The organism is Legionella qingyii (assembly GCF_003184185.1).
Window position 1 is genome coordinate 1 of record NZ_QHJG01000035.1, and the last position, 51,958, is coordinate 51,958.

The following is a 51,958-nucleotide window of genomic DNA, read 5'->3' on the forward strand; positions in this document are numbered from 1 at the left end:
CAAGATAATCATTCACAGTAACAACATGTACACCATGGCCAGTAATTGCATTTAAATATGCAGGCAAAGTTGCTACCAATGTTTTACCTTCCCCCGTGCGCATTTCAGCAATATTACCTTCATGCAACACCATTCCACCAATTAATTGCACATCAAAATGACGCAAACCCAAAGTCCGTATAGATGCCTCTCTTACTGTAGCAAAAGCCTCAGCCAACATTTCAGCAAGGCTTTCACCTTCCGCAAAACGTGCTTTAAAATGTTGGGTTTTTGCAGCCAACTCAGCATCAGTCAATGCTTTCATTTGGGGTTCAAATGCATTGATTGCCATTACTGCCTTTTCCATACGCCGCAATGTACGCTCATTTCGGCTTCCAAACATTTTCTTAATCAACGTATTCAGCATGGCCTAAATAATCCTCTGGAGATTTCAAATAACAAATTTGTTAATGTACTAAAATTTGGGGAAAAATACCATGAATACCTTATAATTTAAGAGAATCTTCATGATATAACTTAGTGATGAGAAAAGTTTCTGGCGAAACAGACAACCACGATATGATTTTCCACAATTCCTTTTCATATTATACAATATTTCGAATAGGAAATAATGCATATCTCTCAATATATCATGATAATGCAAGCGAGCTTCACTTTATGAAGTCTCTGCATGCATCTCGATCTCCTGTAAATACTCACCTAATTCTCGAAACAAAGAAAGATTTTTAGTCTGCAAAATAAGCATCAGTTTTCTTTTCCATTGACTGGCACCAGGTAATCCAAAAGCTAAATTAAATACAGGCTTAATCAGTAAACTTAGGGAAACTCCCTTAGTGTATTCTCCATACAAATAATCCAAATAACGATTAAATACCTCGCTGCGCGTGCTTGTTTGAGTTTCAGGATAAAGTGCTTGATGTATTTTTGCTATTTGAAAGGGGTTATCACATGCTAAACGACCAAGCATTACTCCTTCAACATATTGCAGATGGTCATTGATCTCTTCTATATTCGATATATTACCATTGACCACTACCGGAACGTCGGGTATTTCCTTCTTAAGTCGATAAACATATTCATAATTAATCGGCGGTATTGTTCGATTTTGTTTGGGGTTTAAACCATTTAGCCAAGCCTTGCGAGCATGCACAATAACTTTTTGCACTCCGGCCTCAAGCAATTGATGTACAAAATCACTAAAAAACTCATAACTGTCTTGATGATCTATGCCTATTCTTGTTTTTGCGGTAACAGGTATAGTGGCCTCTTGTAGCATGGCCTGGATACAAGCGACAACTTGTTTTGGCTCTCTCATTAAGCACGCACCAAAATGCCCTGCCTGAACTTTATCACTGGGACAACCCAGATTAAGATTAACCTCGTCATATCCCTCTTGCTCTGCATATTGAGCACATTGTGCTAACGCCTTAGGGTCTGAACCTCCAAGTTGAAGTGCTATTGGATGTTCTCTTTCACTAAATTGCAAAGCGCGTACTGGATTATTTTGTATCGCCCCAGTAGTTTGCATTTCTGTATACAGAAGTGCATGTGGCGCCAAAATACGCATAAAAACCCGAAAATGACTGTAAGTCCAATCAATCATTGGGGCAATAGATAAAGGTGATAGCAAAATGTTAGACACTATTATTATTCAATTAAAAAAAGAGACAATTATAACCTGATCCAAAAAAGTTTGTACAAAAATATAACTGAATCAGTATACTGGGTACACGTAGGCTATATGTTCACAATTATTCTTGATTTACAGCATTCATTGCTTGAATAAGTAATTGTAGCCGTGTTCGACCTTGATAAAAATTGATATCCAACTTATAAGCTGCGTGTACAAATTTAACTCTATGATTTGGCCAGGATTTTAAGTCTACATTAAAAGCAATCGCATCTACTTGTTGGTCACCTTGTGTTGTCGCCAAAGTCATTTTTAAATGATTTTTCCCAACCAATCGTTGATCTAAAACTTCAAAGACATTATCAAAAACAGGCTCAGCAAATTGCTGCCCCCATGGACCTGCCTGCTGGATTAACTGAGCAACCTCAAGACTAAACTCTTCTGGCTGTAGTGGACCATCTGTAAGTAACTCTCCTGCACATTGCGACAAATCAATGTGCTTACCCACTTCAGAAATTAAGGCTTCTCGAAATGCTTTAAGGGAACGCGGGTGGATACTCAGACCAGCTGCCATAGCATGGCCACCAAACTTATTAATAAGTCCAGGGTGGTCCTTATCTATTGCCGCCAATACATCCCGAATATTTAAATCAGGAACTGAACGAGCTGATCCTTTCAACTCATCGTCACTTACTTCTGCAAAAGCAATAACAGGACGATGATAACGTTCTTTCACTCGTCCGGCTAAAATGCCAATGACTCCTTGATGCCAGGTCTTATCAAAAAGACACAAAGCTATAGGTAAATGAGTACTGTTGTACTCAGCACTTAGAGCAAGTTTTTCCAACGCAAGCATTGCTTGTTCTTTCATTTCCGTTTCAATTTGCTTTCGTTCTTCATTTAATTCATCTAATTGCTGGCAATAATTTCTAGCTTGTTGCGGATCTGTGGTAATTAAACATTCGATACCCAAAGCCATATCGTCCAATCGCCCGGCCGCATTGAGTCTCGGAGCAATGGCAAACCCCAAATCAGACTCTCTAAGTCGCGAAAATTCACGTCCAGAGACTTCAATTAAAGCTTTAATCCCTGCTCGACAGAGACCTTGACGTATTCTTGATAGACCTTGATTCACCATAATACGATTATTTTGATCCAGCCCTACAACATCAGCCACTGTCCCTAAAGCAACTAAGTCCAAAAAGCTCGCCATATTGGGCTCGGTAATATTCATCTCACGAAACCAATTGGTATTCACCAAATGTCTGCGCAGAGCCAGCATGACATAAAAGATAACTCCAACTCCAGCAATCGATTTACTAGGAAATTTACAATCTCGCTGGTTCGGATTCACGATAGCATAAGCTTTTGGAAGAGTTTCCGCAGGCAAATGATGATCTGTGATTAAAACATCGATACCTAATTGATTCGCCCTTTCTACACCCTCAATACTAGCAATTCCATTATCTACAGTAATAATCAACGCGGGATTCCATTTGCTGGCCACTTCAACTATTTGCGGTGTCAAACCATAACCAAACTCGAAACGGTTAGGAACTAAATACTCTACAAACTGAGCACCCATTGAGCGTAGCGCAGTAATAGCAAGTGCCGTTGAGGTCGCTCCATCGGCATCAAAATCACCGATTATTAAAATCCTATGCTGTTCACGTAACGCTTTTTCCAAGCGTAAGCATGCCTTATCTATTCCCATTAAGCTATCAAAAGGCAATAAAGCCTGGAGTTGTTTATCCAGCTGAGAAAGCTCAGTAATTCCCCTGTTTGCGAATATTCGTTTCAATACGTCTGGAATATTAGGTAAATCAAATGGGTCTGATACTTTGGGGCGTTGTTTAATAAGCATGTATTAGTTTTCTCCATAAACGAACATACCAACGATTAGCACTTATAGAGTAAGCCTCATTGTTCCAATACCAATGAATTGGCATTTCATTCAATTCTTTTTGATGTTGCTCACTGAGCACAGAAAACTCGGTGAGCAATAAAATTTGATAATCCTTAAGTGTTATTGATGGGCTATATAAAGAAACTTGTGTGCTACATATTTTTGCTAATGAATCAAAATGGCCATCAACACAAATTTTGATCGGCATTTTATTCTTAAGTTTTGCACTACTCCATGTCCATAATCCATTAGCCAAGGATTGATTGGGTTTGGATGCAAAAAGCATTTGGCTTTCAGTGATAAACCTTTGCCAATACATCGTATTATCCAATTGTGCTAATTCGGGCATTAATGATTGATGTAATAAATGATGCGGAGGTTTTGCATGTAATGAATATTTTTTATTATTGAGCAACCAGGTTTGTGCATTATGGTAATGAAGAACGACATCTTCCTCTGCCAGATATTCTGAGAATAAATCAAACCATGATTTTGCCTCGTGTTCTTCGAGTTGCAGCTCACCACCCAATGCAACAATCATGGCGTCATTATGCGTAGCTTCCCAATAAACCGGAGTCAATACAACCCATTCACCTTCCAAATTATGATATTGTCTTAATAAGTCAGCGTATGGTGGATCTATAGGATCATAGCCAAGACACAGCAAAAAATTGAGTAATGCATTCCCTTCCGAATTGAGTGGCTTGGCACGCTCAGGAATCGAACTACATTCTGAGTTAATTACAACATACATATTTGTTCGGCCTTAATCAGTCCATCTCTGCGAAACAACGCTTTTAAATTTCTTAATGCCTGGCGCATACGATCTTTATTTTCTATTAGACCGAAACGAACATGACCATCACCCCCTTGACCAAAACCTATTCCGGGAGATACAGCTACATGTGCTTCTTTTAATAAATATTTACTGAATTCAAGTGAACCCATATGTTGATAATGAGCGGGAATAGGCGCCCAAACGAACATAGTTGCCTTAGGGCGAGTAACTTCCCAGCCAATTTCATTTAAGCCATCGCAAAGAATATTACGTCGTTTTTCGTACAGTTCTCTAATTTCATGTACACACTCATCAGGACCATCTAATGCGGCAATAGCTGCGACTTGGATTGGCGTAAACGTACCATAATCTAAATAAGATTTAATCCGAGTAAGTGCTGCAACTAACTCTTCATTTCCGCAAGCAAACCCAACGCGCCAACCTGGCATATTATATGATTTAGACATTGAATAAGTTTCAATTGCTATATCTGTAGCACCTGGAACTTGAAGAATTGAAGGCGCTTTATACCCATCAAATACAATATCAGCATAAGCTAAATCATGAATCACCCAAATTTTATGTTTTTTTGCTAAATCGATAACTTGCTCAAAAAATGAATAATCCACACAATGTGTACTTGGATTTGCCGGAAAATTAATTACCAATGCTTTAGGCTTAGGCAAGCTACGATTAATCGTATCTTCTATTGAAGCTAAAAATTGAGTTTCGTTAATAAGTGGAATCTGTTTTACGTTAGCACCAGCAATGATAAATCCATAAGTATGAATGGGGTACGCTGGATCAGGAACTAAAATCGTATCCCCGGGTCCACTTATCGCTAATGCCAGATGTGCTAGTCCCTCTTTGGAACCAATGGTAGCTAATATTTGTGTTTCGCTATTTAACTGTACATCATAGTTGCGTTGATACCAGGAAGCCATAGAACGTCTTAGCCTTGGAATTCCTTTGGACATGGAATAACGATGAGTATCTGGCCTTTGAACCGCTTCGATTAACTTATTTACAATATGTGGGGGAGTTGGCTGATCAGGATTTCCCATACCAAAATCAATAATATCCTCTCCACGCGCTCGCGCCTCTGTTTTTAATTGAGCTAATGTATTAAAAACATAAGGTGGCAAACGATTTATACGTGGAAATTGACTCATAATATTGACCTCTGTAGTATACTTACAGCCATATATAATTCATTGAACCACTCTAAACCATGAACATCAATTTAGAATCCGCAGAACTACATGCAGTGCAAGCTTATAGTGATAATAAAATTCAGATTAATTCCATTATTTATGAAAGCAGTTTAATTGTTTCTAAAACAAAAATCATTAGTGATCTGCCAATTAAAGACATTCAAGGAATTGATGAACACTATATGAATTTATTAACGCAATTTAAACCGGAAATCATCATCATTGGCCATGAACATACCGGAAAACTCCTGCCTCTGTCAATTATGAAACAGTTTGCAGAGCAACGAATAGGTATAGAATGCATGTCCATAGGTGCAGCGTGTCGTACCTATAATGTTTTATTAAGTGAGCATCGTGCTGTTGTTGCTGGGTTTATTTTTAAATAAGGATAGCCTGGTGCACCGAAGCGATACCAGGCGACAATAGATTACAATTAGATTTGTCTTCTCGCTTCGAGCACATTAGGAATTTGCTCTAGCTTTGTTAGTAGTCGAGATAGACTACTTAGTCCATCAACATCTACAGTTAAAGTAATATAAGCCATGTTTTCTTGCTTATTGCTTTGTGTTTGTAATGAATAAACATGTGCTTTTTCATTAGCAAGAAGCGAAGTGACGTCTTTCAAAAGCTCGGAGCGATCAAACGCTTTGATCAAAATATCAACCACATAGTTTTCACGGGTAGCACTTCCCCAACTTACTTGCAAGAAACGTTGTTTTTGTCGTTCACTGGCATGAATAATATTAGGACAATCTTGTCTATGTACTGATACACCTCGGCCTATAGTGATATAACCAATTACTGGATCACCTGGTACAGGTTGACAGCAACGCGCCATAAAAGTTAATAAATTCCCAACGCCTTCGATACGAAGATCACTCCCAGTAATTTCTGGTTTGGCATGTTGTTTAACAAATCGTTCAAGATTGAGCTCTGAAGTAATGGGTGGAGCAAGCTTGCTAACAATTTGACCTATCTTAATATCGCCACGTCCCAAATTGGCATAAAGATCATCAAGTTTTTTGAAATGGAGTGCTGTTGCAACTTCATTAAGTTTATCAGATTTTATTCCTAAAGATTTTAATTCTTTATCAAGCAGCTCACGCCCATCTTGAATGTTTCTATCATAATCTTGCATTTTAAACCAATGCAAAACTTTTGCTTTTGCGCGCGAGGTTTTGAGATAATTTAAGTGGGGGTTGATCCAATCGCGAGAAGGTTTTCTTTCTTTTCCAGTCAAAACCTCTACCTTATCGCCTGTTTTCAGTTGATAAGTCAATGGCACAATGTGTCCATTAACACGTGCACCTCGACAGCGGTGTCCCAAATCACTATGGACGTGATAGGCAAAATCTAAAGATGTTACACCTTGAGGTAAATCAAGAACATCTCCGTCTGGAGTAAAAACATAAACTCTATCTTCAAGAAACTCTGTAGTAGTACTTTCGGGAACACCTTTATTGCTTGCCATTTCCCGATGCCACGCTAATACATCACGTAGCCATTCAATTTTACGCTCGTGGCTTTGTTTTTGTTTGAAGCCACCTTCTTTATACTTCCAATGCGCTGCAACCCCCATTTCGGCCAAATCGTGCATCAGAAATGTTCTGATTTGCACCTCAAAAACCCTCCCTTCGGTGCTTTTAACAGCAGTATGCAACGATTGATAGCCATTAGGCTTAGGATTAATAATATAATCATCAAATTCAGCCGGAATTTGCTTCCATAGCGTATGGACCATACCTAAGACTTCATAACATTGAGCCTGGGTATCGACAAGAACTCGCACTGCAGTTGCATCATAAATTTCATCTAGTGATACATTCTTGCGTGTCATTTTTTTATAGATACTATGGATATGTTTTGAACGTCCATAAACGGCAAAATGTTCTATACCATTTGCTTTAATCTGCTCATTCAACTGAGCCACAATAGCATCAACAAAACTATCTCGTTCCAACCGTTTTGCTTTAAGGCCTTTGGCAATCGCTTTATACTCCTCAGGATGTAAATAACGAAAAGCCATATCCTCCATTTCCCATTTAATTGCCCCAATTCCCAGTCTGTTGGCCAAAGGAGCATAAATCTCCATCGCTTCAGTAGCTAATTGCTTGCGTAATTCTTCAGATAAATGCCCTGCAGTTCTTAAAACGCATAGACGTTCTGCAAGTTTAATTAACACAACGCGAACATCATCTACCATGGCTAATAACATTTTACGAATGTTATCAATTTGTTGTTTATTTTGTGGGTATTTGTTTAATCCTTGAAAGCTGTGCATTGCGCTCATGCGCTCTATGCCCTTGACCAATTTAGCAATATTAGGACCTAATTGCTCGACAACATCATCAATGGACAGATCAGCATAGTGTACGTTTTCAAAAATAATTGCTGCTGCAAGTGTTTCTTGATCAACCTCAAGATCTGCAAGTAAATCGGCCATAGACAATCCTTGTTGCAAACAAGATTGTCCTGTTTCTGTAGCATGTTCTTGTCCTGCAAGTTGACTTAAAGTACATGCGCTACGAATGAGTTCAAGATTATCCAAATAACCCTTTGCACCTAACTGATGAAGCCACAAATCAACATCGATGCTTCCATCTTCGCACAAGGGGACAGTATCTTTTACTCTAACCATCAGTTATATCCTTTTTAAACAATGCGATTGATTCAACATGAGCAGTATGGGGAAACATATCCATTACCCCTGCTTTTATCAGCGTATAGCCTTTTTGATTAACTAATATATCTGTATCACGAGCTAATGTTACGGGATTACATGATACATATACAATACGCTCTGGATTAATTGAATCAATTTGTTTCACAATTTCAAGTGCACCAGATCGAGGTGGGTCAATCAACACTTTATTGCAAGGTTGCTGAACCAGCTTTTTTACTTCATTTACATCATCCAAATTTGCAGCATAAAAGTCTACATTCTGAATATGGTTAAGTTTTGCATTCATATAGGCTCTCTCAACCATATTTTTACTGCCTTCAACACCTAGAACTTTGGTACAAAACTTAGCCATTGGAAGTGAAAAATTACCCAGCCCACAAAATAAGTCTAGCACTATATCTGTACTTTTTAAGTCCATAAGCTGCATTGCTTGTGACACCATAGAGCGATTTAATGCCGAATTTACTTGGGTAAAGTCTGTTGGATGAAATGAGAAAGTAATTTGATAATCTGGCAATGTATATGTGAGGTATTCACTTGATTTAGACGGATAAAAACAATAGACACTGTCTGGGCCACCTGGCTGGAGAAAAATTGTATATTGGTATTCTTCCGCAAATTTTTTTATATTCAACTCATCGTCAAAACTTAAATCAGTTAAGTTTCTGAAAATAAGAGCAATCTCCTCGTCTCCTGCAGCCACTTCAATTTGTGCAATGCAATGTTTGTCTTGCATTGAGTCAATCAATTGTCTTAATGGAATAATATCGGCATCGAGTTTTGCATTTAAAACAGGACATTGAGTGATCTCAGCAATATAACGAGGATTACTACGCTCCCTGAATCCAACCATTGAAGCTTGTTTTTTCTCTACATAACGAACGCTTAGCCGAGCTTTATTCCGGTAATTCCAGTACCCTGAAACTAAAGGTTCCAGCACAATTTGTGGTTTAGTATGGCCATATCGTGACAATAAATCGAGCAATTGTTCTTGTTTAAAATGAATTTGCTCTTCTGCACTCATATGCTGTAATGAACAACCACCACACATCGAATAATGAGGACATTTTGGCTCAACACGTAAAGAAGATGGCTCATGAACCTTAAGCAAGACACCCTCATCAAAATCTTTTTTTATCCTGGTATATTGAAACTCGACAAGTTCGCCCGGCAATGCACCTTGAATAAAAGTCGCTTTACCATCAATACGCGCAATACCTTTTCCTTCATGGCTTAAATTATCAATTTGAGCAGTTTGAGGGGTAGGATTAAGTTTGGACTTTGCTCTTCTCATGAAATGTTCTCAACAAATAAATCTATAAATCAACCTGAATTATCAGTTGCAATCGTTAGGAAAAGATTGCATTTTTCAAGATGTTAGAGAGTACCACAGGCAATTTATATTTGTCATGGTAATTTGTTATGACAAAACCCACGATGTACAAATTAACCTCACCATTATAGCGCTGCATAAAATAAAATAACATGTTTATGTTCTGCTTTACTGTATTTTAGTAAAGGATAACAATCTCTTTTCATTGGTTAATTTTGAGACAACCAAAAATGCGCTTATTTATCAAGTAATTCACAGTACTATTCACAATGTTATCCACAGATTTTGTGGATAAACTTTACTTTAATTATATCAATGAAAAAAAATGACGTGGCTCTGGATAAGGGTTATATTAATTTTTAATGAAAAAAAACAAGAAAATATAAAATTTCTCCAGAAAAGTTATCCACAGGATAGGGAGATGATGGGATTTACAAATTGGTCGTATATAATAGCAGAGAAAAAATTTAAAAACAGTCTTGACAGAGTATTTTTTAAAAAATTAAGATCAAATCCAATTCAAATCTGTCCTATCTCTTAATACTTCTTGCGTACTCGTTTTAACCAACTTTTTAATTCAGGCCAAAAAGCGATGATGCCTATCATAAGCGTAAATAAAATAACTGCAATTACCATTTGAACGATAGGAAACCTCAGTTCATCATGTGCAACAAACCAGCTCGCGATTGCTCCTGAAACAACTAAAAGAAACCTTAAAAACAACTGAATCATAAATAACTCCAGATAGTTTATGCATGTGACACTAGATTCAATGTATGCTTTGCAATCATATACTCTTCATTTGTAGGAATAACACCAATGAAGATTCTACTATCAGGATGACTAATCACCGGCTCGTTTTTTAGATTTGCATGTTCATCCAATATAACACCCAACCAAGCAAGACGTTCACATATTTTTTTTCTCACTGGCGCTGAATGTTCACCAATTCCGGCAGTAAAAATAATTGCATCACATCCCTGTAAACTACTGGCTAAAGCACAAAGCTCTCGTGCTGCCCGATAACAAAATAAATCAACCGCCTCAATTGCCTTTGCTTCCTTGCTTGATTGAAGTTCACGCATGTCACTGCTGATTTCAGAAACTCCCAAAAGGCCTGATTTCTTATATAGAATGGTATTAACCTCATCTATTGATAATTTCTTTTCCTGAAGTAAATATAAAATTACTCCTGGATCAAGTACGCCACAGCGAGTTCCCATCATTAAACCATCTAAAGCAGTGAATCCCATTGAGGTTGTAACACTTTTACAATGTTCCATGGCACACATGCTTGCTCCATTACCAAGATGGGCAACAATTACTTTTTTATCTTTTATTTGCTCAGGTAAAACTGAAGCGATATATTCATAAGAAATACCATGAAAGCCATAGCGAATAATGCCCTCTTCACTTAATACCCTGGGTATAGCAAAAAGAGTAGCCAGCTTATCTTGCGTTTGATGAAATGAAGTATCAAAACAAGCAACTTGTGGTAGTTCAGGATAAAGTTTCAAGATACTTTCAATAATAGCCACATTATGTGGTTGATGAAGTGGCGCTAAAGGATTTAAAGACGCTAGTTTTTTAATGGAATCTGTATTAATTAGTGCTGGAGCTTGAAAATAAAGTCCACCATGAACCACTCGATGGCCAACCGCTCTTAAAAAATAGCGTGTTGGCAAATTTTTGAGCCATTCAAATAAATAGCTTAATGCAGATTCATATCCCGGTGATGAAATGGATTCATTAGCAACTTGTTCATGTTGTTCATTAGAAATCACAATTTTAGGATTATCATGAATACTTTCTATTTCGCCGTGATAAATTAAAGTTAAAGAAGAAATAAAAAGACTGAATTTAATGCTGGAAGAACCTGCATTAATCACTAGGATAGCTTCATCAATTTGTTTTAATTTCATTATTTTTTTCTTCGTGCATACAATAAAGCCATAACACATGATGCTTTTCGCGATAACTCATCACTACCTCGGCTGGTAAGAATAATGGGGACATGAGCACCCAATACCATTCCTGCAGCTTCGATGCCTGATAAATAAGTCATTTGTTTATAAAGCATATTACCTGATTCAACGTCAGGAACAACTAAGATATCTGCATTACCAGCAACAGGAGAAAAAATACCTTTTTCACGCGCTGAATCCATTGAAATAGCATTATCAAATGCTAATGGGCCATCTAAAATACCCCCAGTAATCTGTCCGCGCTCAGCCATTTTACACAATGCCGTAGCATCAAGTGTAGATGGAATTTTCTCATTTACAGTTTCAACTGCAGAAAGAATTGCAACGTTAGGTGTACCTAGCTCGAGTGCGTGAAATAGATCGATCGCATTTTGCACAATGTCACACTTTTCTTTGAGATTAGGAAATAGATTAATTGCGGCATCAGTCAAAAAAATAGGTTTGGGGTAATTAGGAACTTCAAGGGAAAATACATGGCTCATACGACGTCCCGTTCGTAATCCATTATCCTTGGAAACGATTGGTTTCATCAACTCTTCTGTATGAAGTTTTCCTTTCATTATTGCTTCAACTTTCTGTGTTGCTGCTAATTTTACCGCTGTTTCAGCAGCCTCATTGCTGTGTTCTGTAGGAATAAGCTCATAAGCCGAAATATCAATATTACCCTCTTTTGCGGCAGCAAGAATTTTCTGTTTAGGGCCAACTAGAATCGGTGTAATTAATCCCTCTTCGGCAGAAGCAATTGCTCCTTTAAGTGACAGTACATCCACTGGGTGTACCACAGCAGTTATAAGTGGTTTTAGTGAATCTTTTGCCATAATCAAGCGCTGATACCAATGCTCCTGTTTAGGTTTAAGTTCCACTTTAGGTAATTCAACACACTTTCTTTTTATTTTGGTTGTTGGCGCTATAACCGTTGCAAGGCCGCTAATCACCGTTTTACCAAGTTGATTAACTCCCTTACAATTAAGCTCAACGATATGTTTTTCCGGTATTTTTTTCACTACTTCGAGTGTAATTGTAATTGTGTCGCCCAAAGTCACGGGATGTTCGAATTTTAAAGTTTGTTCTAGATAAATGGTACCAGGTCCGGGTAACTCAGTTCCTAAAACAGTAGATAAAAGCGATGCCCCCCACATTCCGTGAGCGATAATTTTATGAAAGATATCATTTTTAGCATACTCTGCATCAACATGCGCTGGATTTACATCCCCCGACATGATGGCAAAAAGCTCTATATCTTCCGGAGTTAATGTACGTACTAAGCTTGCTGATTTACCAATGGTTAGTTCATCAAAGACATGATTTTCAATGTAGCTCATCTGTATGCCTGTTATAATAAAAAATTCATAATCCACTTGGTTGTGTGGTCGTTATTTGTAACGTGAAAAATAGTTGCCCCACAATAAAAAACATGGGGCATGTATATTTATTTCGCAGCTTCTATCTTAACGTCTCGAGATTTACCTTTAGCTTCTGCTTTTTTAGGTAATTCTACCCAGAGCATTCCTTTTTTAAAAGTTGCTTTCGCCTTGTCTGCATCAATTGTTGAAGGTAAAGAAAGTGAACGCTCATATTTACCGTAACTAATTTCTCGGGAAATATATTTTTTCTTTTCATTTTTTTTAGAAGTTGATTTTTCGCCTGTGATGGTGAGCGAATTACCACTTATAGACACATTGATGTCTTTTTCATCCATACCAGGCATTTCCATCTGAATGGTAAAGTGATCTTTATCTTCAACAACATCCATTGATGGCATAAGATTAAGATTTTCGAACTGATCCAGGCTTTTACTTGGTGCAAACATTTCATAAAAATCATGAAATGCTTTATCAACTTCCTGCTGAAGACCTAAAAAAGGATTATGGGGATGTTCAATTGAAATAGGGGTACCATTTTTCCATTTTAATAGCGCATTCATGTTATCGACTCCGTCCAATTAATTTCCATTAACGTTTGCAAATACACCAAATACAGTTTGATATACAAAAGTAATTTGTCAAGTCAAAATACTTTTAATTTAGTCTACAGTTTAATAAATATCATTTAATTTATAGTTCAATACGATTTAAGGAAAATATTATGATGCATGCCATGGTTATGGAACAATCAGGCAAAAAGTTAATCTATAAAGAAGTAAAAAAACCTGAACCTCAAGAAAATGAAGTACTCATTAAAGTTCATGCATGTGGCATTTGTCGTACTGATTTACATGTGTTAGATGGTGAATTAAACAATCCCAAGCTACCTCTGATTCCAGGTCATCAAATTGTTGGCACGGTTGCAAAAGTAGGTTCATTGAATACCAATTTTGTCATTGGACAACGGATTGGGGTTCCGTGGTTAGGTGGAAGTTGTGAAAAGTGTCCATTTTGTCTATCAGGACGTGAAAATCTTTGTGACCACGCTCGATTTACTGGTTATCAAATTGATGGTGGTTTTGCAGAATATTGTGTGGCTAACCAGCGATTTTGTTTTCCTATACCTGATGGTTATTCTGATGATCAAGCTGCTCCGCTATTTTGTGCAGGATTAATTGGTTACCGGGCCTTATTGAAAACAAATAACGCCAAACATTTGGGATTATATGGATTTGGTGCAGCAGCACATATTCTTATTCAAGTAGCTAAAAAACAAGGACGAACAGTTTATGTCTTTACAAGTCCTGGTGATAACCAAGCTCAAGAGTTTGCCTATAAGTTAGGTGCAGTATGGGCTGGAGACTCAGATCAAGATGCGCCCTATCCTCTTGATGCTGCAATCATTTTTGCACCCGTAGGAGCACTTATCCCGCTAGCGCTTCGTAATACAGGAAAAGGAGGGATAGTAGTCTGTGCTGGAATTCACATGAGTGATATTCCCAGTTTTCCCTATAATATCCTTTGGGGGGAGAGAGTTCTTTGTTCTGTAGCCAATCTCACCAGAAAAGATGGTGAAGAATTTTTATCGCTTGCACCGAAAATCCCTGTTAAAACAGAAGTTCATACGTATCCATTAAGTGAAGCCAATCAAGCACTTGATGATCTGCGTCATGGGCGGTTTACAGGCGCAGCAGTTATTAAGATCAGGACTTACGAAAAACCCCAAGGTCGAGGCAAAAAATGTTTTTAATGAGGGAGTTTAGATAGACTAAATGACCGAATTAAAAACATTTTTTAACGAAGAGAGTGGGGTTTTTCGTAAGTCCTGAAGATTAGAAATCAAGTGACGTCACTTTTTTACCAAATCTATTAGATGGTTATATTGATATATTGCAAATCCAACATATTTACCTATTTAGAATACTCACTGAAAAACATCCATAGGTTCTTGCCTTGACTCAAAATATTTGGGAGCATCGACATCAAGGATTATTTACTCATCAAAGGGAATTATTATGTTTCAACAAGCAATAGTACGAACACCTTCACCCAGTTTGATTCATGGATTAACATCTGCGATAGACTTAGGCCAACCTGATTATATAAAAGCCCTGGAGCAACACCAAAATTATATCAATACATTAATTCGCTGTGGCCTGGAAGTAACAGTTTTACCCGCATCAGATGCGTTTCCTGATTCTTGCTTTGTAGAAGATCCTGCACTCCTTACAGATAGATTCGCCCTCCTCACTCGTCCGGGTGCACAATCAAGACAGGAAGAAGTCAATTTAATTGAACCTTGTATTCAAACTTTTTATAAAACCAGAACCCATAAAATAGAAGCACCTGGAACCTTAGAAGCAGGTGATGTCATGCAAGTAGAAGATCATTTCTACATAGGACTTTCGCAACGCACCAATAAAGAAGGCGTGGCACAATTGACAGCTTTATTGGCACAATATGGGTTCAAAAGTACCGTGATCGAACTTAAAAAATTTTTACATCTAAAAACAGGTGTTTCATACCTTGGGAATAAATGTTTACTGGTCAATGGTGAATTAGTGAACCATCCTGCCTTTAAGTCATTTGAACAATTAATTATTGATGATAGTGAAGCGTATGCTGCCAATTGCATTAACGTTAATAATACCGTCATTATGCCTCAAGGTTTCCCTCGTTCTATAGAAATGGTTCATAATTCCGGCTTTCATGTAATCACTACAGATGTAAGCGAGTTTCGTAAAATTGATGGTGGCTTAAGCTGTTTATCCCTGAGATTTTAATGAATAAAAAGCTAACTATTTTTAGTTTGACACTAATGACCGTGGGTTCAGTAGACAGCATTCGTAATTTACCTGCTGCGGCATTAGTTGGAACAGATATTTTTTGGTATTTCGGTTTGGCTTTGTTTTTCTTTTTATTGCCCAGTGCCATTATTGCAAGCTGGTTTTCCTCTAAATCCCATGAAGGAATTTATGGGTGGGTAAAAATTAGCTTGGGGAAAAAAGCGGGGTTTATCGCTATTTGGTTTCAATGGATGCAGAACGTCCTTATATATCCTACATTTTTCAGTTTTATAGCAGGTGCATTTTTGTATTGCATTAATCCAAATCTTATTGAAAATAAAACGCTCCTGTTTATTATAATTAACATACTCATCTGGTGTTTAACTTGGATCAATATATAAGGATTCCATTTATCTAATCGATTGACCATTTTTTGCTCCATATTTGGACTTTTACTCCCTTTCATTTTAATTTTGACTATAGGATTGATCTGGGTAATTATTTATCCTCATTCTCTAAACCTTGTAACACATTCTCATCAAGATTCATGGACATCTCTAACAGCAATCATCCTTTCTTTTTGTGGTATTGAAATTGCTGGCGTTCATACGCAAGATTGCAAACCTGGAGCATTTCCCAAGGCTATTGCTCTTTCAGTAATTATTATTTTTGTTACGATGCTCTTTGGTTCATTGACTTTGGCTTTGCTACTTTCGCCGAGTCAATTAAATTTTATTAGTGGTATCCCTCAGCTATTTCAAGTTTTTTTTACTCAAATACAATTTGCTAAACTGAGTTTCATTGTTAATGTTTTAATCGTGGTAGGTTGTATTGGTTGTGCCAATAATTGGCTAATCTCCCCGATTAAAGGTCTATTATTTGCAAGTAATGAGCTCAATAATTCAATCAAACAATCCTCCTCTGGATTACTGATTATACAGGCATGTGGTGTATCATTTATCAGTACCCTTTTTTTATTATTACCGAGTATTAATACATCCTATTGGTTCATGATAACTTTGGCTACCCAAATGTATTTGTTTATGTATGTGTTTATGTTTGCTGGTGCAATACGATTAGCCAGGCGAGAAAAAAAACACGGTTCCTGGTTCATTATTTTATCGTCGATTCTCGGATTTATTGGCATTACTATTTCACTCGCCATTAGCTTTACTCCTCCTAACTCGCTAAAATATGGCTCGTTGCTGCATTATGATTTATTTATTATTAGCTGTTTGTTACTTATCACTTCCTCAGCGATGTTATGGAAAAAAATTCTTTATGATCGAGTGACTAACGAATTATCTAAAGGATCTCATGCGAGCTAAATTCAGGCGTCAACGAGATCATAGATTAACATCTTGATTTATCAGTCCTTTACTAAAAGTATTCTTTACTTAAGATGAAAATAAGACTATAATTTGTACAGAATAATTATCCTAAAGGAGTTCTCTGTGCCTAACTCTGCGCAATCAGTCTCAATGACATTGAATTCGAGTCAGCTTGAACAATGGTTTGCTACTATAGAAAGAGACAATGCACCAAATACATCCGAAACAAATCCTCATTTAGCTACTCAATTTCTTGCACGTTTTGGACTAAGAGAAGCCAAACAAGTAGTTGAGTTTCTGAAAACAACTGGCGGAAACGAAACTATCAATATGATAGCCCAAGAACTAATGAAGGAAGAGGCGAAAGCTCAATTGATTAGAGAAAGTACAGCAGATGAAATGCTCCGACAGCAGCGTTTGCTTTTTCTTCTCATGACATTAATTTCCAAGAATAAAGCACATGTAGAACATGTTAATGAGATGACCCAAGAGCAAATAGATAAACAGCTTAAAGAAACCAAAGCTGAAGCGAAAAAGAACTCGTTAATTGAAATGCATATTGCCGATGCTAATATGCGGGCCAATGAAATTCTAAAGCTTGACAAAGAACTTAAAAAACTAGAAAGTGAATTAACTAACTTGGAACAAGAGCTACAAGAGCTCGAAGAAGAATGGTTGGAGATAGAAGAAATTAATGCTGATATTTCCGACTATCTGGAAGAACTCAACGAGTTTCTTCAAATACCTCTATTAATCGATCAGCCTATAGCTGAATATATTACGCATGCAAACAAACAGGTAACATCACTATCAGCAGAGTTAGAGACCCTTAGAGCACTGCAAACGGCACAAGCGCCTACTGCAAGCAATGTTGATAGAGTACAGGAAACAACCGTACACCGCCTTGATAAAAGAATGCAACATTTGGAAAAGCGACTTGCTTTATTTCAATCTCAACTAGAACAGCCGCCTCAAACTCGTGAAGAATTATATCAACAGTTAATTGATCGGGTTAAAGCTCGATTAAATGAACAAGTAGCGTCAAACGAAGAAATACAATTGCCTACGCATCGCGCAGGTCAAATAGAAGGTTTAAGATTGCAAGAACGCGGATTTTCACAAGCACTGCAATTTATAAGAAAAGAAAAAATTCTCCTTAACTCTCAGTTAGAGCCTGTTAACGATTTCAGTCAAGCCCAATTTATTATTGACCCAAGTCAAAAGGCTCGTTATCGACGGTATGGAGACTCATATGCTGTTTTTTCAGAAAATATGGATCCCGATCATGCCAGTGAAAAAGACTTGTTACAGGCCAAACTAAACTATGAAAAGCTAAAACCAGATATTTGTACCGTTACCTTTTTCCACAATAACCGCAAACAAAATCAAACAGAAATGTTTAGGACTCGTTCTCAAAATTGCCAAAGTCGATTACAAGACTTGATGAGTCGTATAGATAGCCATCAAGAATTTAACCCAGCAGCTATGGTTAACATTAGGAAAGTCCCCCAAAAGCGTCTAAAGAACATCATATCAATAATAGCAGCCTTTCCGTTTTATTAATTTCATTTAATTTTAATTATCAACCGACAATTTATGACTATACTTTAAAAACATTGGTTTAAAATCAGACTAACCCAGGTGAAATAAGATGATGTTAACATATTTAAAATATCATATCTTAAAGTGCATCCCTGTCAAAGAAGCATCTACAGAAGAAGAAAAAAATAAGATTTATAAGTTCAGATATGAAGTTTATCATGAAGAGCATAAGATGATTGAAGAAAATTATGATCATCAACAAAAAATTCTTAAAGATGCATTCGACGATAAAAAAAACTCATTACACACCTATACGACTAATAAAACAAATATTTCAAGTGCATGCAGAGTACATTATTTAGAACGAGGATTAGTACCAGAAGAAAATAATTTGAAGTATTTTTACATGAGTTACCTCTTGCTCATAATCAATCAATAGCATTTGCGGAAAGGCTGGCAGTACAGCGTTGTAAACGAGGTAAATATCTTGTTGTTTTGCATACCATTCATATCTCGACCCGGTTAATTCGCGATTTTAATAATTATTTTTCATTTGCAAGTTGCTCTCCTGGTTTACTCAAACATTACATGTTGCTCGGTTATAGACCCTATACCACAGAACTCATACAGTTTGATGACAGGGTGGAAATTCCAATTGTTGTAATGCCTGATATGCAGTTTTTGAAAAACATGAAATCAATAAATTATCCTCTAATGAAAAAATACTGTCCTAAATCTTTAAAAGATGACTATGAAAATTTTCGGCCAGATGTCCTGGAAAACTACCTTACATCGGATAAAACTATCGATGATATAGATTCTACTTATTTTTCAAAGTATAAAAAATCATTTCTATACCATTTAAAAAAAGAGACCATTAACTTTCTTATCAAAAATTGTTACTTTTTAAATCTTAAAAGAGGATCGCTGTTATTTAGTGAGAAGGAACACCATCAGGAGCGATTTGCTCTTTTAAAGGGTGAACTTATTGTATCCAAAAAATCAATAACTATTTTGCAAATCCATCCTGGCGATATTTTCGGTGAGTTTGGGACATACCATGATAACTATTTAAGACATGTGTCCGTAACGGCACTGGAAGACTGTAGATTAATGGTTATCCCGCGTAGCTTCGAAAAAAGACTATTTAATTTTGATTCGTCTCTTTATATCAACTTTATCGAATCTTATATAAAAAGCATTTCAAATCGAGAAAAAAAAATTGATCATTAAAATTATTTCTAAAAATAGATAGGAGATTTATATGTCTAACGCTGAGATGTTTTCAAGAAATTATGGGTATATAGATAATGATATTCAAAAAAAATATGTGAAGTAAAAATATTAATAGCCGGTTGTGGTCTAGGTAGTTATATTGCAGAAGCACTTGTGCGATTGGGATGCTCTAATTTTATATTGGTCGATCACGATACAATTGATATCCACAATTTAAATCGTCAAAACTTCATTTACACTGATATTGGTCATTTTAAGTCTGAACGCTTAAAAAAGAGGATGCAATTGATAAATCCTGCGATTAACGTTGAATGTATAATCGAGCCTATTTCAAAAGAAAATGCTCGAAAACTTGTCGAAAATGCGGATATCATCATAGATACAATAGATTTTTTAAGTGTAAAAGGACTTGTTGCGCTCTACGAACAATGTTATTTGCAAAGTAAACCGGTTATAAGCTCAATTAATGCAGGGTGGGGAGCCATTGCCTTTTATATCCCGGCTTCAAATCAGACAAAAAACTGGTTTAAAGAAATCTTCAACATTTCTAGTGTCGACACTGCTGAGCCCATGGAATATGCCTATTACTATAAACAGCTTATTTATCGAATCAAACCCCATCTTCCCGAAGAGGTATCTACAAATTTAATTAATGTATTTGATCTCATGGCCGAGAATAAGCCCTGCCCAGCATCACAGCTTTCTGCGGGGGCATTTGCATCCGCATCTTTATGCGCAACTATTTTTTATCGTGTACTTGCAAATAAAGAGATTGTCGCACTTCCATATGCGATGGCGTTGGACATGAATATTATTGCATTGAATCCAGCTTTTCCTTTGTCATAAGTGTATAAAGAAATAATTCTGAATAATAATTATGCGATCAGATAATGAGATGAGAGAGATTTGTAGGGGTATCATTGTAATTTAAACAAGCTTCTTTGGAATTTAACTCCCCTTTTGCAACTAGACCATGGCAGTTTATAAATTCACCATATTTACCGTTAAAATTTATACCGAAACTGAAACCCGATTCGTCTAAATTTCGACCATTCCCAGCACAAAGTTCCAGATTAGTGAGCTGGAATCCTAATTCAGTAAGTTGCTTATCAAGGACTTCTAAAATTTCTTCATCATCAAACAAGCCATTTGGATAGTGTGAGCTATTGAATCCTATTACTGCTTCAATTTCAGCATCCTTAGGCGCATTAGCCACCATTGCAGCTACAACTTCTTTTCCCACTTCTGAATCTAAAGCATAGCTCGTAATACCTCCTGGTAAATGGATCATAGACAGGCGCTTAACTTCATCGTTTCCCTTGATAAAAAATGCAAATGATACGCATTCAGTCATTCCAGAGGTAAAAATTCCATGGGCGTCCCCTGATTCAATATTAATCACGTTTCTTGGATCGCACTCAGCATAGAAAGGTGCGTATTTATATGAAATAACATCGTCATCAATCGGATCTATGTACATAATTAACCTCGCACAGGATAATTATAGTACTTTATGGATAATTATTAATTAAGCCAGATGGAGTAGTTATCTATAGGCGTAGTAGTTACGGTTGGTATAAGAGTGCCTGAAATAGAGGACATGTAAGAATTTACGGTTTCCCGGTGGCATCTCATCCTCTATCGTTTAATCTTGCATTATGTTAGCATGCTAATCATTAAGTTGTTAATTGGTTTTAGAACATGAAGCTTTACTGTCAGTTATCGTATGAAATAAGCCGTGGTTGGCCCTTTATCGCGGATATCAATTTTCTTTTCTTAATTATTGTTATGAATCCTCTAACTCTCACGCAACGCTCTACTGCCTTTGAGGCTACAGATAAGATGCTTTGGGTATGGCAAGTATTGAGTAAAATTCTTTTAAAGATCGATGAGACAATATTCGTTTATTCAAAGATACTCCCTAGACGTTGCTTTTCCAAATTGAAAAGGAGAAGCATATGAAACCTATTTATCGAAGTTTGATTGGACTCATAGGGACAATCACTTTATGTTCATGCACTGTGGGACCTGACTTTATAAGTCCCTCGCCAATAATAAACCAATCATACTCTTCTAAATCGACCTCTCAATTTGGGAATCAAAGCATAGATCTAGCAAAAAAAACATCTCTAACTTGGTGGAAAGAATTCCATTCAATTGTACTCAATAACCTCATGGAGCAAGGCATCAAGAAGAATTATTCTCTAGCTGCCATGCGAGAATCTTTAGCACAAGCCAAAGAGTTGGTTACAGCTTCCCAAGGACAATTATGGCCTCAAGCAGGACTCAATGCGGGTATTGGAAGGCAACAATATGGCCCTGCCACATTCGGACCTGTTAATCTCAGAATTGAACCTTTTTCCTATTATCAAATAGGCCCTAATGCTTCTTTTACGCTTGATGTCTTTGGTGGAACACGGCGAACGATTGAAAAACAAAAGGCATTGGCCTTATATCAACAGCATGAGTTGGATGCAGCATTTCTGACGTTGACGGGGAACATTGCAACAACGTCTTTAACCATTGCTACAATCAAAGCACGAATCGATGTCCTTAAAGATATCATCCAAGATGACAAGAAAAATTTACAGCTGATTCAAAAATCATTTAACGTAGGCTCGTCTTCACGAAGTGATGTTTTAAGTGCGCAAAGCCAGTTAACCAATGATGAAACGTTATTGCCTTCTCTCTATCAACAATTACATGTTGCACAAAATACGCTTAATGTTCTTTTGGGAGTGATACCTGATCATTCACACTCTTTAATTTTTCATTTAAAAGACTTTACATTACCTAAAAAATTGCCATTAGAGCTTCCCTCAGAACTCGCCCATAAAAGGCCGGACATTCTCGCCGCTGAAGCCGGTCTGCATGCTGCCTGTGCCGAAATTGGAATCGCTACTGCGCGTCTTTATCCCAAAATTACCCTCTCTGCCACACTCTTACAGGAAGGAGTAATTCCCGGAGCACCATCAAGTATTTCACCTAATGCATGGAGCCTTTTAAGTAATTTTACAACTCCCGTTTTTTCTGGAGGCACATTGCGTGCACAACACCGTGCCTCAATCCATGCATACCAATCTGCTTTTGCACAGTATCAAGAAGTTGTACTTAACGCATTTTATCAGGTGAGCAACTTATTGTATGCCTTAAAACATGATGCAGAAGAGCTTGCATTACAAAAAAAAGCCATGTTAACCGCTAAAGAATCTCTTCGCATAGCAAGGTTAAGCTTTAGTGCTGGCGTGGTCGGTGTTTTGGAAGTGCTCGATGCAGAGCGATTGTATGCTCAATCGCGCTTGGGCTATGTCAATGCCCAGGCACAAAGATATCAAGATACGATTCAATTGTATCTTGCATTGGGCGGAGGGCTTCACTCTTAAAAATAGTGAAAAAATTAAAAAATTTAACAAAATCAGAATTTTTTTGGTGCAGACGATAGATATTTATTTGCTGTAAGGTATTTATAACTTAAAGCGAATCATGAACTAATGTACAGGTTATGAATTATGAAAAATTTCCCTATGGTACTTTATGAAACTGCAGCAGCTTGGCGAAACTTACTTGATAAGCGCTTAAAACCATTAGGGCTAAGTCAGGCAAAGTGGCGTGCTTTAGTTTTTCTCTCAATTGAGACCTCTCCCCTAACCCAAATTCAGCTTGCTAAAAAACTAGGTCTTGAGGCCCCGACTGTTGTCGGTTTAATTGACCGCTTGGCTAAAGAAGGATGGGTCATTCGACAGGATGCGACTCACGATCGCCGAGTCAAAGTAATCTGCCTCACTGAAAAAGCGACATTGACTCTTGGACAGATAAGAAACACTGCCGATGAACTATCAAAGGAATTACTCGCCTCTCTAACTGAAGCAGAATTAAAAGCATGTATTGCCACACTAGAAAAAATTAAGAAAACCGCCGAGGAATCTTATGAGTAACTCAATAATCATCAAAAAATCAATAACACATCGTTTGCGCAACAGAATAGTTCAATGGAAACGTTTTCTAATCGGAAGCAGCGTCACATTGACGGCATTGGCTGTTGTGTATTTTTGGTTCAATTCTCAGCAATACGTCAGCACAGAAGATGCCTATATCAATGGCAATATAGTACAGATTGCATCACGTGTAACCGGTCAGGTAAAACACCTCTATGTGGATAACAATCAATTTGTTAAAAAAGGTCAAATGATGTTTGAGTTAGACCCTACGCCTTTTGAAGTTGCAGTGGAACAGGCTGAGGCACAATATCTTATTGATAAGACCAATCTACAACATGCTCAATCGACATCAATTCGGACCAGAGAGTTAGTCAGGAACGAAGTAATGTCCCTTCAAGCAGGAGATGATGTAAAAGCAAAACTTAAAAGTGCCAAAGCGGCCCTAAAACTTTCAGAAGCCAAACTCAAAGAAGCCAAAATGAGACTATCTTATACACATGTGGTTGCACCAACTAGCGGATTGGTTAGCAACCTGTCTCTTAGGGAAGGAAATGTAGTTTCAGAAAACCAACCACTATTTGCGATGATTGATAACACCACTTTCTGGGTCGATGCAAATTTTAAAGAAACAGAACTTGAACATATCAAAAGCAATCAACTCGCAACGATTAAAATTGATATGTACCCTCATAAACAATTTACTGGGATTGTGAGCAGTATTAGTGGGGGAAGCGGAACTGCGTTTTCTTTAATGCCGCCACAGAATGCCACTGGAAACTGGGTTAAAGTAACACAACGTGTCCCTGTCCGCATTCAAATCACAACATTAGACTCACAATATCCTTTACGCCTGGGGACCTCTGCTAAGGTAACTGTAGACTTACAATCCATACAGCAGAAGCAAGTGAGCAAAATCTCATGAATCATCCATCAGAAACGTTACCGGCCTCTCGACGCTGGATAATAACCATCGCCATCATGGCTGCCACCTTGATGCAAGTATTAGATACGACCATCGTCAATGTCGCACTACCTCATATTCAGGGTTCACTGGGAACAAGTCCTGATGAAATAACCTGGACTTTAACCAGTTATTTGGTCGCATCCGCCATTTTTATGCCTTTAACCGGTTATTTTACCGATAAGTTCGGCCGAAAATCCTTTCTTCTTATATCCATTATAGGATTTACCATCACCTCTGCTCTATGTGGTGCGGCAACCTCTATCGTGCAAATGGTCGCCTTCAGATTGCTTCAAGGCATTTTTGGGGCTGGGTTAGTTCCTTTGTCTCAAGCCATATTGACCGATATTTTTCCGGATAACGAACGTGGCAAAGCTATGGCTATTTGGGGCATGGGAGTCATGGTAGGTCCTATTTTAGGCCCCTCGCTTGGTGGATATCTTACAGATATTGCCAGTTGGCGATGGACATTTTATGTCAATATCCCCTTCGGGATTGCTGCGACGCTGTTGGTATCTCATTATGTTCCTGATACGCTAAAAAAAGAGCGCAAGATGGATTGGATTGGCATGATACTCATTGCTTTAGCTGTGGGCTCCATTCAATATGTTCTCGATCGCGGGAATCAAATGGATTGGTTTGCTGCCTTGGATATTAGAACTGCTACATTTTTAAGTCTCATCAGTTTGTGTGGATTCATAGCATACAGTATAAAAAATAAGTCCAATGCTCTTTTTGACCTTTCTATTTTTCAAGACCGAAATTTTGTTCTTTCGAGTATGTTACTCTCCGTTCTAGGATTAGGTATGTATGGAACGATGGTCATCCAACCGCAAATGTTACAAGGATTACTCAATTATCCTGTTTTAATTGCGGGATTAATCATGGCGCCCCGCGGAATTGCCAGTATGTTGAGTATGATGATTGTTGGTAAGTTGATTAATCAAATTCAACCACGATGGTTAATTTCGATAGGGGTCTTATTGAGTGCATCAGGGATTTATATCACTACTCAATATTCTCAAGATGTTAGTATAGCCTGGCTCATTTGGCCATTAATACTCCAAGGATTTGGATTGGGATTGATATTCGTTCCATTATCCTCTGTTGCATTTTCAACCCTACCGGTTTCTACTCGTGCTGAAGCAGCTGGATTGTTCAGTCTATTGCGCACCATAGGTTCTTCAGTTGGCATTTCTATTACCATTACGTTTTTAAGTCGACACACTCAAATGGCATGGAACCAAATCGGTGGCTCTATTCAACCCTACAATCCTGCAATTATGGAATACCTGCGTCCTTGGCATCTTAAAGTCACAGATCCGCAGGCCGTTGCCTTATTATTGAATGAGCTGAATAAACAATCTTTAATGCTCTCTTATATCAATACATTCGCGTTTATCATGTGGAGTTTTATCATCATGTTGCCATTTATATTATTACTGAAACAAAATAATTCATCATCTACCGCCACCATCAGTGAATAAAAAGGCTAATTCCTCAATTGAATTATAGAAATGGTGCAAATGCGAACTAAATATTATTTCTACAAAATATTTTAAGAGGACTTGGACATACAGCACAAAAAATATTTGTACTGCTCATAAGATAAACATGCAATACCAAATAAAACTCCTATCATAAAACAGATCCTGATACTACCTTAGCCTTTAAATCAGGGACTCCTGGAACTTTAAAATATAAAGCTCTTGTTTCTATTTTAACAATTAAAATAACTACCGATGCCGTTCATGATTGAGTACGCTCTTTAGAGCTAAATTATACAGCTTATCTTGCTTTTAGGTTTTTTTATATTTTTCCATGATATAAATCAAGGTAATTGAATGGATGGCCTATGTAAAATGTGATGCAAATAACAGAGAAATCAAAAAAATAAACGTTCAACCAAGTGATTGGACGCCTAAATTTGATAAAACTAATGCGAGAACAAAATGAGAGTATTAACTAAAACAATAATTTCTGCATCATTATTTTTATTAGCCATCCCTGCAATTGCAGATTCACCCGTGCTCGTTCGATTACGCGCTATTGGTGTATTACCAAGCGCCTCAAGCTCAACCATAAGTCTCATTGGCGGAGAAGTCACTCAAATAAGCAATCAAGTGGCTCCTGAGCTTGATTTTAGTTACTTCGTTACACCTCAAATTGCAGTCGAACTCATTTTGGCAACCACACGTCACAGTGTTGAGGCGACGAATACAGCTTTAGGTAGTGTGGATTTAGGTAAGGTCAGTGTTTTGCCCCCAACACTTACAGCACAATATCATTTAGATTTTATTCCTCACTTTAAACCTTATATTGGCGCAGGTATTAATTACACCTATTTTTATAATGTCAATAGTGGGCCAGTAGCAACAAACATTCATTATGATTCTAGTTTCGGTCCTGCATTACAAATAGGTGCTGACTTTGCTATTAATGATAATTGGTCTATCAATGCTGACGTTAAAAAAATCTGGGTTAAATCCAATGTAACCGTTTACACCCCTGCCACTCAATTGGAAACTAACGTACATATTGACCCCTGGGTAGTTGGTTTAGGTGTAGGCTATCGAGTGAGTTAGTCGTATAACCTTAACATATTTTCCCCAAGAACAAACGCTCTCTCAGCAAGCGATTAAGAGGTGATTAAATGATTCCTGCAACTGATGTAGTTGATTTGTCTCGATTACAGTTTGCTTTAACAGCATTATACCATTTTTTATTTGTCCCTTTGACTCTAGGTTTTTCTGTTCTCTTAGCAATTATGGAGACCGTTTATGTAATGACTGGAAAAGAAATTTGGCGACAAATGGTTAAATATTGGGGTGTTTTATTTGGAATTAATTTTGTTCTGGGTGTAGCTACAGGTTTAACGATGGAGTTTGAATTTGGGACAAACTGGTCCTATTATTCTCGGTATGTAGGTGATGTATTTGGCGCACCATTAGCTATTGAAGGATTAATGGCATTCTTTCTAGAAGCAACTTTTGTGGGGTTATTTTTCTTTGGTTGGGAGCGCTTATCCAAATTTCAACATATGGTATGTACGTGGTTACTCGCTTTAGGTACTAATTTATCAGCGCTATGGATTTTAATTGCAAATGGATGGATGCAAAATCCAGTGGGAGCTTACTTTGACTATCAAACCATGCGCATGGAGGTTAGTAGCTTTTTCGATATTTTATTTAATCCGGTAGCACAGGCAAAATTTGTACACACTATTAGTGCTGGATATGTTACGGGCTCTATGTTTGTCCTATCCATTAGTGCCTATTTTATATTAAGAAATCGCAATATAGATTTCGCAAAACGATCAATGACTGTAGCAGCCTCATTTGGCTTAGCCTCAGCATTGTCGGTCGTTGTCCTTGGCGATGAGAGTGGCTATCTTGCCAATGACGACCAGAAAATGAAAGTAGCTGCAATGGAGTCAATGTGGGAAACAGAGAAGGCACCTGCTAGCTTAACTCTTTTTGGCATTCCTGACGAGCTAACAAAAACTACAAAATATACTATTAAAATTCCATATGCGTTGGGAATTATTGCGACCCGTTCATTTAACACACCTTTATTAGGTATTAATGAGTTAATTGAGGATGGCAAAGATCGGATTAAAGATGGTCTGCTAGCCTATAATGCGTTAAGCACCTTACAAAGTGATCCCAATAATAAAGATGCGAAAGAGCGTTTACAAAATCATGTGAACAATTTAGGTTACGCCCTTTTGCTAAAAAAATACACAGAAAATCTTAGTGAAGCAACTGAAGAACAAATTAATCAGGCCGCTAATGACCTAAAACCTAAGGTAGCCCCCCTCTTTTTTTCATTCAGGGTTATGGTTGCATGTGGTTTTTACTTTATTTTACTGTTTGCTGTTGGCTTTTACCTCTCTACTAAAAACAAACTACATTCTACACAATGGTATCATCGGATGGCATTTTACTCCTTACCATTGCCTTGGGTCGCAGCGGAATTGGGCTGGATAGTTGCTGAGTATGGGCGACAGCCCTGGGTTGTGCAAGGAGTGTTGCCAACCTTTATGGGCGCCTCTTCTTTATCTATTGGTCAAGTACTGACTTCATTAACTGGATTTGTATTATTTTATACCGTATTGGCAATAGTAGAATTGTACCTTATGGTTAAATACATTCGACTTGGTCCAGATAGGATAGTTACCCATTAGAACCATATATCTTATCTTCATCGCTTAGAGATAAATAAGATTACAACGAATCACCCACATTCAATATGGAGTGTACCATGATTTTAGATTATGAAACTTTAAGAGTAATTTGGTGGCTATTGCTAGGCGTTTTATTAATTGGCTTTGCTATCATGGATGGATTTGACCTGGGTGTCGCTATCTGGTTACCCTGGTTTGCCAAAACGGATACCGAACGTCGTATCTTAATTAATACGGTAGGACCAACTTGGGAAGGTAATCAAGTGTGGTTTATTCTAGGAGGTGGCGCAATTTTTGCTGCGTGGCCTGATCTTTACTCGCTTTCATTTTCTGGATTTTATTTAGCTATGCTGGTTGTTTTACTGTCTTTAATCTTAAGGCCCGTAGGATTTAAATACCGATCTAAACTGGATAATCCTCTTTGGAGATCTACTTGGGATTGGCTACTTTTTGTTGGCGGATTTGTTCCTGCACTCATTTTTGGAGTGGCAGTGGGTAACGTATTACAAGGCGTACCCTTTTATTATGACGACAGTTTAAGAGTGATATATACAGGTACATTTTTTCAGTTACTTAACCCTTACGCCTTGTGCTGTGGGGTACTTTCAGTGTTAATGCTTGCAATGCATGGTGCCTTTTTTATACAAATAAAAACTGAAGGTTCATTGCAGAAAAAAGCAAGAAATGGCGCGCGTTATGTGGCTTTATTGATGACCTTATTATTCATTTTAATGGGCTTTTGGACTAATTTTATTGATGGCTATGTTTTGAATAATGTGATGCCTCATGATGGCCCATCTAATCCGTTATATAAAGAAGTAAATGTTCAAATTGGTGCTTGGTTCACTAACTATAGAGATATGCCGATTTCTCTATTAGTCCCTCTTTTAAGTATTCTGTGTGCCTGGTTAGCTATATTACTAGCCAATAAAGCATTGATGGCTTTTATATTAAGTAGTATCAGTGTTGGCTCATTAATAGCCACAGTGGGCATAAGTATGTTTCCATTCATTCTTCCATCATCGACCCACCCAAAATACAGCTTGATGGTATGGGATAGTTCATCGAGTCAGACCACTTTATTCATTATGCTCATTGCAACAGTAATTTTTCTTCCAATTGTACTAGCGTACACTGCATGGGTTTATCGGGTCCTTCGCGGAAAGGTCAATGAAAAGACTATTAAAGAACAAACAACTTCATACTGATATTAAGGAGAAAAAAATGTGGTATTTCTCTTGGATTCTTGGAACAGGACTCGCTTGTTCATTTGCCATATTAAACGCAATGTGGTTGGAGCTAAGGGATACTGATAAAAAGATATCTACTTCAGAATCGTAAAAAATTTAAGGGTCAGGTAGATTAATAAATGCGCACAAGAAAAGATATTGTCATCATTGGTGCAGGCCCTACAGGGTTAGGCCTGGCAGCTTCCCTTGCCAATACTAATTTAAAAATAGTTATACTGGATAAATTACCAGTTCGGGCTTTGCAATATCCCGATTACGATGGTCGAGAAATTGCCCTCAACACTCCGACTATCAACTGTCTAAAGAGGCTCAATGCTTGGGACAAGATTAATCCGGAATTTATTTTTCCAATTAAACAAGCAAAAGTGCTCAGTGGTGGCTCATCGTATGCATTAGACTTTAACGATAAAGGCGCCCTTTTAGGATATTTAGTCTCAAATCATTTAATTAAAAAAGCATTGTATGAGGTTGTTTGCTCTTATTCTAATATAGAAGTGATAACTGATACTACAGTGGAAGATATTCAAGAAGGTCACCGTACACGTACAGTCTATCTATCTAATCAATCAGTTATTGAAGCATCACTTGTTGTAGCTGCTGATAATCGTTTCTCCGAGTCTCGTCGAAAGCTAGGGATTCCTTCTGATGCCCATGATTTCTCGAAAGTAATGATTTTATGCAAAATAGAACATGAAAGACCCCACCATCATTGTGCTTTTGAATACTTTGACACAGACAAAGTAGTTGCGTTTTTACCTATGTCTAGCCATGCATCCTCACTGGTGATGACGGTTTCTCCCGATAAGGTTGGCTATATAAAAAGTCTAAATGATCAACAACTTATTTCAAATTTAGCGAATCAGTTTGAAAAACAGTTTGGAACGATCCAAACAGTAGGTCAGCGATTTTTTTATCCATTAGTCGGTGTTTATTCTCAACGATTTGTTGATGAACGGTTTGCTTTAATAGGAGATGCAGCCGTAGGTATGCATCCTGTGACAGCCCATGGCTTTAATCTGGGATTGAAGGGGTCTGAATCATTGGCAAATGCAATTCGATGGGCACTTGCACAAAATAAAGATATTGGTTCGATAGAAATTTTAGAGCGTTACCAATCTGAGCATAGGCACGCTACAAAGCTAATGTATCATGGTACTAATTTGATAGTCAGTTTATTCACAACAAATACAGTTTTTGCTCAGCTACTTAGCCAGTGTACCTTGCGACTCGCCAATCACGATTTATTACCTTTTAAACGTATCATTATGGATTATTTGTCAGGCAGAACTAGCCCCATCACTTCGCTTATTGAAAAGGTTCGATTATGTTTTTAAATGATGTTTCTGAACAATTAATATTAAACTATGAGGGGCAGTTTCCACGGTATACTAGCTACCCAACCGCTCCTCACTTTTCTACTGAGATTAATGCGACAACTTATTCGCAATGGCTTCATGCTATCCCAGCCCAGGACACTTTGTCTTTATATATTCATATTCCATTCTGTCAGCAATTGTGCTGGTATTGCGGATGCTATACTAAAATCAGCAACAAAGAATCCGCTGTTGAAGAGTATGTTAAGGTATTAATACAAGAAATAAACTTAGTTACCAGACTACTGCCCCCCCAATGCTTGAACGTGACTCATATTCATTTTGGTGGGGGCTCACCAACCTTATTATCTCCTCAATTATTTTTGAAGTTGATGAGAAGTATTCGAGAGGCATTTCATGTAGCACCTCATGCAGAAATAGCCATAGAAGTCGACCCTCGTACTATCAATGAAGAAAAAATAAGCGCCTATGCTAGTGCCCTTGTGAATCGAATAAGCATTGGCGCACAAGATTTTAACCCCGACGTTCAACAGGCGATCAATAGAGAGCAACCAATCGAATTGGTTCAATCATGCATCAATCTTTTTAGACAGTATAGCATTAACAACATAAACCTTGATTTGATGTATGGATTACCCAAACAAACAATAGAAAGTATTGAAAATAATATAGAAGCAGTTTCTTTATTAAATCCAAGTAGGATTGCCTTTTTTGCCTACGCTCATGTCCGTTGGATGAAAAAGCACATGCAACTAATCCAGGAAGAGGATCTCCCAAATGATGCCAGTCGAATAGAAATGTTTTGCCTGGCTTCTGAACAACTTAAACAAAAAGGCTATTTACCTATTGGCTTAGATCATTTTGCTAAACCAACAGACCCCATGGCACTTGCGTTAAATACAAAAACACTAAAAAGAAATTTTCAAGGATACAGTGTTGAGAGTGCATCTCATCTTATTGGGTTAGGAGCTTCATCGATCAGTCAATTAACTCATGGATATGCGCAAAATACATCCGACCTAAAGCAGTATAAAAACACCGTCATAAATCATCTATTACCCATTGTGCGCGGTATGGAGATCTGCACTGAAGATCAACTAAGGAAAGCGATTATTGATGATATTATGTGTTATCTTGAAGTGGATCTCAAAAAACATTGTGCTGTGTTTAATTATCCTCTTGATTATTTTGATAGTGAACTTCGCTCGCTAGACAACTTAGTTAAAGATGGTCTGGTCGCAATTAACGACTACATAATTCAAATTCACCCCAAAGCAAGACAAATAACCCGAGTTGTAAGTAGCTATTTTGATCGCTTTTTTAAAACCAATACACAAAGACACTCAAGAATCACTTGAAATTAGTAAAATTCAAAAAAGACCGAAGAATGCTTTTCAAACAAGACTTACGCCCCTCCCAAGGCAGACATCTACATTACAGAAGCACCATAATGAAATTTAAATTTATTTTCTTTAAAAATCTTAATGCAGGTTTTACAAACTTCAGGGTCATATAGCTCCCCGCTGTTTTTACATAATTCATCAAGAGCCACATCAATTCCACGAGCAGGCCTATAGGGGCGATGGGAAGACATCGCTTCAACTAAATCTGCAACTGCAAGTATTTTTGCTTCGAGACGGATATCATTACCTTTTAAATGGTTGGGGTAGCCAGAACCATCCAATCGTTCGTGATGCTGATAAATAATCTGAGCTACATCAGGAAGTAAGTTCATATTCTTTACTATTTCGTACCCACTTTGTACGTGCGTCTTTATCAGCTGCAATTCCAAATCGGCTAGCTTTCCCGGTTTACTTAATAACTCAGTAGGTACATTAATTTTTCCTATATCATGGATTATGGCAGCCATTTTTAATTGTTCAATAAGATTTGGATCCACTCCCATTTCTGTAGCAATAGCTACAGCAAGCTGAGCTACCCGCTCTTGATGGCCTGCCGTATACGGGTCTCGTAATTCGACTATTTTTGCCATAGTAACAATTGTATCATCAAGAGATTTTTTAAGATTAGTATAGGCATTTTTTAATTGTTGCTCGGCCAATTTCCGTTCAGTAATATCCAAAACCGATCCAATTACTGCAGGTTTATTTTCTAAAATAGTTTCGGAGCTATAAACTTCCAGGTTGATCTGTTCCCCATTTTTTTTCACGCCCAAAAATTCAAAGTGAAGGGGAATATCTATTTCTTGAGATCTTTTTAACACGGTATCATTCATTCTATAAATCTCATCAGGATGGGCCAAGTTTCTTATATTCATGCCAATCATCTCACCACTAGTATAACCAAATACACTTGCTAAAGCTGAGTTCACATAAGTAAATAGTTCATCCTGGACAATAAAAACGCCAATCAAAGAGTGGCTGCTCAATATGCGAAAACGAGATTCGCTTTCAAGTAATTTTTCTTCGGCTTTTTTTCGAGAAAATGCATTGGAATATAAATGAGAAACCATTTGAAATTTATTAAATTCATCAACCGTCCATATTCGTTCATTACGTATCATATTAAAAGAAATGATACCCATAATATTCTTTTGCTCACCCTTAAGTTGAAAATTAATTACACTCTTGACTCCAAAATAATTAAAGCTCGCTCTATCTAGCTTTGCCTCGGGTGGCAAATCATTTTTTATTGATGATAAAACAAGAGACTCTTCTGATTTAAGTTGTTGTTCGCACCAGGGGAAATAATCTTTAGCATAGGCTTTCTGGGGAATTTCAGGGCCAACTTGCCGGCGATGATAACTATTTAATAAATAATTCGATTTATCAAAGGGTTCCCAGATGACAACGGCATCAATATCGAGCATTTCACAGATTCGCTGCATTCCATCCGCCATTTCTTGATTCAACTGCCCTAATTTTGCATTCAAAAGTCGGTTGGATACATCAGTTAATAATTTGTGAAAAAGAATATTTTTTTCTTGTTCTTCGAGTGCGTGCCTCTGTTCTGTGATATCTAAAATACTTCCAATGATTGCAGGCTGGTGATTTAAGATAATCCTGGTGCTGTAAATCGCGACATGTCTTGTCGCATTATCTGTTGCTAAGATTTTAGCTTGGTATTGCGTCGAAATTAAATTCCCAGATATTTTTTCCAATATTTGCTTCGTCACAAAATCTCTGCTATCAGGATGAAAATGAAGTATTGGGTCGGTTCCAATTAATTCATCTGGAGTACACTTAATGATTTTGGCAAAAGCAGAATTTACATAAGTATAAACATTATTGTTAATAATATAGATTCCAATGAGCGATTGTTCACTTAAGGCTCGGAAGCGTGCTTCACTATCATACAATAAAGCTTCTGTGTGTTTTCGCTCGGTGATATCACGTACTATTGCGAGTAATAAAACTTTATTCCCGAGCGTTAATTTATTTAAACTGACATCGGCCATAAATTTCGAGCCATTTTCACGTTGATGTTCCCATTCAAAAGATTGAGGACCTACAGATAGAGCATGTTCGATTTTTTTAAAAACTTTTTCCTTTGAAAGCTCACCGTCAGGTTGATAATTTGGAGAATAATCGGCTGGAGTGGAACCTATAAGTTTATCATGAGTGGTTTCGAATAATTCTTCAGCTCGTTTGTTGCAGTCAACAAAACAATTTCCATCCAGTACAAAAATCGCATCATATGCTGTTTCAAATAAGGTATAATATTTAGCTGATAAATCATTTATATCTTCCATGAATTTAAACTCGTTTGAGAAATTTTCATATTAGGATGAATAGAATTATGGACTATAAACCGCAAAAAGTGCAAAGTGTGACTTTATCAAGCAAATTGATGCTTTTCTGGAGCATCATAGCCAAACTCTCTTGTTGGGTTTGAATTAACCTTGCAAAATAAAACTTCCTTGACTATATGAAAAAATACTCTTACAACTTGAAAGATATTCCCATTCTCGCCTCAAGGTTTATGGCTAGCTTAATTGATATAAGGAAGTACTTAATTATAGGTTTTTTGTTCTTAGGTTCGCCACTACATGCCTCTTTTATTGAACAAACAATTGGAACTGCTGTAGTAAAAGATGCCACAGCCGTTTACTTCAACCCGGCGGCATTAACTATTTCACCTCATCAACAACTTATCCTTCTAGGCACCTTGGCAAGAGCGCAATTTGAGTTCAGCGGGATTGCGCAAAAAATACCTTTTGGGGGGACTGAATCGGGATCAACTACTTCTAAATCCAATTTTTTCTTGCCTTCTATGTATCTTAGCATCCCTATAAATGAACGATTTGTAGCGGGTTTTGCATTCGTTGCGAATGATTTTAATCGCGAATTGGATAACCAACCGATTCTTCGCTATATTCTTGCACGCAATCAAACGCATAATATTGATTTTATTCCCGCTCTTGGCATTAAAATTAATCAATATCTTTCCATAGGGGCAAACATTAATTTTTCCTATGCTCATCTCATCCAAGAACCTATTGCTGCCGGCATAGCTCGTTTGAATATTCCCGAGAGTAGAAGCTTGAATGACAGTCAAGCAAACAGTTTAGGTGGTGATTTTGGGATACTAATTAAACCCAGTAAAAAAACAGCCTTGGGTTTTAATTATCGCAGTTCAATGACCTATAATTTACAGGGTAGTAGTACAATATCTGGTTTGCAGTACATTTCTTCGGATGATTACCATTTTAAATACTGGACACCAGCAAGAAGTGTTGCGACATTAAGCCATTTTATCAATGAAAAATTAGGCTTTTTAGGAACTGTTCAATACCTGCAATGGAATATTTTTAAAGAAGTTTCTGTCTATAACTTTGCAACTCAAGCGGCCTCCCAAGTCTTTATCATCCCTAAGGCTCGCATTAATTATCACTTTCACAACAGTTGGCTTCTAACCCTCGGGGCAAACTATAAAGTTTCGACAAAGTGGATAGTTCGCGTAGCAGGAACATATAATCAGTCGCCATCGAATGGGAGATTTCAAATTGGCCCTGGAGACAGTTTGGTTACTGGTTTTTCCATGGGATATCAAATGATGAATCATCTCACTGTTGATTTCGGTTATGGCCATGGTTTTTTTAAAAAGGAACATATTAATATCCAAACCTCCCAGAATATTACAACTGGCATTAATGAAGGCGTCCATGACGCCGTCTCACTCAAATTTACGCTCACTTCTTAATGGTAAACTTGAATAAGACAATATTTCATAGTCTCGAGACTGACGTTAGTTTTGAAGATAAGAAATAGATTTGAACAATAGATTACTTCGTTAATTAGTCCAAATTAAAGATCAGTAGTATAGCTATTCGTTATTGTTGATAATTCTGCAAATGCAGAAACAGTATAAGCTATTAACTTGGCGTTTTGAGAAGACTCATTATGCTTGGGAGTCACTTGATTACAAATATCGAAACCATGATCAGTTAATAATTTAACTAAACTATCAAGAGATTTTTCAGGAAGAGACTTGCTAAAAGCAACTTCAGCATGTTTTGAAAATTCTTGAGCTTTATGATATTCCTGTGGTCCGAACTTCCATTCCCCTCCCACGAAGCCTAGTCTCCGATGGACAAAATCGTTATGTTCACTGCTAAAAAAACTAATGGTTAATAGTCCTGGGATAGAGCTTTCCCGCAAGAGCCATACCTCCTTATCCAATTTATTGGGGGCTCCCTCTTTCTCGAGTATTGAATAAGCTTTTCCAGCATCAGTTATAGATGAAAAAATAACTACTTTATTTTCTAATTTGGACTCCAAGGTTACCTCCTGTATATGATATATAACAAATAACTTTAACGTAATTATTGTTTATGCGTAGCAACCGCTTTAAAGTTTACGGTTACCTCATCTTTTATTTCACTAGTACTCGACCAATCACCTTGTCCAATACCAAAATAAAGTCGTTTTAGGTTCGTATGCCCTTCAACAACCAGATGATCTTTAGGTGACTCTGTAGCAGTAAAAGTAAGTGTTACTGGCACCGATTTATTTTTTATGGTTAATATCCCAATAGCTTCATAATTTTTATCATCCTTTTTAGTGAATTTAGTCGACTTAAACTCAGCCCTAGGAAACTCTTTAGCATTAAACCAGTCTGAACTGAGTAATATTGACGAAATTTCCGCATATGAAGTTGTTAGTGAATTCATGTTCACAACTACATCCACACTGCTGTTTTGATAATTTTGGGGGTCTGCAACTATTTTTGCCGTAAACTCTTTAAATGAGCCAGTAACAGGTGCATTATTTTGTGTTGCAGTAAAACTTATACTGCTTTCATTGGGAACAAGTGTCCATTCAGGTAAAGCAGCCGAATTCGCATTGACACTACTCAAAAACAAAAGAAAGAAAAAATACTTAATCATTTTCATGGGAACATTCTCCGTAATATATCATCCTTATTGATAAAATGATGTTTTAGAGCAGCAGCTGCATGCATACAAATTGCCGCAATAAGAGCATAACCTAACCACTCATGAACCCATTCAAATAAGACACGTTTGCTTTCATCAGGCGCTATAAGATTAGGTAGGGTAAATAATCCAAAAAATGATGCAGGCAACCCTGCTGCTGAGGTAATTAACCACCCAGTAATTGGCATAGCAAACATAAATACATAAAATGCCCAGTGCATGCTGCGTGCAGCAATTTTTTCAAGCCAAGGTAAAGCCAGTTCAGGACTTTCATTCGCTAAGCGCCAAATGATTCTTAAAATAGCTAAAAACAGGACTAAAAAACCATACTCTTTATGCCAGCCATAAAATTTCAGTCTTTGGGCACTCCAGGGCATAGAAACCATATACAAACCTAGTGCCAATAGCCCTATTATTAATAAAGCAATTACCCAATGAAATACTATCGCAATGATGCCAAAATGAGTTGAGCTGTTTTTGATTTGCATGAAATATCCTATTTTTTACCCTGTGCCTGTTCTTTATCTTGATCTGGTTTTGTATTCTGATCTAGATAAGCCTCAGCTCCAATAGAAAGATTCACTTTATCGCTCACAGCGGGCAAGAATGCATTGATTCCGAAATCGGAACGATTTATAGAGCCTGTGGCTGTAAAACCAACAGACATCTTATTACTAATTGGATTCATCCCCTCTTTATTTAAGGTAACTTGTAACACCACTGGTTTGCTTACCCCACGTAAAGTTAAGGTGCCATCAACTGTTGCTTTATTATCACCTTGAGGCGTTACTTTATTACTAACAAAGGTTGCTGTAGGATAATGCTCAGCGTCAAAAAACAAATTACTTTTTAAATGTTTATCAAGCTCAGGAATACCCGTAATCATATCCTTAACATCAATTGTCACATTAATTTTACTTTGACTTGGATTGTCTTTATCAAGAACTAGCTGTCCCGTTGCATACCATTTGCCATATTGAGTTGTGAAACCCAAGTGTTCAGCACTCCATAAAATATAAGTATGATTTTTATCCAAAGTATACGTTTCAGAGGCAGCAAATATTGGAGTAGAAAAAGTAATTGCGATAAGCAATGATGAGAGCGAGCTTCCTAGGGTTTGCTTCATAATTAATTTCCTTATTTTAATATCAGTTTAAATCAATTATATATTAAATTTTTACTCGGGTTTGAGATTACCCCCAACAATTCGTTCACAGAGTCCTTTAGGTAACAAAATAAAGGCATCTTTCTGCTTGTCTTTAGTAGCAGAAGAAGCACATGAAGCAGTTGCCGTAGCACAGTCATTCATCCCTTTTTTAGCAATTCCATAGCATTTTTCAGTTGCAGCAATAGTGTCATTGTTATCTGCTGCTGAACTTCCAGTTGCAACAAGAACAAAAAAAGCAGTCATTACTGATTGCATCAACTTATCTCGTGTAAACATGGTTTTCCCTTCCATTAAATGAATTCTTCATTAAAATACAATAGTGATATTGAAACGACAAGTATAAGATTAAAAAACGATATCCAACTCAAGAAGCTAATAATCAATCAAGAAAGGAACCAATCATATTAAGTTCACCGCCAAAAGGCACTCTTGCTAAAAGAGGAGAATTAAGTTTTTGGTTTAATGTATCAATATTAGCAGATAAGGCCTGCATAGCTGGATCAATGCAGTTGGCAATCCACCCCATACATTGAATATTATTTGTGCGTAAAACCATTTCTGTTAACAAAGCATGATTAATGCAACCCAATTTCATGCCAACTACTAAAATAACAGGTATTTTTGTAATCCGCAAAAAATCAATCCAAGTTTCATGATCATTTAATGGAACCATTAATCCACCAGCACCTTCAATGAATAACGTTTCGATACCATCCAGTTGCAAATTAAGACAATAATCCGCAATTTCATCAATGGACAAGTAACCTCCCTCACAATATGCAGCAATATGAGGCGATACAGGCATCTTAAATCGCCAAGGATTGATTACATCCAAATTGATACTATTTTTTTGTATATATTGTGCATCACTACTAACCAGTTTACCTTCTATTTCCATGCATCCACTTGCTACAGGTTTAATTGCAGCTGAAGCCGAAAAATGATTTGCCAAACGTGCTGTAACATAGGTTTTACCACAATCCGTGTCAGTACCAGTGATAAAAAAATGCTTCATTTAATAAATCCTCGTACTTCGTCAATAAATAAGTCTGCATGTGATAAAAATGGCATGTGGGCAGCTCGCTTATATAACACATAATGAGCTTCAGGATAGGCCAATTGCATGGAGTTCATTGCTTTAATTGGCACAATCGGATCAAGTCGACCAAATATAAAGCAGGTTGGCTTGTTAAACTGCTTTAATTGTTCACGCAAATCCCAAGTTTCTAAAATCTTAAGACCAGATTCCAAGCCTTCTGCAGATGGCAATTTATGAGGCAGATGATGTAACTCTTCATTAGATTTTATTCCATTGAGCTCTAAAAATTCTTTTAATGTAGCATGTGGATCTTTTGATAATTTCTTATAAAATTTTTTAAAAACTTCATCAGAAACACCTGGCCACAGATCGGTATATAAAAATCGAGGGGATGAAGTCACATTAATAAGATAACCTACCCTATCAGGTTCTTCTACTGCAAAACGCATTGCATATAATCCCCCCATAGACCAACCTATTAATGCAAATTTTTCGGGTAACTGGTTGACCAAGAGAGTTTTAAATTTATCCCAATCCATGATTGGGCTATGACCAAATCCTGGCAAATCAACGAATATCAGTTGATAATCCATGAGGAGCTTAGGTATTAATGGTGACCAGACCTGGCTGTCGAATCCCCATCCATGAAAAAAAATAAGAGGATATCCTTCTCCGTAACTATGGATGCTTATGTTCATACATTACACTTATCTGATTAAATAACTCACGAATCTGTTCGGGAGTATGATTGTAATTCAAAATGATACGTAATCCAGAGGCTTTGACACTCACAGTGGGTTTTCTTATAGCACAGCAGCTTATCCCCTTTTTCTTCAACTCGCGAGCATAATGCAAAGCTAAATGTGGACATCCTAATTGGAGTTGTTGAATTGGACTCATAGAATCAGCCCAGTTTAAAGGCGATTGTTTCACGTATGATCTAAATAAAGATATTAGTTGTGCTAGTTTAGAGCGCCTATCTTCGGCATTGACTACAAATTCCAATGTATTCAATAAGCCATAACTTAAAGCAGGGCTAACTGCTGTTGAATAAATAATGGAGCGTCCTGCTTGTAACAAAGCATAGATCCAGTCTGCTTTGCCTGCAACAAGGGCGCCTTGTGCCGCATAAGCTTTTCCTAAAGGAATTATTCGTAATGGAACTTCATTTTGAGTTAGCCCATGATAGGCCGTTGCCCCCCTTCCCTGATTGCCAAGAACACCAAAAGAATGCGCCTCATCAACCAAAAGTGCACCATCATTCGCATTGCAAAGAGAAGATAGTTTTGCCAATGGAGACAATTGGCCACTCATGCTAAAAATACCTTCAGTGATTAAAGCTGAATTCTTAAAATCCAAGGTAAATTTACGACTTAAATCATCTAAATTATTATGCAAATAACGCGTATAGTTTACCTGCGATAAAACTAAGCCATCATAAATTGAGGCATGAATTTCTTTATCAATAAAACAATGAACTTTTAACCTTCCAAGTAATGCTGTAACGGCAAGATTTGCCGCATATCCCGAAGAAAATAAAATACAATCGTCTACGGCCAATAAATTGGAGAATGCCTCTTCAACAGCTCGGTGATTGGGGTGATATCCACTCAGCAACATCGAAGCCCCACTACCACTAGGGTACAGAGCATATCCTCGTTGGTATCCTTCAGAAATACGTTTATCTCTTGCTAGTGATAAATAATCATTGCTATCAAAATGAATTAACGAGGAATCCTCAGCTGACACGAACCTAGTTCTTAATAAACCTTCATCTGCCAGCTGGTTAGTATAATTCCTAATCTTATGAGTTAGAGGCATTTAAACCATCTCAGTTAGACCAAGCTTATTAAAAAGAACCTTATCTTTAGCACGCTGTGGATTTTCTTCAGTTAATAACTTATCACCAAGAAATACTGAATTCGCACCTGCAAAGAAACAAAGGGCCTGTAATTCATCACTCATTTCCGTCCTTCCAGCTGTTAGTCGAATGACGCTTTGCGGCATTAGGATTCTGGCGGTAGCAATTGTACGAACTAACTCGATCCCTTCTACTGGTTGCGCTTTTGCAAGAGGTGTTCCCTCTACAGGTATTAAACGATTAATTGGAACGCTTTCAGGAGGTGTTTCCATATTTGCTAAAGTTAATAAAAATTCAATTCGGTCTTCACGTGTTTCACCCAAGCCCAAAATACCGCCGCAACAGACATTAATTCCAGCTGATCGAACATTATTTAATGTATCTAAACGATCACTAAATTTACGTGTTGTAACTACTTTTTCATAATAAGAAGGTGAAGTGTCAATATTGTGATTATAATAATCCAAACCAGCTTCCTTTAAACTGGCAGCCTGTTCTTGATTCAACATGCCCAAAGTCATACAGGTTTCTAGACCTAATGACTTAACTCCCTTAATCATTTCTTGTAACTCACTCATGGCCTTATCAGGTGGACATCGCCAGGCTGCCCCCATACAAAAACGTTTGGCGCCACCTTCTTTTGCTTCCTGAGCGGCTTTTAAAACATCAGCAACCGACATTAACTTTTCTTTTTCAACATGAGTTTTATGATGTCCACTTTGAGAACAATAACCACAGTCCTCAGGACAAGCCCCTGTTTTAATACTTAATAATGTAGCAAATTGTAACGAATTAGGTTGATGATATTCTCTATGTACCACATGCGCTTGATGTAAAAGATCATTAAATGGTTGTTCATAAAGAGCTTTAATTTCAGAAACAGACCAGTGCTTCTTATCTTGAGTCACAACAGGTTTCCTCCTAATCAAGGATGTTAAACGAAGCGAAAGTCTAACTTCCCTACATTTTGTATTGTTTTCATTTTATTTAAGTAACGGACATGATAAAGTTCCGCCTCATCTTGTCAACCAAAATTTTTAAAATGGTCAACATAAATCGATTAATCAGTAGAGATTTAAAGCATTTTTGGCACCCTTGCACGCAAATGAAAGATTTTGAATCATGCCCTCCGTTGGTTATTGAAAAAGCTCATGGTAGTTACCTCTATACCAATAAAGGTCCACTGATTGATGCCATCTCCAGTTGGTGGTGTAAATCTTTAGGTCACGGCCATCCTGCTATTATTGGTGCAATAAAAGATCAAATGAATCGCTTTGAACATGTCATTACAGCAAATACCACAAATCCACAACTTGTAGAGTTAGCTGAAGAGTTAGCTCAAATTACTAAAAAGCAACATGTATTCTTCGCCAGTGATGGCTCCAGCGCTGTTGAAATTGCGATGAAACTAGCAATCCATGCCAATCAAATCAAAGGCTATACAGATAGAAATCAGTTTATTGCACTTAAGAACGGATATCATGGGGAAACACTAGGTACAATGAGCATCAGTGATTTAGGTCTTTATAAAGAACCCTATAAATCATTTTCTCTTAGCTGTCATTATATTGAGGATATTCCTTATATTTCTGGCAAAGAGGATTCTTTATGGAGTAATTGCGATACATATTGGTCAATTTTAGAAAATAAATTAGAGGCGATTAGTAATAAAGTCTGTGCCATAGTAGTAGAACCCCTAGTTCAAGGTGCAGGTGGGATGTTATGTTACAGTCCCGATTTCCTTAAAAGACTATCGTCCTGGGCTAAAAGCAAAAATATTTATCTTATTACCGATGAAATAATGACTGGCATGGGGCGAACAGGTAAATGGTTAGCTTCACACCATGCTGATGTTGAATCGGATCTCATTTGTTTATCCAAGGGATTAACTTCAGGGTCTATTCCTCTAAGCTGCGTGATGATCGACAGCTCCATCTTTGATCTTTTTTATGCAGATTATGAAAGTGGAAAGTCCTTCTTACATTCACATACATATAGTGGAAATGCCCTCGCAGTCAGCGCCGCATTGGCAACCATTCGTGTCATGCGTGAAGAAAAAATAATCGAGCACGCTCAAAATCTGGGTAAATATATGTTTACGGCCTTAACAGAAGTAGCCAAACTCTCTGGTAAATTAAGTAATGTCCGAGGAATTGGAGCCGTCGTCGCAGCAGATCTCGAGGGTACTGAACATCACCGAATAGGTAATAAGGTTTATCAGCAAGCACTAAACCATGGCGCCTTAATAAGACCTATAGGTAAAACCCTTTACTGGCTTCCTCCATTAAATACGAATCATGAAGTAATTGGGAAATTAGCGGAAATAACACTACACTCTATAAAGGGAGCCTATGTAACGCCGTAAATCATGCGAAAAATATTCAGAAACATGGTATTTATTGTCTACAAGAGATTGAGGTTATTCTGGATATTTTTCACCATTTTTTTACTTTTAACGTTTTCTTATATTTATTGGCATAACAGTGTTGCAAACTCTTTTAATTTTATTACAGATATAACCCATAAACGAGCTCAAGATATTGATGTTTTTATCAATGACGTTTTTAATGAACTATACAAAATACCTGCATATCAAAAGAATAATCTAAATTGCAAGGATGATTTCAATCCTTATTTACAACATATCGTAATCAATCATCCTCAAATCTCTGGATTAGCAATTCATGATCAAAAGCACCAGATTACATGCTCCACATTACCACAAAATCAAACATTTCATCTAAATCACGATATCAATCAGTCAATTATAGGACCGCTAAAAATACCTATGTTTGTTGATCCCATCTATGTAATTCAAAAAAAAATAGGTATCTTTAACATAGAAATGATTGTCTTGTCCCCAGTACTCCAAAATGAATTGAATAATCCAGAGAGCGGGATAAATACAACTACGTTATACGATGTGAATCAGAAAAAAGAAATTATTCAGATTAGAAAACCTGCAATTAATTCCTGGATAGATAAATTTCCCATTGCAGGAGAAAGAATATTTGCTAGTATCAAATTAAATAGCCTTGATGGTATTGTGCTTACTGTGGAAGGACCCGATCAAACTTCAATTAACAAGCTCTGGTATAATCAAATCCTGCTCATTCTTGATATTTTAGTATTTTCGATTTCTTTATATTTTTTGATTAAAAATAAATTTAATAAATATTATTCATTACACGGTGCGATAAAACAGGCTATTAAAAGTGAACAATTTTACCCTGTATATCAACCATTATTTAACACGCAATACAATACCTATACTGGAGCAGAAGTTTTATTAAGATGGCAAGATCATGGTAATCAAATAATAATGCCAGATCTGTTTATCGAGGAAGCTGAAGATACTGGCTTAATTGTCCCCATTACCCTGCAAATTATTGAAATAGCATTTAAAGAATCTAAAAATATCTTGGATACCCAACATAATTTTCATCTTGCATTTAATATTTGTGCCCTACATTTCACTGATAGTCAATTTTTTCCTCAATTTTATACGCTAATGCTCCAATATGCTATTTCACCTAAACAAATATTATTTGAAATAACAGAGCGTAATTTACTTGATATGAATAATGAAATATATTTCAACAGATTAAAAGAGCTCAGAGATATTGGGTATTCATTAGCTATAGACGATTATGGAACGGGACATTCGAGTATCAGTTATTTGCAACACTATCCTTTCAATTTCCTTAAAATCGACAAATTATTCATTCATGCTATTGGTACAAAAGCTGTTGCAGAAACATTAAATGATGCGATTATTCATTTAGCCAAAAAAATTAATTTAACGATTATTGCAGAAGGAGTAGAAACAGAAGAACAATTAAATTATTTATTACAAAACGGGGTTCGGCTTATGCAAGGCTGGTATTTTTCTAAAGCTTTACATGTAGAACAGTTAATCGAACTGCTTCAAGGAGAAAAAAAAAATGAATAAGTATATAAGATATTGTTTTTTTCTTGTTCTAGGTATCTCAGGTTCAAGTTTTGCTGAACTAATAAACACAGAAGGTAATTATTGGCAATGTTCAACTCACGATGAAACCCACACAAAATGGACTTCTCAAAGTACTTACCAAAAAATTTCTTTAAATCTTTCTTACTCAGAATGCAAAAAAAACAGCAACAAACCCGCTACGTGTAAAACATCTAATGCCAGTTGCGTCCGATTTATTCATGGCACTAATGTAACACCCATGTGGCAATGTACTGCTTTTGATAGAGAAGCCATGAGATGGAATAGTAATCACTATCCTAATCGTGATGATGCAGCATTAGCGGCCCAAGCATATTGCAAACATAAAAGTCCCGTACCTTCTACATGTTATATTAATGTAGTAACCTGTATTAATAAGAATGAGATTTAAACAATATGGTTTATTGTGTGGGATTAACAGGCGATATAGCGAGTGGGAAAACTACTGTTGCTGAACTTTTTTCAAAACTTGGTATTGATGTAATTTATGCCGACAAAATATCAAGAGAGCTGACCCAAAAGAATGAACTTGCTTATAGTAAAATTTTGGAACATTTTGGCCATAAGGTTCTAAAACAAGATAACGAGTTGGATCGTAGCAAACTAAGAGAAATAATATTTTCTAATCATAAAGAGAGAGACTGGCTTGAGGGACTCTTACATCCGCTTATCCGACAAGAAATAAAAAAAAGAGTTGATACCTGCACGACACCTTATTGTATGGTAGAAATCCCTTTACTGATTACGAAACAAGCATATCCTTATATCAATAGAATTTTGCTTGTCTGTGCACCAAAAGAAATACAAATAGCCCGATTAATGCAACGGGATCAATGCAGTAAAGAACAAGCCCAGGCAATTTTATCTGCTCAGCCGAATATTAATATTCGCTTAGGAAACGCAGATGATATAATAGATAACTACATGAATATTGACGAATTAACTAAATCAGTTAATGATTTACATGATAAATACCTCCGGAAGTCAAAAAATATCATGTGACCGATACTTATCCCTGTACCAGCAATAGAAAGCCCGAGCTTTGTCAATTTTTTTCAAATGAAGGAAAAAGGAATTCAAAATCAATGAAATTAATTACTTTAAATTTATGGGGAGGCCGCATACGAGGCCCTTTATTAGACTTTATCAATAAACATCGTGATATTGATATTTTTTGTTTTCAGGAGGTATATTACAACGCTCATCGTACTGTAACCGAAGAAGATAGAGAACTTAGTCTAAATATTTTTTCTGATCTGCAGCAGCTCCTTCCTAATCATTTTTCCATTTTTAAACCTGCTGTCGAAAACATTTATGGAATTGCAATGTTATTGAAAAATAACATCGATATATTAGGAGAAGGAGATATAAATATTCATCAAAAACAACATTATCCAGGAATAGGATTAAATCACCCTAGAAATTTGCAATGGGTCGAATGTGAAGTAGATAAAAAAACTTACTCCATACTTAATGTTCATGGACTCTGGAATGGTCAAGGTAAAAATGACACTCCGGAGCGAATCAATCAATCACAACGTATTCGACATTTTATGGATACCATTAATACACCTAAAATATTATGTGGTGACTTTAACTTAAGACCTGACACGAAAAGCATGCATATCCTAGAGCAAAGGATGAATAATTTAATAAAAAATAATAATGTTAGCTCAACAAGAACAAGTTATTACAAAAAGGAAGAAAAATTTGCAGATTATATTCTGACTTCACCGGATATTATTGTTAATGAATTCACTGTTATGGAAGATGAAGTCTCAGATCACGCTCCATTATATCTTGATTTTATTTAGCCAAAAATTTAAAGCCAATAAGCACCCAATTGCCCACTATATATTTTTATATATTGAATTCATTTCCCTTGTTTTTATTTCGACATTAGACAATTTTTTATCTAGTACATTTATATCGGGAATATAGAATTGATAGTGTCCAGCAACATTATTAACGGTTATATCCAGACCTTTTTCAAGAGTTTTATCCCTTAGTTCCGTCTTAAATTCTCGGTCTTGTTTAGTAGTAATTAGTAGTTGATTACGTACCAGAGAAATCTCAGGAATGTCTTTACAGGTAATATGTAAATTATCTAGATAACTAACTAGTTTCATAATTACCTTTTCAGTCTGATAATCAGACGTTGTCAAACCCGTAATTTGAATACCCATATAATTAGTCATTGGTTTTCTATCAAAAAAGGCCTGTCTCTGAGCCGTTTTTTCACTTTCATTTTCTTCATTAGAAAGCTCTCTTCGATGTCCATTAAGTAAATATAAGTTGTGGCTTAACACAACTGAAAGCATCGTAGATACTTGAAATGGAAATAAACTAGAACATTGGTAATTATTTATAATTTGACTTAGGTAAGTAACAAAGTTATCTTGGTCTATAAGAAATGAGTTGGAAATATACCGCAAAGCATCCTTTTCCTCCGGGTATTTTTCTAAGTGAGTGTAAAGAGCTTCTAATGGTTCTGCAAGGGCAGGTGCAAAATCACTTGATACTAAAAACATACTTAAACCACCACGTTCTTCAGCTCCCTTTTCGAAAGCAGTAAGTAAATTCAACATGAGTTGCAATGTATCCCCCTGAATTTTGCTACTTTTAAGAACACTCAATCCCATTCTTTCTTCAACATTTCTTTTATAGTTTATGTAAACATCCTCAATTGCTAGTATTTGATTAATATCTTTAGCCGAAAATGGCCTGATCTGCTGCAATGATAATTGTGGACTCTTAAAATCATAGAGATACCCATATGTATCAATGCATTCATTCAATTCCTTAACCGTATACACAGCACCACTTTCAGATTTAAACTCGATGGGATTTTCGTTTAACATTTGATAATTACTCCCTTAAGTCGTCATGAACATTTATCACACCAAAGTAATGATCAAAAACGAATCTAGATAATCAAATATTAGCATAAAAGTTAAATTAATTTACTTTTATTTTAGAAAGCTTATCTAACAATTAGTGCACCTTAGCCAGCAAGCATTAATTCGAGGTCACGCCCTAGCTAAAGGATTTGCATTTGAAGACTCATGTTATAATTTGAATAAGCAAAGGTTATAAGGCAGGTGTTAGCCAGATCGTTCCTGGACAAAGGTTGGTTTGTTAATATTACTTCAACAACTAGCTCTACTCTATAATTCATCTTTAAAAAACTCGGTTTTTCAACCTCATTATAAAAATCGAAATCTATTTTGTATATGTAAACTAAATAGCTTTACCAAAATAAGTGCATCCATTCACCCAAGCGACAGCCTTTTATAAAGATTCATTACAACATAAATAGTTCTGTACCATTGCAATTACTTTCCGATTGGCTTCAGGGAAATGTTCGTGATTTAACTCATGCGGATAAACCCACTTCATGGCCAATTGCCCTTCCAGGCATGAAGGAGCACCAGCAAATTGGCTTACAAGAAAAATAATTAATTTTACTTCTTTATCAGAATATTGATGATTAATTTCACTCAATAATTTGTATTGTAAAACATCTAATCCAACCTCTTCCTTGATTTCTCGAATCAGTGCGGATCCTGAAGGCTCATCAGCCTCCAACTTACCGCCAGGAAACTCCCAACATCCTCCATGAGGAACATTAAAAGGACGTTGGGTAATCAAGATACGCTGCTGTTCATCAACAATAACCGCTACAGCAACTTCAATGCTCAAGCCAAGCTTCCATGACATGTTTTATATTTTTTACCCGAACCACATGGACAAGGATCGTTTCGACCGATTTTCTTCTCATGTCTTCTGTATGTTTGAGTCGTCTCTTCTTCATTTTCATCAACATAATTACCGTGTTGTAAGCTCATCTTACTCACTTGCTCAGCACGTCGTTGCTCTTCAACTGCGTTAACATCTTCTTCAGTTTGAATTTCAACTGAAGAAATCAAACGAATTACATCATACTTTAAATTATCAAGCATGGTAGTAAACAAGGCGAAGGCTTCTTTTTTATACTCTTGCTTTGGATCTTTTTGTGCATAGCCGCGCAAATGAATTCCTTGACGTAATTGATCCATTACAGCTAAGTGTTCACGCCATTGATTATCTAAAGTTTGCAAAATCACTGATTTTTCAAACTGAGACATCGTGGCTCTGCCAGCCTGTTTTACTTTTTCATCATATTTCTTAGCTGAAATGTCAAGAATTTTATCTTTTATTTGTTCTGGTTGAATATGATGATCTGCTTCAATCCATTCAAGCACAGGAGCCTTAAGTTTGAACTCATCAGTCAACACTTCACTTAAAGATTTTGGATCCCATTGATCTTCCAGACTTTGTGGAGGAATATAAGTATCAACAAGATTTGATATGACTTCCTCTCTCATAATATTGACCACTTCTTCAGTATCTGTCATAGCCATGATTGAGGCTCGTTGCGTATAGATAACCTGTCTTTGATCATTAGCCACATTGTCGTAATCCAACAACTGCTTTCTCACATCAAAATGATGCCCCTCAAGTTTCCGTTGAGCATTCTCAATTGCTTTGGTTACTAAACTATGTTCAATCGGTTCCCCTGGCTTCATTCCCAAACGACGCATCATCGACGCAACACGCTCTGAAGCAAATATTCGCATTAAATTATCTTCAAGAGATAAGTAGAAGCGACTGCTCCCCACATCACCCTGACGGCCTGAGCGTCCCCGCAACTGATTATCGATTCGACGCGACTCATGTCGTTCTGAACCTATAATTCTTAATCCACCTGCCGCAATTACTTCATCATGACGTTTCTGCCATAACTGTTTTACAGCGTCGATTTCTTCAGCGCTTGCAGTTTCAGGCAGTTGCGCTAAATCAGCAGACATGCTTCCACCAAGAACAATATCCGTTCCTCGTCCAGCCATATTTGTAGCAATAGTTACTGCACCTGGGCGACCTGCTTCAGCAATAATTTGCGCCTCTTTTTCATGGAATTTGGCATTAAGTACTTGATGTTTAATATTTTCTTTTTTAAGAAGTTGACTTAAAAACTCAGATGCTTCAATCGAAACAGTACCCACAAGGACAGGTTGTTTGCGAGCAATACACTCACGGATGTCCGCTATAACGGCCTCGAATTTATCTTTCTGTGTTAAATAAACCAGATCCGACTCGTCTTTTCGCACCATAGGTTTATTGGTTGGAATTACAACTACATCAAGATTATAGATTTGCTGTAATTCGTAAGCTTCTGTGTCAGCGGTTCCAGTCATGCCCGACAATTTATTATACATACGGAAAAAATTCTGGAATGTAATTGAAGCAAGAGTCTGGTTTTCATTTTGAATCGAAACACCTTCTTTAGCTTCAACGGCCTGATGTAAGCCTTCAGACCATCGCCGACCAGGCATTGTTCGACCAGTATGTTCGTCAACAATAATAACCTGTCCATCCTTCACGATATAATCGACATCGCGATGAAACATAGCATGGGCCTTTAATGCTGCATTTACGTGATGCATTAACATAATGTTGCTAGCATGATATAAGCTCTCACCCTGATCCAGAAGTTTTGCTTTAACCAGTAACTCTTCTATATGTTGATGGCCTATATCAGTAAGATGTGCCTGCTTTTGCTTCTCATCGACAGTATAATCCCCTTCACCACCCTCTTCCTCTTGTTTCTTCAAATGGGGAATCAATGTATTGATTTTGATGTAAAGTTCAGAACTATCTTCAGCCGCACCCGAAATAATGAGAGGTGTACGTGCCTCATCAATAAGAATGGAGTCTACTTCGTCCACTATAGCAAAATTCAACTCTCGTTGTACCTTGTCTTCAAGACTAAATGCCATATTATCGCGTAAATAATCAAAGCCGTACTCATTGTTCGTTCCATAAACAATATCGCACCGATACGCTTCTTGTTTTGCTGAATGGGACATATCGGGATAAATCACACCCACAGTTAACCCCAAAAATTCAAATATAGGCTTCATCCATTGACTGTCACGTTTAGCAAGATAATCATTCACAGTAACAACATGTACACCATGGCCAGTAATTGCATTTAAATATGCA

At 37.0% G+C, this 51,958-nt stretch carries 47 protein-coding genes and 2 pseudogenes; 24 read left to right on the top strand and 25 right to left on the bottom strand.

Annotated features, from left to right (window positions below):
* The 5 genes and pseudogenes from secA (DGG96_RS17060) to alaC form a co-directional block, all read right to left on the bottom strand.
* Nucleotides 1-406, bottom strand: a pseudogene (gene secA / locus DGG96_RS17060) (preprotein translocase subunit SecA); the annotation flags it as partial.
* Between the two features lie 249 nt (nucleotides 407-655).
* Nucleotides 656-1,642: a tRNA dihydrouridine(20/20a) synthase DusA gene (gene dusA / locus DGG96_RS17065; protein ID WP_110143752.1), complete on the bottom strand. Its 987-nt coding sequence runs from the start codon at nucleotides 1,640-1,642 to the stop codon at nucleotides 656-658.
* A 109-nt stretch (nucleotides 1,643-1,751) separates the two neighbouring features.
* The gene (gene recJ / locus DGG96_RS17070) at nucleotides 1,752-3,494 is read right to left on the bottom strand and encodes a single-stranded-DNA-specific exonuclease RecJ (protein WP_110143753.1); all 1,743 of its coding nucleotides are present in this window, start codon (nucleotides 3,492-3,494) and stop codon (nucleotides 1,752-1,754) included.
* A complete protein-coding gene (locus DGG96_RS17075) occupies nucleotides 3,484-4,290 on the bottom strand; it encodes a hypothetical protein (protein WP_110143754.1) in 807 nt (268 codons plus the stop codon). Before DGG96_RS17075 ends, recJ begins: the two co-directional genes overlap by 11 nt.
* Nucleotides 4,278-5,486, bottom strand: coding sequence for an alanine transaminase (gene alaC, locus DGG96_RS17080; protein ID WP_110143755.1), 1,209 nt, complete (start codon nucleotides 5,484-5,486; stop codon nucleotides 4,278-4,280). Before alaC ends, DGG96_RS17075 begins: the two co-directional genes overlap by 13 nt.
* 59 nt (nucleotides 5,487-5,545) lie before the next feature.
* Between alaC and DGG96_RS17085 the strand changes: the two genes are divergently transcribed.
* Entirely contained in the window at nucleotides 5,546-5,914 is a 369-nt protein-coding gene (locus DGG96_RS17085) for an Mth938-like domain-containing protein (protein WP_110143756.1), read from the top strand.
* A gap of 47 nt (nucleotides 5,915-5,961) precedes the next feature.
* On the opposite strand, the gene relA is transcribed toward DGG96_RS17085, so the two are convergent.
* The 6 genes from relA to DGG96_RS17120 form a co-directional block, all read right to left on the bottom strand.
* Nucleotides 5,962-8,166: a GTP diphosphokinase gene (gene relA, locus DGG96_RS17090; RefSeq protein ID WP_110143757.1), complete on the bottom strand. Its 2,205-nt coding sequence runs from the start codon at nucleotides 8,164-8,166 to the stop codon at nucleotides 5,962-5,964.
* The gene (rlmD, locus tag DGG96_RS17095) at nucleotides 8,159-9,505 is read right to left on the bottom strand and encodes a 23S rRNA (uracil(1939)-C(5))-methyltransferase RlmD (protein ID WP_110143758.1); all 1,347 of its coding nucleotides are present in this window, start codon (nucleotides 9,503-9,505) and stop codon (nucleotides 8,159-8,161) included. The genes relA and rlmD overlap by 8 nt, the downstream gene beginning before the upstream one ends.
* A 576-nt stretch (nucleotides 9,506-10,081) precedes the next feature.
* Nucleotides 10,082-10,276 carry a hypothetical protein gene (locus DGG96_RS17105; protein ID WP_110143760.1) on the bottom strand — a complete coding sequence of 65 codons (195 nt, stop codon included), beginning with the start codon at nucleotides 10,274-10,276 and terminating at the stop codon, nucleotides 10,082-10,084.
* Between the two features lie 17 nt (nucleotides 10,277-10,293).
* Nucleotides 10,294-11,466: an acetate/propionate family kinase gene (locus tag DGG96_RS17110; protein ID WP_110143761.1), complete on the bottom strand. Its 1,173-nt coding sequence runs from the start codon at nucleotides 11,464-11,466 to the stop codon at nucleotides 10,294-10,296.
* Nucleotides 11,466-12,851, bottom strand: a complete 1,386-nt coding sequence (locus DGG96_RS17115) for a bifunctional enoyl-CoA hydratase/phosphate acetyltransferase (protein ID WP_110143762.1) — start codon at nucleotides 12,849-12,851, stop codon at nucleotides 11,466-11,468. Before DGG96_RS17115 ends, DGG96_RS17110 begins: the two co-directional genes overlap by 1 nt.
* A gap of 107 nt (nucleotides 12,852-12,958) precedes the next feature.
* Entirely contained in the window at nucleotides 12,959-13,453 is a 495-nt protein-coding gene (locus DGG96_RS17120) for an Hsp20/alpha crystallin family protein (protein WP_110143763.1), read from the bottom strand.
* 164 nt (nucleotides 13,454-13,617) lie between these two features.
* On the opposite strand from DGG96_RS17120, the gene DGG96_RS17125 reads away from it, so the two are divergent.
* The 7 genes and pseudogenes from DGG96_RS17125 to DGG96_RS17155 all read left to right on the top strand — a co-directional run bounded on the left by DGG96_RS17125 (nucleotide 13,618) and on the right by DGG96_RS17155 (nucleotide 20,634).
* Nucleotides 13,618-14,643 (top strand): zinc-dependent alcohol dehydrogenase family protein, encoded by a 1,026-nt coding sequence (locus tag DGG96_RS17125; RefSeq protein ID WP_110143797.1) that lies wholly within the window; start codon nucleotides 13,618-13,620, stop codon nucleotides 14,641-14,643.
* A 265-nt stretch (nucleotides 14,644-14,908) separates the two neighbouring features.
* Entirely contained in the window at nucleotides 14,909-15,676 is a 768-nt protein-coding gene (locus DGG96_RS17130) for a dimethylarginine dimethylaminohydrolase family protein (protein WP_110143764.1), read from the top strand.
* A 35-nt stretch (nucleotides 15,677-15,711) separates the two neighbouring features.
* Nucleotides 15,712-17,007, top strand: a pseudogene (locus tag DGG96_RS17135) (APC family permease).
* A 126-nt stretch (nucleotides 17,008-17,133) separates the two neighbouring features.
* Complete coding sequence (locus DGG96_RS17140) at nucleotides 17,134-18,573, top strand: hypothetical protein (protein ID WP_110143765.1); 1,440 nt, start codon at nucleotides 17,134-17,136, stop codon at nucleotides 18,571-18,573.
* Between the two features lie 88 nt (nucleotides 18,574-18,661).
* A complete protein-coding gene (locus DGG96_RS17145; protein WP_110143766.1) occupies nucleotides 18,662-18,991 on the top strand; it encodes a hypothetical protein in 330 nt (109 codons plus the stop codon).
* 203 nt (nucleotides 18,992-19,194) lie between these two features.
* The gene (locus DGG96_RS17150) at nucleotides 19,195-19,785 is read left to right on the top strand and encodes a Crp/Fnr family transcriptional regulator (protein WP_158618872.1); all 591 of its coding nucleotides are present in this window, start codon (nucleotides 19,195-19,197) and stop codon (nucleotides 19,783-19,785) included.
* Nucleotides 19,786-19,878: 93 nt separating this feature from the next.
* Entirely contained in the window at nucleotides 19,879-20,634 is a 756-nt protein-coding gene (locus DGG96_RS17155) for a ThiF family adenylyltransferase (RefSeq protein ID WP_110143768.1), read from the top strand.
* Between the two features lie 37 nt (nucleotides 20,635-20,671).
* On the opposite strand, the gene DGG96_RS17160 is transcribed toward DGG96_RS17155, so the two are convergent.
* Nucleotides 20,672-21,268, bottom strand: a complete 597-nt coding sequence (locus tag DGG96_RS17160) for a hypothetical protein (protein WP_233590535.1) — start codon at nucleotides 21,266-21,268, stop codon at nucleotides 20,672-20,674.
* A 478-nt stretch (nucleotides 21,269-21,746) separates the two neighbouring features.
* Between DGG96_RS17160 and DGG96_RS17170 the strand changes: the two genes are divergently transcribed.
* From DGG96_RS17170 to hemN, 10 genes are all read left to right on the top strand, one after another.
* Entirely contained in the window at nucleotides 21,747-23,171 is a 1,425-nt protein-coding gene (locus DGG96_RS17170) for an efflux transporter outer membrane subunit (RefSeq protein ID WP_110143770.1), read from the top strand.
* 126 nt (nucleotides 23,172-23,297) lie between these two features.
* The gene (locus DGG96_RS17175; protein WP_110143771.1) at nucleotides 23,298-23,723 is read left to right on the top strand and encodes a MarR family winged helix-turn-helix transcriptional regulator; all 426 of its coding nucleotides are present in this window, start codon (nucleotides 23,298-23,300) and stop codon (nucleotides 23,721-23,723) included.
* The gene (locus tag DGG96_RS17180; protein WP_110143772.1) at nucleotides 23,716-24,648 is read left to right on the top strand and encodes an HlyD family secretion protein; all 933 of its coding nucleotides are present in this window, start codon (nucleotides 23,716-23,718) and stop codon (nucleotides 24,646-24,648) included. Before DGG96_RS17175 ends, DGG96_RS17180 begins: the two co-directional genes overlap by 8 nt.
* Nucleotides 24,645-26,174: a DHA2 family efflux MFS transporter permease subunit gene (locus DGG96_RS17185; protein ID WP_110143773.1), complete on the top strand. Its 1,530-nt coding sequence runs from the start codon at nucleotides 24,645-24,647 to the stop codon at nucleotides 26,172-26,174. The genes DGG96_RS17180 and DGG96_RS17185 overlap by 4 nt, the downstream gene beginning before the upstream one ends.
* 465 nt (nucleotides 26,175-26,639) lie before the next feature.
* Complete coding sequence (locus tag DGG96_RS17190) at nucleotides 26,640-27,272, top strand: OmpW/AlkL family protein (RefSeq protein WP_110143774.1); 633 nt, start codon at nucleotides 26,640-26,642, stop codon at nucleotides 27,270-27,272.
* 68 nt (nucleotides 27,273-27,340) lie between these two features.
* Nucleotides 27,341-28,873, top strand: coding sequence for a cytochrome ubiquinol oxidase subunit I (locus DGG96_RS17195; RefSeq protein WP_110143775.1), 1,533 nt, complete (start codon nucleotides 27,341-27,343; stop codon nucleotides 28,871-28,873).
* A gap of 77 nt (nucleotides 28,874-28,950) precedes the next feature.
* Nucleotides 28,951-30,081, top strand: a complete 1,131-nt coding sequence (gene cydB / locus DGG96_RS17200) for a cytochrome d ubiquinol oxidase subunit II (protein WP_110143776.1) — start codon at nucleotides 28,951-28,953, stop codon at nucleotides 30,079-30,081.
* 16 nt (nucleotides 30,082-30,097) lie between these two features.
* Nucleotides 30,098-30,214, top strand: a complete 117-nt coding sequence (gene cydX, locus DGG96_RS17205; RefSeq protein WP_110143798.1) for a cytochrome bd-I oxidase subunit CydX — start codon at nucleotides 30,098-30,100, stop codon at nucleotides 30,212-30,214.
* 28 nt (nucleotides 30,215-30,242) lie between these two features.
* Entirely contained in the window at nucleotides 30,243-31,457 is a 1,215-nt protein-coding gene (gene ubiM / locus DGG96_RS17210) for a 5-demethoxyubiquinol-8 5-hydroxylase UbiM (protein ID WP_110143777.1), read from the top strand.
* Complete coding sequence (hemN, locus tag DGG96_RS17215) at nucleotides 31,448-32,815, top strand: oxygen-independent coproporphyrinogen III oxidase (RefSeq protein ID WP_110143778.1); 1,368 nt, start codon at nucleotides 31,448-31,450, stop codon at nucleotides 32,813-32,815. The genes ubiM and hemN overlap by 10 nt, the downstream gene beginning before the upstream one ends.
* Nucleotides 32,816-32,886: 71 nt before the next feature.
* Here the strand turns inward: hemN and DGG96_RS17220 are convergent, their stop codons facing one another.
* Nucleotides 32,887-35,169, bottom strand: a complete 2,283-nt coding sequence (locus DGG96_RS17220; protein WP_110143779.1) for a PAS domain S-box protein — start codon at nucleotides 35,167-35,169, stop codon at nucleotides 32,887-32,889.
* A 230-nt stretch (nucleotides 35,170-35,399) separates the two neighbouring features.
* Between DGG96_RS17220 and DGG96_RS17225 the strand changes: the two genes are divergently transcribed.
* Nucleotides 35,400-36,620 carry an OmpP1/FadL family transporter gene (locus DGG96_RS17225; protein ID WP_110143780.1) on the top strand — a complete coding sequence of 407 codons (1,221 nt, stop codon included), beginning with the start codon at nucleotides 35,400-35,402 and terminating at the stop codon, nucleotides 36,618-36,620.
* 104 nt (nucleotides 36,621-36,724) lie between these two features.
* Here the strand turns inward: DGG96_RS17225 and DGG96_RS17230 are convergent, their stop codons facing one another.
* The 9 genes from DGG96_RS17230 to bioB all read right to left on the bottom strand — a co-directional run bounded on the left by DGG96_RS17230 (nucleotide 36,725) and on the right by bioB (nucleotide 42,830).
* Entirely contained in the window at nucleotides 36,725-37,198 is a 474-nt protein-coding gene (locus DGG96_RS17230; protein ID WP_110143781.1) for a hypothetical protein, read from the bottom strand.
* 44 nt (nucleotides 37,199-37,242) lie between these two features.
* On the bottom strand, nucleotides 37,243-37,812 hold the full coding sequence (locus tag DGG96_RS17235; RefSeq protein WP_110143782.1) for a YceI family protein: 570 nt from the start codon (nucleotides 37,810-37,812) through the stop codon (nucleotides 37,243-37,245).
* Nucleotides 37,809-38,342 (bottom strand): cytochrome b, encoded by a 534-nt coding sequence (locus DGG96_RS17240; RefSeq protein ID WP_110143783.1) that lies wholly within the window; start codon nucleotides 38,340-38,342, stop codon nucleotides 37,809-37,811. The genes DGG96_RS17235 and DGG96_RS17240 overlap by 4 nt, the downstream gene beginning before the upstream one ends.
* Before the next feature lie 8 nt (nucleotides 38,343-38,350).
* A complete protein-coding gene (locus DGG96_RS17245; RefSeq protein ID WP_110143784.1) occupies nucleotides 38,351-38,980 on the bottom strand; it encodes a YceI family protein in 630 nt (209 codons plus the stop codon).
* A 51-nt stretch (nucleotides 38,981-39,031) separates the two neighbouring features.
* The gene (locus tag DGG96_RS17250) at nucleotides 39,032-39,298 is read right to left on the bottom strand and encodes a BufA1 family periplasmic bufferin-type metallophore (RefSeq protein WP_110143799.1); all 267 of its coding nucleotides are present in this window, start codon (nucleotides 39,296-39,298) and stop codon (nucleotides 39,032-39,034) included.
* A 103-nt stretch (nucleotides 39,299-39,401) separates the two neighbouring features.
* Entirely contained in the window at nucleotides 39,402-40,037 is a 636-nt protein-coding gene (gene bioD / locus DGG96_RS17255; protein ID WP_110143785.1) for a dethiobiotin synthase, read from the bottom strand.
* Nucleotides 40,034-40,759 carry an alpha/beta fold hydrolase gene (locus DGG96_RS17260; protein WP_110143786.1) on the bottom strand — a complete coding sequence of 242 codons (726 nt, stop codon included), beginning with the start codon at nucleotides 40,757-40,759 and terminating at the stop codon, nucleotides 40,034-40,036. The genes bioD and DGG96_RS17260 overlap by 4 nt, the downstream gene beginning before the upstream one ends.
* Nucleotides 40,740-41,882, bottom strand: a complete 1,143-nt coding sequence (locus tag DGG96_RS17265; RefSeq protein WP_110143787.1) for an aminotransferase class I/II-fold pyridoxal phosphate-dependent enzyme — start codon at nucleotides 41,880-41,882, stop codon at nucleotides 40,740-40,742. Before DGG96_RS17265 ends, DGG96_RS17260 begins: the two co-directional genes overlap by 20 nt.
* Nucleotides 41,883-42,830 (bottom strand): biotin synthase BioB, encoded by a 948-nt coding sequence (bioB, locus tag DGG96_RS17270; RefSeq protein WP_110143788.1) that lies wholly within the window; start codon nucleotides 42,828-42,830, stop codon nucleotides 41,883-41,885.
* A gap of 134 nt (nucleotides 42,831-42,964) precedes the next feature.
* On the opposite strand from bioB, the gene bioA reads away from it, so the two are divergent.
* From bioA to DGG96_RS17295, 5 genes are all read left to right on the top strand, one after another.
* On the top strand, nucleotides 42,965-44,287 hold the full coding sequence (bioA, locus tag DGG96_RS17275; RefSeq protein WP_199742191.1) for an adenosylmethionine--8-amino-7-oxononanoate transaminase: 1,323 nt from the start codon (nucleotides 42,965-42,967) through the stop codon (nucleotides 44,285-44,287).
* A 3-nt stretch (nucleotides 44,288-44,290) separates the two neighbouring features.
* Nucleotides 44,291-45,874, top strand: a complete 1,584-nt coding sequence (locus DGG96_RS17280) for an EAL domain-containing protein (protein ID WP_110143790.1) — start codon at nucleotides 44,291-44,293, stop codon at nucleotides 45,872-45,874.
* Nucleotides 45,867-46,304 (top strand): hypothetical protein, encoded by a 438-nt coding sequence (locus tag DGG96_RS17285; protein WP_110143791.1) that lies wholly within the window; start codon nucleotides 45,867-45,869, stop codon nucleotides 46,302-46,304. The genes DGG96_RS17280 and DGG96_RS17285 overlap by 8 nt, the downstream gene beginning before the upstream one ends.
* Nucleotides 46,305-46,309: 5 nt before the next feature.
* Nucleotides 46,310-46,915 (top strand): dephospho-CoA kinase, encoded by a 606-nt coding sequence (coaE, locus tag DGG96_RS17290; protein ID WP_110143792.1) that lies wholly within the window; start codon nucleotides 46,310-46,312, stop codon nucleotides 46,913-46,915.
* 83 nt (nucleotides 46,916-46,998) lie between these two features.
* Complete coding sequence (locus DGG96_RS17295) at nucleotides 46,999-47,727, top strand: endonuclease/exonuclease/phosphatase family protein (protein ID WP_110143793.1); 729 nt, start codon at nucleotides 46,999-47,001, stop codon at nucleotides 47,725-47,727.
* 36 nt (nucleotides 47,728-47,763) lie between these two features.
* Here DGG96_RS17295 and DGG96_RS17300 read toward each other — a convergent pair whose 3' ends face one another.
* The 3 genes from DGG96_RS17300 to secA (DGG96_RS17310) form a co-directional block, all read right to left on the bottom strand.
* Nucleotides 47,764-48,774: a hypothetical protein gene (locus DGG96_RS17300; protein WP_110143794.1), complete on the bottom strand. Its 1,011-nt coding sequence runs from the start codon at nucleotides 48,772-48,774 to the stop codon at nucleotides 47,764-47,766.
* Between the two features lie 430 nt (nucleotides 48,775-49,204).
* Entirely contained in the window at nucleotides 49,205-49,615 is a 411-nt protein-coding gene (gene mutT / locus DGG96_RS17305; protein ID WP_110143795.1) for an 8-oxo-dGTP diphosphatase MutT, read from the bottom strand.
* Nucleotides 49,612-51,958 (bottom strand): preprotein translocase subunit SecA (secA, locus tag DGG96_RS17310; RefSeq protein ID WP_110143796.1); only part of this gene is annotated, 2,347 nt, incomplete at its 5' end. The genes mutT and secA (DGG96_RS17310), both read right to left, overlap by 4 nt.

Bases quoted from the DNA above. Each gene is read 5' to 3' on its own strand.
- recJ (WP_110143753.1), bottom strand. From the start codon at position 3,494: ATGCTTATTAAACAACGCCCCAAAGTATCAGACCCATTTGATTTACCT.
- DGG96_RS17075 (WP_110143754.1), bottom strand. From the start codon at position 4,290: ATGTATGTTGTAATTAACTCAGAATGTAGTTCGATTCCTGAGCGTGCC.
- alaC (WP_110143755.1), bottom strand. From the start codon at position 5,486: ATGAGTCAATTTCCACGTATAAATCGTTTGCCACCTTATGTTTTTAAT.
- DGG96_RS17085 (WP_110143756.1), top strand. From the start codon at position 5,546: ATGAACATCAATTTAGAATCCGCAGAACTACATGCAGTGCAAGCTTAT.
- relA (WP_110143757.1), bottom strand. From the start codon at position 8,166: ATGGTTAGAGTAAAAGATACTGTCCCCTTGTGCGAAGATGGAAGCATC.
- rlmD (WP_110143758.1), bottom strand. From the start codon at position 9,505: ATGAGAAGAGCAAAGTCCAAACTTAATCCTACCCCTCAAACTGCTCAA.
- DGG96_RS17105 (WP_110143760.1), bottom strand. From the start codon at position 10,276: ATGATTCAGTTGTTTTTAAGGTTTCTTTTAGTTGTTTCAGGAGCAATC.
- DGG96_RS17110 (WP_110143761.1), bottom strand. From the start codon at position 11,466: ATGAAATTAAAACAAATTGATGAAGCTATCCTAGTGATTAATGCAGGT.
- DGG96_RS17115 (WP_110143762.1), bottom strand. From the start codon at position 12,851: ATGAGCTACATTGAAAATCATGTCTTTGATGAACTAACCATTGGTAAA.
- DGG96_RS17120 (WP_110143763.1), bottom strand. From the start codon at position 13,453: ATGAATGCGCTATTAAAATGGAAAAATGGTACCCCTATTTCAATTGAA.
- DGG96_RS17125 (WP_110143797.1), top strand. From the start codon at position 13,618: ATGCATGCCATGGTTATGGAACAATCAGGCAAAAAGTTAATCTATAAA.
- DGG96_RS17130 (WP_110143764.1), top strand. From the start codon at position 14,909: ATGTTTCAACAAGCAATAGTACGAACACCTTCACCCAGTTTGATTCAT.
- DGG96_RS17145 (WP_110143766.1), top strand. From the start codon at position 18,662: ATGATGTTAACATATTTAAAATATCATATCTTAAAGTGCATCCCTGTC.
- DGG96_RS17160 (WP_233590535.1), bottom strand. From the start codon at position 21,268: ATGTACATAGATCCGATTGATGACGATGTTATTTCATATAAATACGCA.
- DGG96_RS17170 (WP_110143770.1), top strand. From the start codon at position 21,747: ATGAAACCTATTTATCGAAGTTTGATTGGACTCATAGGGACAATCACT.
- DGG96_RS17175 (WP_110143771.1), top strand. From the start codon at position 23,298: ATGAAAAATTTCCCTATGGTACTTTATGAAACTGCAGCAGCTTGGCGA.
- DGG96_RS17180 (WP_110143772.1), top strand. From the start codon at position 23,716: ATGAGTAACTCAATAATCATCAAAAAATCAATAACACATCGTTTGCGC.
- DGG96_RS17185 (WP_110143773.1), top strand. From the start codon at position 24,645: ATGAATCATCCATCAGAAACGTTACCGGCCTCTCGACGCTGGATAATA.
- DGG96_RS17190 (WP_110143774.1), top strand. From the start codon at position 26,640: ATGAGAGTATTAACTAAAACAATAATTTCTGCATCATTATTTTTATTA.
- DGG96_RS17195 (WP_110143775.1), top strand. From the start codon at position 27,341: ATGATTCCTGCAACTGATGTAGTTGATTTGTCTCGATTACAGTTTGCT.
- cydB (WP_110143776.1), top strand. From the start codon at position 28,951: ATGATTTTAGATTATGAAACTTTAAGAGTAATTTGGTGGCTATTGCTA.
- cydX (WP_110143798.1), top strand. From the start codon at position 30,098: ATGTGGTATTTCTCTTGGATTCTTGGAACAGGACTCGCTTGTTCATTT.
- ubiM (WP_110143777.1), top strand. From the start codon at position 30,243: ATGCGCACAAGAAAAGATATTGTCATCATTGGTGCAGGCCCTACAGGG.
- hemN (WP_110143778.1), top strand. From the start codon at position 31,448: ATGTTTTTAAATGATGTTTCTGAACAATTAATATTAAACTATGAGGGG.
- DGG96_RS17220 (WP_110143779.1), bottom strand. From the start codon at position 35,169: ATGGAAGATATAAATGATTTATCAGCTAAATATTATACCTTATTTGAA.
- DGG96_RS17225 (WP_110143780.1), top strand. From the start codon at position 35,400: ATGGCTAGCTTAATTGATATAAGGAAGTACTTAATTATAGGTTTTTTG.
- DGG96_RS17235 (WP_110143782.1), bottom strand. From the start codon at position 37,812: ATGAAAATGATTAAGTATTTTTTCTTTCTTTTGTTTTTGAGTAGTGTC.
- DGG96_RS17240 (WP_110143783.1), bottom strand. From the start codon at position 38,342: ATGCAAATCAAAAACAGCTCAACTCATTTTGGCATCATTGCGATAGTA.
- DGG96_RS17245 (WP_110143784.1), bottom strand. From the start codon at position 38,980: ATGAAGCAAACCCTAGGAAGCTCGCTCTCATCATTGCTTATCGCAATT.
- DGG96_RS17250 (WP_110143799.1), bottom strand. From the start codon at position 39,298: ATGTTTACACGAGATAAGTTGATGCAATCAGTAATGACTGCTTTTTTT.
- bioD (WP_110143785.1), bottom strand. From the start codon at position 40,037: ATGAAGCATTTTTTTATCACTGGTACTGACACGGATTGTGGTAAAACC.
- DGG96_RS17260 (WP_110143786.1), bottom strand. From the start codon at position 40,759: ATGAACATAAGCATCCATAGTTACGGAGAAGGATATCCTCTTATTTTT.
- DGG96_RS17265 (WP_110143787.1), bottom strand. From the start codon at position 41,882: ATGCCTCTAACTCATAAGATTAGGAATTATACTAACCAGCTGGCAGAT.
- bioA (WP_199742191.1), top strand. From the start codon at position 42,965: ATGGTCAACATAAATCGATTAATCAGTAGAGATTTAAAGCATTTTTGG.
- DGG96_RS17280 (WP_110143790.1), top strand. From the start codon at position 44,291: ATGCGAAAAATATTCAGAAACATGGTATTTATTGTCTACAAGAGATTG.
- DGG96_RS17285 (WP_110143791.1), top strand. From the start codon at position 45,867: ATGAATAAGTATATAAGATATTGTTTTTTTCTTGTTCTAGGTATCTCA.
- coaE (WP_110143792.1), top strand. From the start codon at position 46,310: ATGGTTTATTGTGTGGGATTAACAGGCGATATAGCGAGTGGGAAAACT.
- DGG96_RS17295 (WP_110143793.1), top strand. From the start codon at position 46,999: ATGAAATTAATTACTTTAAATTTATGGGGAGGCCGCATACGAGGCCCT.
- DGG96_RS17300 (WP_110143794.1), bottom strand. From the start codon at position 48,774: ATGTTAAACGAAAATCCCATCGAGTTTAAATCTGAAAGTGGTGCTGTG.